General features: G+C 48.2%; 50 protein-coding genes and 1 rRNA gene (1 of these 51 running past the window's edge). 22 read left to right on the forward strand and 29 right to left on the reverse strand.

Going from position 1 to position 57671, the window contains the following annotated elements:
• Positions 1-166 precede the first annotated feature (166 nt).
• From rrf to BM202_RS30905, 4 genes are all read left to right on the forward strand, one after another.
• Positions 167-277 (forward strand): 5S ribosomal RNA (gene rrf, locus BM202_RS30890).
• A gap of 193 nt (positions 278-470) precedes the next feature.
• Positions 471-953 carry a (2Fe-2S)-binding protein gene (locus tag BM202_RS30895; RefSeq protein ID WP_093833522.1) on the forward strand — a complete coding sequence of 161 codons (483 nt, stop codon included), beginning with the start codon at positions 471-473 and terminating at the stop codon, positions 951-953.
• A 6-nt stretch (positions 954-959) separates the two neighbouring features.
• Positions 960-3119 (forward strand): xanthine dehydrogenase family protein molybdopterin-binding subunit, encoded by a 2160-nt coding sequence (locus tag BM202_RS30900; RefSeq protein ID WP_093833524.1) that lies wholly within the window; start codon positions 960-962, stop codon positions 3117-3119.
• Positions 3120-3152: 33 nt separating this feature from the next.
• Positions 3153-3449 carry an antibiotic biosynthesis monooxygenase family protein gene (locus BM202_RS30905; protein ID WP_093833526.1) on the forward strand — a complete coding sequence of 99 codons (297 nt, stop codon included), beginning with the start codon at positions 3153-3155 and terminating at the stop codon, positions 3447-3449.
• A gap of 84 nt (positions 3450-3533) precedes the next feature.
• On the opposite strand, the gene BM202_RS30910 is transcribed toward BM202_RS30905, so the two are convergent.
• The gene (locus BM202_RS30910; protein ID WP_245776859.1) at positions 3534-3908 is read right to left on the reverse strand and encodes a DUF3244 domain-containing protein; all 375 of its coding nucleotides are present in this window, start codon (positions 3906-3908) and stop codon (positions 3534-3536) included.
• 322 nt (positions 3909-4230) lie between these two features.
• Between BM202_RS30910 and BM202_RS30915 the strand changes: the two genes are divergently transcribed.
• Complete coding sequence (locus BM202_RS30915; RefSeq protein WP_093833528.1) at positions 4231-5352, forward strand: glycoside hydrolase family 43 protein; 1122 nt, start codon at positions 4231-4233, stop codon at positions 5350-5352.
• Between the two features lie 5 nt (positions 5353-5357).
• Positions 5358-6440, forward strand: a complete 1083-nt coding sequence (locus BM202_RS30920) for a Gfo/Idh/MocA family protein (RefSeq protein WP_093833530.1) — start codon at positions 5358-5360, stop codon at positions 6438-6440.
• Between the two features lie 55 nt (positions 6441-6495).
• Here the strand turns inward: BM202_RS30920 and BM202_RS30925 are convergent, their stop codons facing one another.
• The 4 genes from BM202_RS30925 to BM202_RS30940 form a co-directional block, all read right to left on the reverse strand.
• Positions 6496-8154 (reverse strand): D-alanine--D-alanine ligase family protein, encoded by a 1659-nt coding sequence (locus BM202_RS30925; protein WP_093833532.1) that lies wholly within the window; start codon positions 8152-8154, stop codon positions 6496-6498.
• A gap of 82 nt (positions 8155-8236) precedes the next feature.
• Positions 8237-8563, reverse strand: a complete 327-nt coding sequence (locus BM202_RS30930) for a DUF5615 family PIN-like protein (protein ID WP_093833534.1) — start codon at positions 8561-8563, stop codon at positions 8237-8239.
• Positions 8547-8786: a DUF433 domain-containing protein gene (locus tag BM202_RS30935; RefSeq protein WP_093833536.1), complete on the reverse strand. Its 240-nt coding sequence runs from the start codon at positions 8784-8786 to the stop codon at positions 8547-8549. Before BM202_RS30935 ends, BM202_RS30930 begins: the two co-directional genes overlap by 17 nt.
• 12 nt (positions 8787-8798) lie before the next feature.
• On the reverse strand, positions 8799-9065 hold the full coding sequence (locus tag BM202_RS30940; RefSeq protein ID WP_093833538.1) for a NifU family protein: 267 nt from the start codon (positions 9063-9065) through the stop codon (positions 8799-8801).
• 405 nt (positions 9066-9470) lie between these two features.
• Here BM202_RS30940 and BM202_RS30945 point away from each other — a divergent pair, with 405 nt between their 5' ends.
• Positions 9471-9725 carry a hypothetical protein gene (locus BM202_RS30945; RefSeq protein ID WP_093833540.1) on the forward strand — a complete coding sequence of 85 codons (255 nt, stop codon included), beginning with the start codon at positions 9471-9473 and terminating at the stop codon, positions 9723-9725.
• Between the two features lie 74 nt (positions 9726-9799).
• Positions 9800-10366: an antibiotic biosynthesis monooxygenase gene (locus BM202_RS30950; RefSeq protein WP_093833542.1), complete on the forward strand. Its 567-nt coding sequence runs from the start codon at positions 9800-9802 to the stop codon at positions 10364-10366.
• A gap of 10 nt (positions 10367-10376) precedes the next feature.
• On the opposite strand, the gene BM202_RS30955 is transcribed toward BM202_RS30950, so the two are convergent.
• Both BM202_RS30955 and BM202_RS30960 read right to left on the reverse strand, forming a co-directional pair.
• Entirely contained in the window at positions 10377-11264 is an 888-nt protein-coding gene (locus tag BM202_RS30955; RefSeq protein WP_093833545.1) for a Nif3-like dinuclear metal center hexameric protein, read from the reverse strand.
• Positions 11265-11360: 96 nt separating this feature from the next.
• Positions 11361-11582, reverse strand: a complete 222-nt coding sequence (locus tag BM202_RS30960) for a hypothetical protein (RefSeq protein ID WP_093833547.1) — start codon at positions 11580-11582, stop codon at positions 11361-11363.
• 183 nt (positions 11583-11765) lie between these two features.
• Between BM202_RS30960 and BM202_RS30965 the strand changes: the two genes are divergently transcribed.
• Together BM202_RS30965 and BM202_RS30970 are read left to right on the forward strand one after the other, a co-directional pair.
• Complete coding sequence (locus tag BM202_RS30965) at positions 11766-14219, forward strand: glycoside hydrolase family 2 TIM barrel-domain containing protein (protein WP_093833549.1); 2454 nt, start codon at positions 11766-11768, stop codon at positions 14217-14219.
• A gap of 345 nt (positions 14220-14564) precedes the next feature.
• The gene (locus BM202_RS30970) at positions 14565-17306 is read left to right on the forward strand and encodes a PQQ-dependent sugar dehydrogenase (protein WP_093833551.1); all 2742 of its coding nucleotides are present in this window, start codon (positions 14565-14567) and stop codon (positions 17304-17306) included.
• Between the two features lie 184 nt (positions 17307-17490).
• Here the strand turns inward: BM202_RS30970 and BM202_RS30975 are convergent, their stop codons facing one another.
• The 6 genes from BM202_RS30975 to BM202_RS31000 all read right to left on the reverse strand — a co-directional run bounded on the left by BM202_RS30975 (position 17491) and on the right by BM202_RS31000 (position 22098).
• Positions 17491-18594, reverse strand: a complete 1104-nt coding sequence (locus BM202_RS30975) for an Mrp/NBP35 family ATP-binding protein (RefSeq protein WP_093833553.1) — start codon at positions 18592-18594, stop codon at positions 17491-17493.
• Between the two features lie 63 nt (positions 18595-18657).
• Positions 18658-19671: a GSCFA domain-containing protein gene (locus tag BM202_RS30980; RefSeq protein ID WP_093833555.1), complete on the reverse strand. Its 1014-nt coding sequence runs from the start codon at positions 19669-19671 to the stop codon at positions 18658-18660.
• Between the two features lie 207 nt (positions 19672-19878).
• Complete coding sequence (gene rplI, locus BM202_RS30985; RefSeq protein ID WP_093833557.1) at positions 19879-20322, reverse strand: 50S ribosomal protein L9; 444 nt, start codon at positions 20320-20322, stop codon at positions 19879-19881.
• A gap of 75 nt (positions 20323-20397) precedes the next feature.
• A complete protein-coding gene (rpsR, locus tag BM202_RS30990) occupies positions 20398-20649 on the reverse strand; it encodes a 30S ribosomal protein S18 (protein ID WP_018620831.1) in 252 nt (83 codons plus the stop codon).
• 2 nt (positions 20650-20651) lie between these two features.
• Positions 20652-21020 (reverse strand): 30S ribosomal protein S6, encoded by a 369-nt coding sequence (gene rpsF / locus BM202_RS30995; protein WP_093833559.1) that lies wholly within the window; start codon positions 21018-21020, stop codon positions 20652-20654.
• Between the two features lie 136 nt (positions 21021-21156).
• Positions 21157-22098, reverse strand: coding sequence for a hypothetical protein (locus BM202_RS31000; RefSeq protein ID WP_093833561.1), 942 nt, complete (start codon positions 22096-22098; stop codon positions 21157-21159).
• A 190-nt stretch (positions 22099-22288) separates the two neighbouring features.
• Between BM202_RS31000 and BM202_RS31005 the strand changes: the two genes are divergently transcribed.
• The 5 genes from BM202_RS31005 to BM202_RS31025 all read left to right on the forward strand — a co-directional run bounded on the left by BM202_RS31005 (position 22289) and on the right by BM202_RS31025 (position 25878).
• Entirely contained in the window at positions 22289-22948 is a 660-nt protein-coding gene (locus BM202_RS31005) for a YggS family pyridoxal phosphate-dependent enzyme (protein WP_093833563.1), read from the forward strand.
• Positions 22949-23058: 110 nt separating this feature from the next.
• Positions 23059-23436 carry a DUF423 domain-containing protein gene (locus BM202_RS31010; protein ID WP_093833565.1) on the forward strand — a complete coding sequence of 126 codons (378 nt, stop codon included), beginning with the start codon at positions 23059-23061 and terminating at the stop codon, positions 23434-23436.
• Between the two features lie 96 nt (positions 23437-23532).
• Positions 23533-25128, forward strand: coding sequence for a peptide chain release factor 3 (locus BM202_RS31015; protein ID WP_093833567.1), 1596 nt, complete (start codon positions 23533-23535; stop codon positions 25126-25128).
• Between the two features lie 101 nt (positions 25129-25229).
• Complete coding sequence (locus tag BM202_RS31020; RefSeq protein WP_093833569.1) at positions 25230-25583, forward strand: hypothetical protein; 354 nt, start codon at positions 25230-25232, stop codon at positions 25581-25583.
• A gap of 91 nt (positions 25584-25674) precedes the next feature.
• The gene (locus BM202_RS31025; RefSeq protein ID WP_093833571.1) at positions 25675-25878 is read left to right on the forward strand and encodes a hypothetical protein; all 204 of its coding nucleotides are present in this window, start codon (positions 25675-25677) and stop codon (positions 25876-25878) included.
• Positions 25879-26061: 183 nt separating this feature from the next.
• Here BM202_RS31025 and BM202_RS31030 read toward each other — a convergent pair whose 3' ends face one another.
• The 3 genes from BM202_RS31030 to BM202_RS31040 form a co-directional block, all read right to left on the reverse strand.
• Positions 26062-27489 (reverse strand): sensor histidine kinase, encoded by a 1428-nt coding sequence (locus BM202_RS31030; RefSeq protein WP_093833646.1) that lies wholly within the window; start codon positions 27487-27489, stop codon positions 26062-26064.
• A gap of 90 nt (positions 27490-27579) precedes the next feature.
• A complete protein-coding gene (locus BM202_RS31035; RefSeq protein ID WP_177236753.1) occupies positions 27580-28257 on the reverse strand; it encodes a response regulator in 678 nt (225 codons plus the stop codon).
• Positions 28258-28729: 472 nt separating this feature from the next.
• Entirely contained in the window at positions 28730-31828 is a 3099-nt protein-coding gene (locus BM202_RS31040) for an efflux RND transporter permease subunit (protein ID WP_093833575.1), read from the reverse strand.
• Between the two features lie 220 nt (positions 31829-32048).
• Here BM202_RS31040 and BM202_RS31045 point away from each other — a divergent pair, with 220 nt between their 5' ends.
• The 3 genes from BM202_RS31045 (at position 32049) to BM202_RS31055 (ending at position 36626) form a co-directional block, all read left to right on the forward strand.
• The gene (locus BM202_RS31045; RefSeq protein WP_093833577.1) at positions 32049-33908 is read left to right on the forward strand and encodes a glycoside hydrolase family 2 protein; all 1860 of its coding nucleotides are present in this window, start codon (positions 32049-32051) and stop codon (positions 33906-33908) included.
• A gap of 195 nt (positions 33909-34103) precedes the next feature.
• Complete coding sequence (locus BM202_RS31050; RefSeq protein WP_093833579.1) at positions 34104-34310, forward strand: heavy-metal-associated domain-containing protein; 207 nt, start codon at positions 34104-34106, stop codon at positions 34308-34310.
• A 9-nt stretch (positions 34311-34319) separates the two neighbouring features.
• Complete coding sequence (locus BM202_RS31055) at positions 34320-36626, forward strand: heavy metal translocating P-type ATPase (protein ID WP_093833581.1); 2307 nt, start codon at positions 34320-34322, stop codon at positions 36624-36626.
• A gap of 111 nt (positions 36627-36737) precedes the next feature.
• Here the strand turns inward: BM202_RS31055 and BM202_RS31060 are convergent, their stop codons facing one another.
• The 9 genes from BM202_RS31060 to mnmA form a co-directional block, all read right to left on the reverse strand.
• A complete protein-coding gene (locus tag BM202_RS31060; protein WP_093833648.1) occupies positions 36738-37295 on the reverse strand; it encodes a 50S ribosomal protein L25/general stress protein Ctc in 558 nt (185 codons plus the stop codon).
• 69 nt (positions 37296-37364) lie between these two features.
• Complete coding sequence (locus BM202_RS31065; RefSeq protein ID WP_093833583.1) at positions 37365-38309, reverse strand: ribose-phosphate pyrophosphokinase; 945 nt, start codon at positions 38307-38309, stop codon at positions 37365-37367.
• A gap of 84 nt (positions 38310-38393) precedes the next feature.
• Positions 38394-38969 (reverse strand): phosphatase PAP2 family protein, encoded by a 576-nt coding sequence (locus BM202_RS31070; protein ID WP_093833585.1) that lies wholly within the window; start codon positions 38967-38969, stop codon positions 38394-38396.
• Positions 38953-39288 (reverse strand): PDDEXK family nuclease, encoded by a 336-nt coding sequence (locus BM202_RS38470; RefSeq protein WP_245776860.1) that lies wholly within the window; start codon positions 39286-39288, stop codon positions 38953-38955. Before BM202_RS38470 ends, BM202_RS31070 begins: the two co-directional genes overlap by 17 nt.
• On the reverse strand, positions 39285-39620 hold the full coding sequence (locus BM202_RS38475) for a hypothetical protein (protein ID WP_245776861.1): 336 nt from the start codon (positions 39618-39620) through the stop codon (positions 39285-39287). The genes BM202_RS38470 and BM202_RS38475 overlap by 4 nt, the downstream gene beginning before the upstream one ends.
• 42 nt (positions 39621-39662) lie before the next feature.
• Positions 39663-40577 carry a sugar phosphate isomerase/epimerase family protein gene (locus BM202_RS31080; protein WP_093833587.1) on the reverse strand — a complete coding sequence of 305 codons (915 nt, stop codon included), beginning with the start codon at positions 40575-40577 and terminating at the stop codon, positions 39663-39665.
• A 44-nt stretch (positions 40578-40621) separates the two neighbouring features.
• Positions 40622-41389, reverse strand: coding sequence for a deoxyribose-phosphate aldolase (deoC, locus tag BM202_RS31085; RefSeq protein WP_093833589.1), 768 nt, complete (start codon positions 41387-41389; stop codon positions 40622-40624).
• A 159-nt stretch (positions 41390-41548) separates the two neighbouring features.
• Positions 41549-41788: a response regulator transcription factor gene (locus tag BM202_RS31090; RefSeq protein ID WP_093833591.1), complete on the reverse strand. Its 240-nt coding sequence runs from the start codon at positions 41786-41788 to the stop codon at positions 41549-41551.
• A 179-nt stretch (positions 41789-41967) separates the two neighbouring features.
• The gene (gene mnmA, locus BM202_RS31095) at positions 41968-43131 is read right to left on the reverse strand and encodes a tRNA 2-thiouridine(34) synthase MnmA (protein ID WP_093833593.1); all 1164 of its coding nucleotides are present in this window, start codon (positions 43129-43131) and stop codon (positions 41968-41970) included.
• Between the two features lie 333 nt (positions 43132-43464).
• On the opposite strand from mnmA, the gene BM202_RS31100 reads away from it, so the two are divergent.
• Both BM202_RS31100 and BM202_RS31105 read left to right on the forward strand, forming a co-directional pair.
• Entirely contained in the window at positions 43465-44643 is a 1179-nt protein-coding gene (locus BM202_RS31100; protein ID WP_093833595.1) for a dipeptidase, read from the forward strand.
• A gap of 556 nt (positions 44644-45199) precedes the next feature.
• A complete protein-coding gene (locus BM202_RS31105) occupies positions 45200-45649 on the forward strand; it encodes a hypothetical protein (RefSeq protein WP_093833597.1) in 450 nt (149 codons plus the stop codon).
• Positions 45650-45660: 11 nt separating this feature from the next.
• Here BM202_RS31105 and BM202_RS31110 read toward each other — a convergent pair whose 3' ends face one another.
• The 3 genes from BM202_RS31110 to BM202_RS31120 all read right to left on the reverse strand — a co-directional run bounded on the left by BM202_RS31110 (position 45661) and on the right by BM202_RS31120 (position 51345).
• Entirely contained in the window at positions 45661-48273 is a 2613-nt protein-coding gene (locus tag BM202_RS31110; RefSeq protein ID WP_218160631.1) for an ABC transporter permease, read from the reverse strand.
• A gap of 91 nt (positions 48274-48364) precedes the next feature.
• Positions 48365-51010, reverse strand: coding sequence for an ABC transporter permease (locus BM202_RS31115; protein WP_218160632.1), 2646 nt, complete (start codon positions 51008-51010; stop codon positions 48365-48367).
• Positions 51007-51345, reverse strand: coding sequence for a PadR family transcriptional regulator (locus BM202_RS31120; RefSeq protein ID WP_093833599.1), 339 nt, complete (start codon positions 51343-51345; stop codon positions 51007-51009). The genes BM202_RS31115 and BM202_RS31120 overlap by 4 nt, the downstream gene beginning before the upstream one ends.
• A 446-nt stretch (positions 51346-51791) precedes the next feature.
• On the opposite strand from BM202_RS31120, the gene BM202_RS31125 reads away from it, so the two are divergent.
• Both BM202_RS31125 and BM202_RS31140 read left to right on the forward strand, forming a co-directional pair.
• A complete protein-coding gene (locus BM202_RS31125; protein WP_093833654.1) occupies positions 51792-55847 on the forward strand; it encodes a hybrid sensor histidine kinase/response regulator transcription factor in 4056 nt (1351 codons plus the stop codon).
• Positions 55848-56750: 903 nt separating this feature from the next.
• A complete protein-coding gene (locus BM202_RS31140) occupies positions 56751-56933 on the forward strand; it encodes a response regulator (RefSeq protein WP_245776862.1) in 183 nt (60 codons plus the stop codon).
• A gap of 155 nt (positions 56934-57088) precedes the next feature.
• On the opposite strand, the gene BM202_RS31145 is transcribed toward BM202_RS31140, so the two are convergent.
• Positions 57089-57671, reverse strand: the 3' portion of a protein-coding gene (locus BM202_RS31145; protein ID WP_093833603.1) for a glycoside hydrolase family 18 protein. 566 nt of this gene lie beyond the right edge of the window; the window shows 583 of its 1149 coding nt (coding positions 567-1149); its start codon lies off the right edge, out of view; it ends in the stop codon at positions 57089-57091.

Raw genomic sequence — 57671 nt, forward strand, 5'->3', positions numbered from 1 at the left:
CGGACGTGTGTTGAGTAGATAGTTTTACAGGATCGATACCTGGACGAAGATAGTAAGCACAAGGGCCGGTAAGGCTCAGGGTCTCTCTCTGTAGGAAAAAAGACAAAAGGCTTTTTGGTCCGCCCCCGGGTAGCTGGGTTGGCAGGATCAAGCAAGAGTCCATTAGGTTGGTGCTGGTAAGGCGGGTGGTCACCTCTTCCATTTCGCACAGAGCCGTTAAGCCCCGTACTGCCGATGGTACTGCTGTCACAAGCGGGAGAGTAGGAAGGTGCCACCTAGGGAAATAAGTCAAAACGCCGTGTTCTAGCTAGAACACGGCGTTTTGCGTTTAAAGCCTTGTCAAACCCTGACCGAAAGCAATTCACTGTAAAGTTGATGGCTTTCTGTGTTTTGATGGTTTTTGTGAAGTTAGAGAAGAGTAATTCTTCCTTTTTCTTACCTTAGTATTTCGAGTAAACTCTTCACAATTAATGGCTATCTTCAAACTGCAAATTAACGGTCGCCTTCTTCAGGCTGATGTAGATGCTGATACTCCCCTTTTATGGGTATTACGCGATAATTTTGGATTAGTAGGCACTAAATATGGTTGTGGCATCGCTCAATGTGGAGCTTGTACGGTTCACTTGAATGGCGAAGCTATGCGCTCATGTGTACTACCTGTATCAGCTATTGGCAAATCGAAAGTGACTACAATCGAAGGCCTGTCAGTCGATGGCACGCACCCTGTTCAACAGGCATGGGATAAAGTAGATGTACCACAATGTGGCTATTGTCAGTCCGGTCAGATAATGACAGCTGCTGCCTTGCTGAAGAAAAACCCTAAGCCAACTCAAGCTGAAATTGACAATACAATGACTGGTAACCTGTGCCGTTGCGGGACGTATCATCGCATCCGGGAAGCTGTAAAGTTAGCCTCTGAAGCCCCCACAACAAATAAAACTTCAAAAAGATAGATAGCTATGCAAACGTTAGCGAATTCAAGTCGAAGAAACTTTCTGAAAATAGCTGCAGCAACCGGGGGAGGACTCATGTTAGGCTTTAACTGGCTTGAATCTGAGGCTGCACCATCAGCAATAATCAATGCCGCTGGTACAAATGCACCGGGTCTTAATTTCAATAGTTATCTATCTATTAATCCACAGGGCATTATCACTATTTTGTCGCCGAATCCAGAAGTTGGACAAGGCATCAAAACGGCTTTTCCAATCATTGTTGCTGAAGAACTCGATGCTGACTGGACGAAAGTTGTTGTTGAACAGGCTCCGCTTGATACTAAAAAATTTGAACGACAGGTAGCTGGTGGTAGTGGCTCTATTCCACATTCCTGGCAACGTCTGCGTAAAGCTGGTGCTACAGCCAGATATATGCTGGTTGAAGCGGCTGCAAAACGTTGGAACGTGCCATCATCGGAGTGCTCGACCGATAAGGGCGTTGTCTTGCATGCTGCGAGTAATCGTAAGCTTGGCTATGGTGAACTGGCTACTGAAGCCGCTCAGATACCTGTTCCAGCTGATGCTAAACTTAAGGAGATAAAAGACTTTAAACTTATTGGAACTACGGTCAAGAACGTTGATAATCCTAAAATTATAACAGGAAAACCATTGTTCGGACTGGACTTTTATCGGGAAGGGATGCTGTTCTCAATGATTCAACGTCCCGCTTTTGGGTATAAATTGAAGTCGCTGGATGCAACGGCTGCTAAAGCTATGCCAGGTATTGTTGACGTAGTAACATTTACCAACAATGTGGCTGTTGTTGGGAAGTCAACATGGCAGGTAAAAAAGGCGAAGGATGCTTTGAAAATCGAATGGGAAAAGGCAGATACGCTCGAAAGTACATCTGACCACAATCGATTATTTAAAGAGATGTTAGATAGTGGAGAGGCAATGGTACGTCGAAAAGATGGTGATGTAGAAACTGCCTTTAAAAATGCAGCTAAGGTTGTCAAGTCTGAATATCAATGCCCCTTCCTGCCGCATAATCCACTTGAACCCATGAATTTCTTTGCCCATGTCAGGGCGGATGGCGTTGAATTAGTTGGTCCAACGCAAACTCCTGAACTTGCACGCAACGAAACGGCTAAATTGCTTGGCATCTCGCCTGATAAAGTGTCAGTACAGCTCACGCGTATGGGCGGAGGATTCGGCCGGAGACTCAAGGCAGACTACGTGATCGAAGCAGTTCAGGTATCGAAATTGGTTAATGCACCAGTAAAAGTAATCTGGTCACGTGAAGATGATATGACGGGAGGAAGTTATCGTCCCGCTGTTCGGTATCGCTTCGAGGCTGCTCTTGATGCGCAGGGTAATATGATTGGGTACAAATTGCGGGGGGCCAGTATAAATGCAGGTAACTCGACTCGGGAAGATAATTTTCCTGCTGGTGCCGTAGATAACCTACTAATTGACAGTGTAGATCATAAATCGCCAATCACAACTGGTCCCTGGCGTGCTCCAATCACTAATTTTCTTGCCTTCGCTGAACAGTCATTTATAGACGAAGTAGCACAGGCTGCTGGCAAAGATCCCGTACAGTTTCGATTGGAGTTGTTAGAAAAAGCTAAACAAAAGCCAGCTGGTGCCATAAAGTACGACATAGACCGTATGAAAGGCATTATCACGTTAGCTGCTGAAAAAGCGGGTTGGGGGAAGAAGAAAGGAGCAGATGGTAAGTTGATTGCACAAGGATTCAGTGTCTATTTCTCGCATCGATCTTACGTAGCGCAGATTGGTGAAGTGGTCGTGCAGAAAGGCAAACCAGTTCTCCAGAAAGTATACTCTGCAGCCGACTGTGGGGTTGTCGTGAACCAAAGTGGAGCCCAGCAACAAGTGAGAGGGTGCGTTGTTGACGGAATTGGCCATGCCATGTATGGTAATATTACGTTCAAAGATGGCGTTGCGGAACAGAAAAATTTCAATGAATATCGACTCATTCGGCTAAATGAAATTCCGGAAATAGAGGTGCATTTTGTCCAGAATGAAATCGAACCCACTGGCTTGGGCGAACCTTCCCTTCCACCAGCGGGTGCCGCTGTTGCCAATGCTATTTTTAAGGCTACAGGTAAACGACTACGTAGCCAGCCTTTCGTGGAGCAGGAAGAATTTAAAAGCGTGTCTTAATAACCTCCTTTTTCTCACTAAGCACTCATAAGCATGTATGCACGAGTTATTCAGTTTCCTTTAAAGGCTGAAAGTATTACGGATGCTGTGGAATATTTTCACGATTCGGTAGGGCCAGCTCTCAAAAAACTTGATGGTTTTAAAAACAGTCGAATGCTAACTAACCCGTCGACAAACCGAGGATTAATGGTAACGATCTGGGAGTCGGAGGAGAATAGGCAAGCGGCTGAATCCAGTGGTTTTCTTCAGGATGTTCTTAAACATATGAGTGGTTACTTTGCTGGCCCACCAACTGTCGATTATTATGAAGTAAGCGTACAAGTAGTTTGAAAAACGTATGGTCCTCAAACATTAACAATAGAGCCACCAACCATTCGGCTGGTGGCTTATTTACTGATGGGTGTTCTTACGGTACTACTGTACCGCAACAATACGGCTTTGCATCTGAATAGGAGCGGTCGACAAATTCAGGTATTTGTTAATGCTGCCTTTGTTCGACTTTATTTCTAACTCATACTGTCCGTCAGCTAAGTCATCGACGTTTAATTTTACTGCAAATTTGGACTCTTTTTTGCCAAGGTCTTGCTGAAAAAGTACCTGATTTTCTGCATTGCGGAGAACAATCGTGACCGGGGCTTCAGTAGATTTCTGGACGGCAATCCGAATTTTATTGCTTACTGTAACGAATGCACTGGCATCAAATGATAGCACCTTAGGCGTAGTAGGATTGATGAATGTTGACGCACTCAATAAAAGGGAGGCAGCGACTTTGCTCATTAGTGGTAACATGGTAGTATCGTGTTTAGTGGTTTTAACGTTCAGTTGTTTACTGTTCATACTACATAATTCAAAGGTTGTGCCAACTGCTTAAGCTGTTGATTAGTAATATGTTGAATGTTTTCTTATGGATTAGCAATGTCCAGTTATGGACAATCTTTGTTCACTTGCGGACAAAATAAAACAGCGATTTTATGCTAGTGCTGATCGTTCATGACACTATCTTTTGACGAATGACACCGATAGTAGGGGAGCCGCTTTGAGCGTTCAGTAAATTAGCGGTGTTACTTTCTTTCCTGTCTGTATTAAAATAAAATACATTAAACCAAAAAATATGATTAAGCATAGCAAACTCAGAAACGTCCTGTTTTTCTTAGCCGTTTCTGGCGTGTTTTTGCAGGCATGCCAAAGTAATAAAGCAAAACAGGAACAATCTGAAACGGGCGCTAGTGATTCGACAAGTAGCCAAGAGTCGCTCTCAAAACCGCTGGTTAGCCACATTTATACCGCAGACCCGTCAGCTCATGTTTTTAATGGTAAAATCTACATTTACCCATCCCACGATATTGATGCCGGTATAAAAGAAGATGACGAGGGTGCTCACTTTGCCATGCGGGATTATCATATCCTATCCATGGATAGCATCAATGGTAAGGTTACCGATCATGGCGTGGGACTGGATATTAAGGATATCCCCTGGGCTGGCCGGCAATTATGGGCACCCGATGCAGCTTATAAAAATGGTACGTATTATCTCTACTTCCCCGTTAAAGATAAAAAGGATGTATTCCGAATGGGCGTAGCCACGAGCAAATCGCCGAGTGGTCCATTCAAGGCAGAACCTACCCCAATTGAAGGTAGTTATAGTATTGACCCGGCTGTGTTTACGGATACAGATGGAAAAACCTATATGTATTTTGGTGGAATCTGGGGAGGACAGTTACAGCGCTGGAGTTCGGGTAAATACGATGCCAATGGGTCTAAAACGGATTTAGGTAAAGACAAAGAGCCCGCCTTATCGGCCAAGGTGGCTCGTTTGAGCAATGATATGCTGCACTTCGATGAGGTAGCTAAAGATGTGAAAATCATTGATAAAGAGGGCAAGCCATTATTGACCAGCGATCATGATCGACGTTTTTTTGAAGGTAGCTGGATGCACAAGTTTAATGGTAAATACTATTTCTCCTACTCGACTGGTGATACGCACTTTCTAGCCTACGCCATTGGTGATTCGCCGTACGGCCCCTTCACGTACCAGGGCAATATGATGACCCCCGTAAAAGGCTGGACAACTCACCATTCAATCGTTGAATTCAAAGGTAAATGGTACATTTTTTACCATGATACAGAGCTATCCGGCAAAACTCATTTGCGTAATGTTAAGGTGACGGAGTTAACCCATAATGCCGATGGTACAATCGCACTAATTAATCCATATCCAACTAAAAAGCTTTAAAAGAAATGTCATTAGTCGCTCAACCCCTGCGGGTTCTTGTTGTTGGCTGCGGTAATATGGGTGCCTCGCACGCTATTGCATACAAAACTCTCGATGGGTTCGAAATCTGCGGAATTGTATCAACCGGCAATAGCAAGGTCGTTTTAAATGAACGGCTTGGCGGTGGATACGCCTTATTTTCAGACTACGAAACCGCCTTGAAAGAAACACAGCCCGATGCTGTTTGCATTTCTACGTATCCCGATACGCACGAAAGCTTTGCCATCATGGCGCTTGAACAAGGTTGTCACGTATTCATCGAAAAACCAATTGCTGACACGGTCGAAGGTGCCAAGCGTGTCATGGCTGCCGCAGAAAAAGCAGGAAAAAAATTAGTAGTGGGCTATATTTTGCGGCATCATCCTTCCTGGGAAAAGTTCGTTGAGATAGCACATGAACTAGGTAAGCCCCTGGTAATGAGGATGAATCTCAATCAGCAAAGTCACGGTACGATGTGGACAGTTCACCGAAATCTGATGAAAAGTCTTAGCCCAATCGTAGATTGTGGTGTGCATTACATTGACGTAATGTGCCAGATGACGCGCTCGAAACCTTTGCAGGTTAATGCAATCGGGGCTCGATTGACGAACGATATACCGGCTGGTAATTACAACTATGGACAGTTGCAGATTCGATTTGAAGATGGTTCAGTGGGTTGGTATGAAGCTGGCTGGGGACCAATGATGAGCGAAACGGCCTTTTTTGTGAAAGACGTCATTGGTCCAGAGGGTTGTGTATCAATTGTCGCTAAAAATGCTGGGGCTTCTGGAAAGTCAGATAACGTAGATTCGCATACGAAAACCGAATCACTACGTGTACACAAAGCCGCTTTGGACGAAAATGACCAGTTTGTTACCTCCGACACCTGGATTGATATGCAGGACGAACCGGATCATCAGGAACTCTGTAACCGTGAACAACGCTATTTCTTGCATGCCATCCAAGACAATGTTGACTTAACCGACCACATGCAGGATGCTGTGAATAGCCTGCAAATTGCCTTCGCCTGCGATGAGTCTGTCCGAACAGGGCAACCCGTGCTACTATAAGTAGAACTCTGTCACTAAAAAAGGGCCACACAGTGAAGTGTGGCCCTTTTTTAGTTTATACGTATCGTTCTGTAATGTGTCGGGCATGTTCAGCCGTTTCGACCAATAATGGATGGCGAGGTTGACTCAAGGCTGTTTCCAATTCGGCGATTGTGTCTTTAAAGAGCAGATTAACCGGAATTTCGTAGGCTTCCTGTTTACTTTTTATGTACATCAACGATGGCCGAACCGTTCCTGAAGCAGCCAGCTCGTTATACTTCTGTTTGGCAGCTGCAAATCCTTCGTCACTGTCGCCAAACGAGACAACGCGCTCTGGTAAAGGACTCATTTTTCGATTTGCAAGCTGGGCATCGAGATCGGCAAGCAGGTGTTTGAGGTGAAACGTGTCCTTGCCAGTACGGATGCGTTCACGTAGCGATTGGCGGATCAGATACGTTAGTGAATTCGCCAGATTCAACCCGATTTCGGCCATTTGCTTAAAGATCAATGACGAAGGTGACATGCCCGGAATCGTGTTTGGATCATGAAGCAATACGTCGCCAGCAGGCGTCAGGAAACCATCAATCCGCGAATAAACATTGATTCCCAGGCGGGTAAATACGTGCGCAACGGCTAGCTGAATCTTACGGTTGTTCTCTAAGCTTGTCTCAACGGGAATGCGTTTCTTGGTCGTATTAAGCTTATATTTTGACTCAAAATCGAAACTCGTTACGTTATAAATCTCGGTTGGGGGCAACGCAATAGCAATCTGATCGTCGTCCTGAATCACTCCGCACGAAAATTCCTGTCCACGGATAAATTCTTCAAAAAGTACTTCATCTTCGGCATTTAGCGAGGCAAGCGTAATGGCACCAACCGATTGATCCCTGGTCAAGGCATCCAGCTTGTCAATAAACTCCTTAGGATGTTTTATTACGTCGCCGGTTTGCTCAATAACCACTGGAAAACTTATTCCAGCATCCAGACTGACCATGTTTTGCGCTAGTTCGCGTTTATCGTCAGCTGAAAGATCCGCCCATTCACTCAATTTACTCCAGCCGTCGGGTTGTATACTCATCGTAAAGAAACACTGCTGCACCGACCGGCAGAATTGAGTAAGATCAGCTTCGCGCACGATGGCTACGCCAATTGACGATCCCTGATGCGGAGCTTTCACAACAATTGGTAAACCCAGATGCTCAATCAGCGATTGGAAAAATTGTGCTTTATCCGCCTGTTCGTAGGCATCTCGGTTGATCGTCGCTGTTTTCTTTTGTTGCCCGTTGGCTAACGCAATGAGTTCGTTTTGCAGGATTTTATTAATTCCTACTGCCGACCCGACCAATCCAGGGCCGGTATACGGCATCTTATGCCATTCCAATAAACCCTGAATCGCCCCATCTTCACAATCAGGGCCATGCATGGCCAGGAAGGCTAAATCGAAATGATCGCGGAACTGTTCTGGTCTTAGTTCGGGCAATAGTGGATCGAGTACATCAGCACTAAGTGACTCGTCATACACAGAAAATCCAGAGTCGTCCTGTGGCAGGGCTTCGCGCAACGAAGCTGATTGAAGAAAGTCTGACGTAGCGAGTCGGAATCGTCCGCGTCCATCGACAAATATCAGAATGGGCTCGAATAAGCCTTTATCTAAATTAGCTAAAGCCGTGCGACCACCCGCAAATGACACCTCGCGCTCCCGCGCTGGACCACCGAAGAAAATGCCTATTTTCACTGAATTGAGAAATAATTACGAGTGCAAAGAAACAAAAAAACGCCTGATTCGGCGTTCTAATGGCAAAAACTGTGAATTGGCGTTAATCTGGCAAAATTACAGTAACACCTTGCGAAAGTTCAGAGTCTAAAACAGCTTTAATCTTGCTAACAAGTGGTAGTAAGTATTCGTAGTCACTACGCTTTACCTTCAGCACCAGAACCGGAATTGGGTATTTATTAAAATTATGCTGATGATCAAAACCTTTGTCTAATGTAACCAGCAGTTCAAATTCATAGTCAATCATTAACTTCATCAACTCACCGTTTCGCTTTCCAGACCATCCCATATCGCGTACAGTTGTGACCTCATGATCGGGAAAGCGAAATTTCAGTTTGTTATGAAGATTCTCATCAAGCAAAATTTTCATTCAACTCAAGGAGTTTACCTGCTGAAACGCTTTGACTCATCAAATGAATAAAGGCAACTGCTTGATTTTTTGATACTGAAGGATAACCCGCCAAAAACTCATCAATAGTTGCATTATTTTCGAGGTGGTCTAGTAAATGTTGAATGGGCACCCGTGTTCCACGAAAAACGGGCGTGCCCTCCATCAACTCCGGATCAACATTGATTAATTCATTAGCTGTCATAGCCAGAATTGTTTAAAATGCGGGGGTAAGATTCACCGCTTCCACTTTCAATATTTCGGGAACAGCTTTGAGGATGGCTTCTTCCAGCCCGCCCTTGAACGTCATGGCCGACATGGGGCATGAGCCACAGGAACCGATCAGCTCAAGCCGCACAGTTTTGTCATCCGTCACTTCCAGCACTTTAACGTTTCCGCCATCGGCTGCCAGGTATGGGCGCATACTGTCAAGTGCCCGCTCTATTTTAGAAATTAACTGGTCGTTATTAACTACCGTTTCCATTAGATGATTCATTTACGGCAAATGCGTTGATTTACCCGTAATTTATTGAAGATTAATGACTTGCGGAAATGATGTTCAAACATTGCTGAAACAAACATCTGACTATCTGCATTATTAACGCAATTTATACAAAAAACAATCCCCTAAATGCTATTGAGCTTGCGGGTCTGCTACTTTCGTCTCTCAATTAAATTGGTGGGGTTTGCATTTACGGCCATCCTCTAATGGAATATGTCTCAACGGCCACAACGCATAAAAGTCTATGCTGTAAGGCGCGGTAATTTTCTAGTACCGAATGGGTTTCGTTTTTGTTAGCTTGGCTGTACGTTGTCTAAGACAAGCCTTTATTAAATTCCTATGCAAAATTCAACTTCAAAGCGGCAATGGGGCAGCCTACAAGTACCTATGACTGATTTCCAAGATAGCATTGACCGAGTTCGTCGGGCTGAGCGTCCTGGTCAAGCCGCTCCCCTACTGTCGCGTTTGGCTTTGATTCACCAAGTGGCTAAAGCCTATGTGGCTGAAAATCTGGCTAAATTAGCCGCTAGTCCACTCGACATTGAGATTGAAGAAATCACCGATCCACCCATGTACGATCTGGACGTAGCAGAGGGCGCAGTGACGATTCAGTTCAGTTATGACGTAGCTGAACAGGCATAAACTTATGGGATTCTTGCGCCGTTGCGATATTTTTAAGCGTTAAATCAACCCCTGTCCAAAACTGAACACCTGCTATGTCAGCCAGTATTCCCATCGATCTCGACAGTGCTGTGACAACAATCATTATCCAGCGCCCCTTTAAACATCAGATTCCTGCCTATGAGAACTGGTTAAAGGAGATGGTTCCTCTGGCTCAGGAAGCTGACGGGCATCGGGGCGTGAATGTAATCAGGCCACATGGGCAGAACGAAGAGTATACTATTGTGCTTCATTTCGCATCTGAAGCTTCGCTACGCCATTGGCTGGATTCCGATACGCGTAAACAGATGATCGAGAAAGTGCGTCCGTTGCTCAACACGGACGAAAAGATAGACATCAAGACGGGTCTTGAATTCTGGTTTACGCCACCGGAAACCAAGAAGAATGCTCCTGCTTACAAACAATTTCTGATAACGTTGTCTGCTATATTTCCGCTATCCGTTCTGATCTCCTGGTTCCTTGCCCCCATTTTCTCTGCCTTACCTTTCTTATCTCTCCCATTAGTAAAGCCATTTCTGACTAGCCTGCTGATCGTCGGACTAATGACGTTTGTTATTATGCCACGGTATGTTCGGCTTGTTGCCAACTGGCTCTACCACTAGAATTTAGGGTTTATCTGACCGGTTGATCGGGACGCCAGTAGGGCTCAGGCGCTGCGAGGAAGTCAACAGGGACTTCGGAAATGAATCCTTTCAGCCATTCCGCACAATATTTCATGCCAGCCTGCTCAGAGACCAGATGACCCATAATGATTAAGGCCTTTTTCTGGCCGGACGTAATAGCATCCTGTACGTACTCCACAAGTTCCCATTCATGGGTCTCGCCAACCACCAGCACATCCGCCTGAGCCAGATACGGAATACCCGGCATCAGGCTAACATTTCCCCAACTGGCCATTACACGCTTTATGGGCAAATTAGGATCGCCAATCACACGCATGGTTCGTATCCCTAATTTAGTGGCCATCCCCTGGGCGAAACGCGCCAGTGATGTTTCCGGGAAAGTAAACAGCCGGGGGTTCTGGGAGTCGTTGTTCTTTACCCATCCCAGTTCCCGAATCATCCCCGTCGCAATACCATCGGGATGGCGCCCGTGCCAGTGATCATGGAAATGGAAGACCGCCAAACCATGTTCCTGGATAAAATCACGCTTGAGCTGATATAGTGAATCCTGGCCGATGGGCTCGATGCGATCCTGATGGGAATAAAAAGTTGGCTCATGAGTGATGACCATATTGAGACCTTTAGCGGCTGCCCGCTGAAGCACATCCAACGTAGCCATCATCGTCGAAGCGATTCCTTTGACGGGCATATCCTGCGTACCGGCAATCAGGTTGTCGACGGTCTGTTCTCGCCAGGGAATAGCTACGTTGGTTTTTATCCGATCAATGACTTGACCGACCGTAAGAGTTTGTCGGCTGGCGGGTCGGATGAAGCTGACAGCCGATAGACCGAGGGAGGCCATCAGAAAGGTGCGACGGGATGCTTTGTCGGGATTCATAGGTAAAGAAGCTAGCTATCCAGAAAGAATTCGTGTCGCCAGGTTTACCCATTTGATACCAACGAGTTGCTGTTTATCAAGCCAATGCCTGACCCACTAGAATTGATCACTTTGGCCAGTGTCCAATGGGGGGAGGGGCTTGACTTTTTTAGCCAGTTTGATTTGAATGGCTTTCCAGGCCTGAGCCTTAAGTTGCCGATGCAACTCGGGGTAAATGGGTACAAAGCCCTGCAGCGAGTGAGTGGCATCATCGGTCTTCATCTGCCAATACGCTCTGTCTGTGGTATCAGGGATGGTCGTGTAAATGGGTTGGCTCATGCCTACATAACATTGTAACTTCAGTAGTGTTTACTAAACCCGTTTGACACAGCGCGCGTACTTACAGGATTAGTTGGAAATGGACAAAACAGCCTAAACTACGCCTATGCTTTTAAGCTTTAACTTGGTTTTTGCAACTTGCAGCGTGAATGACCGGGAGGCAACGTGCATCAATTAGCGCCTATGAAAGAATTATTTTTAGCATGCTGCCTGCTCGTTACTACGTATGCAGTTGGGCAACAGAAATTAACCCGAACCCGGCTTTTTGATTCGGACTGGCTATTTTTGAAAGACAGCACCGTTCGGGCTGAGCAGCCTGCCTACAACGATGCCAACTGGCGAAAGCTGGATCTGCCCCACGATTGGAGTATCGAAGATTTGCCGAACCAGGCTCCCGATCAGGTTGCCGGACCATTTTCGCGAGCGAGTGTAGGTGGCACGTCTACGGGATTCACCGTCGGGGGGACGGGCTGGTATCGCAAGTCGTTTACATTCAGTTCATTGGAGAAGGGGAAGACGGTTCTGATTCATTTCGATGGCGCTTATACAGAAACCGATGTGTGGTTGAATGGTCACCATTTGGGCTATCATCCGTACGGCTATACGCCTTTTAGCTATGAGCTTACACCCTATTTGTCGTCACCGGGACAAACGAATGTACTGGCTGTTCGCGTGAAAAATCTGGGCCAGAATAGTCGATGGTATACCGGGTCGGGCATCTATCGGCACGTCTGGTTGACTGTCGTTAAACCTGTGCATATCGCTCCATTGGGCGTATCAATCACTACGCCCCAGATTACCGGAAAATCGGCTCAAGTGCAGCTTACGACGACGATTGACAATGCGAGTGGGAAGAAAATGCCTGTTTCCGTGCATACTACGTTGATTGCGCCAGATGGTAAATTAATAAGTATTACGTACCGGCAAACCATAACCGCATCGGCCAACGGCAAAACGGAACGCAAACAGTTGGTGACAGTAACGAATCCGCAACTGTGGGCGCCCGAAACACCCCACTTGTATACAGCGAACGTAGTGATTATGTCGGGTAGAAAACGGCTGGATAGCGTAACCACTACGTTCGGCATCCGGTCGATTGAGTTCAGTGCTACCCGGGGTTTTGTGCTCAACGGGAAACGCGTACTATTGAAAGGCGGCTGCATTCATCACGACAACGGCCCCCTGGGTGCCGCAGCCATCGACCGGGCCGAAGAGCGAAAAGTAGAGCTATTGAAAGCCAACGGATTCAATGCCATTCGTACCAGTCATAATCCGCCTTCCACGGCTTTGCTGGATGCCTGCGATCGGTTAGGTATGCTGGTTATCGACGAAGCATTCGATATGTGGCAGCGGCCCAAAAAACCGCAGGATTACCACCGTTTTTTCGATGAATGGTGGCAACGCGATTTGACCGCTATAATCCAGCGCGACCGGAATCATCCGTCCGTTATTTTTTGGAGCATTGGTAATGAAATCAACGAGCGGGCCGATCTATCAGGACTGGAAATCACGAAGAAACTGGTTGCCGAAACTCATCGGCTCGATCCAACGCGCCCGGTTACCGAAGCCTTATGCACATTTTGGGAACATCCCGGCAACGTCTGGGAAGATTCGGACAAGGCTTTCGCATTGCTGGACGTGGGCGGCTATAATTACGAGTGGAAGCACAACGAATCAGATCATCGACGTCATCCAGAACGGATTATACTAGGTACAGAAACGTTTGCCAGGGAAGCGTTTGAAAACTGGCAGCAAGTCGAAAAACACCCCTACGTCATCGGTGATTTTGTCTGGACCGCTATGGATTACATGGGCGAAACAGCCATCGGCCACACGATTATTCAGCCGAAAGCTGATAAAGACAGTACAAGAGCGGTGTTGCCGTGGCCCTGGTTCAATGCCTGGTGTGGTGATCTGGACCTGATTGGGTTTAAAAAGCCACAATCTTATTACCGCGATGTTGTCTGGCGAAACCGTCCCCTTGCCCTGGCCGTTCATAGTCCCATTCCCGACGGCATGAAAGAAACCGTTACCAACTGGGGCTGGCCCGACGAGCAACAAAGCTGGAACTGGTCCGGCCTGGATGGGCCGGGAGCCGAAGGAAAACCGCTTCAGGTACGTATCTTCTCGCGTAGTCCGTTGGTCCGTCTTGAGTTAAATGGCAAACTTGTTGGTGAGCAACGTTTGTCTGATACGACTATCACAGCCACATTTGTAGTTCCGTACCAGCCCGGCATTCTAAAAGCAACAAGTTTTGAAAACGGCAAACTGACGGGCACGGTTGAGCTACGTACTGCTGGCAAGCCACACCATCTCAGGTTAACCGCCGACCGGTCAATCATCCGTGCTGATCGTAACGACCTGTCTTACGTGGCCGTTGAGGTTTTAGATGACCAGGATAATGTGATTCCTACGGCCGATTTTCCTGTTACGCTTCAACTGTCGGGTGTGGGCGAGTTAGCGGGCGTTGGCAACGCGAATCCTACCGACATGAGTAGCTTTCAACAACCCCAAAAAACGACATTCCGGGGACGGTGTTTAGCCATTGTTCGTCCCAAAGGAGCGGCAGGAAGCATTACGTTAACAGCCAGTTCTTCCGATTTACAACCGGGAAAATTGATCCTTACAGTCCATTAATTAATCCACAAATCGGGCAAACTTAATTTTTGCCTCTGTACGCTGCCGCCGTCGTACTGGCTAAATCACCCAACATTAATTTTCTGGTTTGTTTATCCTAAAATTCACATACTAACGTAACGCTTCCTAAAAGAACAAACCGGGTTGATCCGGGTTAACTACGTTGATACTGTGTTAATTTATAGGAAATTGACTCTGTGAAGTGGTAACTTGCTATGACGCACATTCAACGTAGTGGGGAAGTCCGTCAGTACCGTGCCGACACGAACTCCGAACGATCCGTTCAACTTATAGCCTCAACTTCTTTCTGTCCTAGTAATTCCCCTAAACCAGCCAATCTCAATTATGAATTACTTCTCTCTAGTTTATTCGCCCGGTAAAGTAACCCTTCTGCTCATATGGCTCTGTCTACTCCACTACCAACTGGCTGTTGCACAAACGTTCCCGAGCAATTTTGCTGGTGTACAGATCGCTACTGGCCTTGATCCGGTCGGTATGGATGTGGCACCGGATGGCCGCGTTTTCCTGGCCGAGAAAAATGGGAAAGTACGGATCGTTAAGAATAATACGTTGCTAGCCACACCTTTTGTCACCATTCCCAACGTCGATAACTTTAACGAGCGAGGGTTATTGAAGGTATTGTTAGATCCTAATTTCAACACTAACGGTTTTCTGTACGTCTACTACACTTATAAAGCAGCAGGGAGTTCGGTGAGTAACAACCGGGTAAGCCGTTTTACAGCCAGTGGCGATGTCGCCGTCGCCGGGAGCGAGCGGGTGTTAATCGATATCGATCCGTTAGGCTCGGTGGGCTACCACAACGGCGGGGGCTTGGCCGTCAAAGACGGTAAGCTGTTTATTTCGGTGGGCGAGAACACCGTGGCTTCGAACGCGCAATCCCTGACGACGTTGAAAGGGAAAATCCTGCGCATCAATTTGGATGGTAGTATTCCAACCGATAATCCTTTCTACACAACCGCTACGGGTGTCAACCGCGCCATATGGGCGCTGGGATTGCGTAACCCATTCCGGTTAGCTGCGCAGCCCGGTACTGGCAAACTGTTTGTTAACGACGTAGGCAACAGCAGTTGGGAAGAGATCAACGAAGGCGGGGCCGGAAAAAATTACGGGTGGCCGGGGATTGAAGGCGTTCGAACTAATCAAAGCCCACCGACTAATTATCAGGACCCTTTTTATGCCTACGACCACGGGCAGGGATGCTCCATCACAGCCGGTGCATTTTATAATCCGACTACGGCTAAATTCCCGGCGGCTTATGTTGGCAAGTATTTCTTTGGCGATTACTGTAATGGCTGGATTAAGACGATCGATCCAGCCACAAAAGCAGTCACCAATTTTGCTTCGGGCATCAATCGGCCGCTGGATGTGGCCGTCGCCAACGATGGAACGCTTTATTTTATCGCCCGAGGTGGTATCGCTGGCGGTTCTGATGAGGCTAATACATCGAGTACCAATGGCGTTTTATGGCGTGTAGATTATACCGGAAATGGCGTACCGGTCATCGCTGTGCAGCCAACCAGTAAAACAGTATCGGTTGGGCAATCCGTTACGTTTACTACAGTTGCCTCCGGCAATCCGACGCCCACGTATCAATGGCAGCGAAACGGCGTTTCTATTTCGGGGGCAACTTCAGTGAGCTATACAGTGGCTAGTCCTGTACTAGCGGATAATGGGGCTACGTTCAGGGTAGTTGTTAGTAATGCGGCTGGCAGCGCCACTAGTAACGAAGTGACCCTGACAGTCATCACGAACCAGTTACCTGTCGCTACGATTAGCACGCCTGCAACAGGTACGAAGTATGCGGCTGGAGATGTCATTTCGTTTTCCGGTACGGGTACCGATGGAGAAGACGGCAATTTGCCCGCCAGCGCCTTTACCTGGAAAATTGATCTGTATCATTTTGATTCTCCGGCTCACGCACACCCCGCCATGGAGCCCGTCAGTGGCATTAGGTCGGGTAGTTTCACCATTCCCACCGAGATGGAAACGTCGGCCAACGTACTGTTTCGACTATTTCTAACGGTCAAGGATTCCAGGGGGGCTACCACCACGGTGTCCAGAGATGTGGTTCCCATCACCTCGACCATTACGTTAACGACCAATCCTGCCGGGTTAGCACTCAAACTGGATGGGAGTGCCGTGACAGGGCCTTATTCATTCAGTGGCGTCAGCCGTATTGTCAGGAGCTTGGAAGCTGTAACACCCCAAACCGTAGGGGGTGTTACCTATACTTTTTCTTCCTGGTCAAACGGTGGAACTCGCCTTCAGAACCTGTCTACGCCGGGTGTCAACACTACGCTAACCGCAAATTTTGTTCCGTCAACGGGCGGCAGCACCGGCATTGTGGCGGGTGGCGTTTATGAACTTGAACCCCAAAGTGCCCTGGGTAAACGACTGGACGTTCGGGCGCTGAGTACAGCCGACCAGGCGATTGTCGAGTTATATCAAAGCAATGGCGGACCCAATCAGCGGTGGAAGTTTATCGCCAGGGGCAACGGGCTCTATGAACTCGAACCGCAGCATGCCCCAGGCAAGCGCCTGGATGTAGCGGGCCGAAGTGCTGGCGATAACATAAAAGTACAAACCTATACCAGTAATGGAGGGAGCAATCAGGTGTGGAAATTGATTGATCTGGGCGGGAATATTTATGGGTTAGAACCTCAGTGCGCGCCTGGCAACCGGTTGGATATCGGTTTGGTGGATGGTGTCAGCAGGGCTGTGAGTAAAATTGCTACGGGGAGTACGAGTCAGCGCTGGAAACTGATAGCCATCTCGGCTAGCCGCCTGGGAGCCGATCCCGGTATCGAGTCGGATGCCTTATTCGCAGCAACACCTAATCCATTCACGACCGAGACGACGATCACCTTTAACCGACCCGTCAACAGCCAGCAGGTGATTGTTCAGATTCATAGCGTACAGGGTCAGTTAATACGTCTGATCGATGTATCAACTAACACGGAAGGGCGCATCCAGGTAAATCGAAAGGGCATGGCTGCTGGCGTCTACGTCTATAGCTTACTGGTTGATGGCGTTGTGGTTGTTAGCAAGCGGTTAGTCGTCAATTAAAAAGGGCAGAAGAGGTTTTCAACTGGTTTTTCACCGCTAGAGCAAACAAGTGTCCCATCGCCGGAATGATAAATAATGTAGTTGGGACAGAGAGTAAATTAACTCTAAAACAGATGCTGGTTAACGTAGCGAAAAGTTATTTTTTGCTACGTTAACCAGCATCTGTTTTGTACCTCTAGGTTGTTTAGGCAACCACAACGCGTTCCGTGCGGTCAACTGTGGCGTTACGAATGGCCACTTGCTGGGCAAGCGCCTGTGCTGCTCCTTCAAAAGCCTCACTGGCCACTGGTTCGCCGATACTGATGGCCGGACGGCCCTCGTCACCCGCTTCGCGAATACTCTGCACAAGCGGAATCTGGGCCAACAGCGGTACGTCGAACTGATCGGCTAACCGTTGACCACCGCCTTTGCCAAAAATATAATATTTGTGGTCAGGGAGTTCGGCAGGGGTGAAGTATGACATATTTTCAATAACGCCCAATACCGGTACGTTGATCTGTGGTTGACGGAACATCGCCAACCCTTTTGTAGCATCGGCCAGCGCAACTTTCTGAGGAGTTGTAACAATGATCGCGCCCGTAACCGGTACGGTTTGCACCAGCGTCAGGTGTATATCGCCCGTACCCGGTGGCAAATCGATCAGCAAGTAATCTAATTCGCCCCAGTCGGCATCGGAAAAGAATTGTTGCAGCGCCCGGCCGGCCATGGTACCACGCCAGATGATAGCCTGGCCTGGCGCCACCAATAAACCCATTGACAGCATTTTGATGCCAAACTGCTGAATGGGTTCCATTCGGGTCTGTCCATCCACCTGAAAGATTCGCGGCTGGATATTTTCAGCTCCGAACATGGTTGGCATGGATGGGCCATAAATATCAGCATCAATAATGCCAACCTTTGCCCCTGATTTGTGGAGGGCGATGGCCAGATTGGCTGTTACGGTAGATTTACCAACACCCCCCTTGCCCGACGAAACAGCAATAATATTTTTTACGCCCGGTAAGGTCGGAGCATTTGCACGAGTCGACGTTACGTCCGATGTCATGTCAATCGTAACCTGAATATCAGCGCCAATAGCCGTATGAATAGCGTCTTCGCATCGCTTGCGAATCACTTCTTTGAGTGGACAGGCGGGCGTTGTCAGGACAACTGTAAACCGAACCGAACCGATGCCCAACGTCACATCCTTCACCATGTTAAGCGAAACGATATCACGTTTTAAATCAGGTTCTTCAACGGTGCTTAATGCCCGTAAAACAGCTTCTTTATTCAATCGGTAATCAGACATCGGGTAATTTGTATTGGCTAATCTGGAATGAAAATGCACCTTAAACGTACAAGTCTCCGGGAATCACACGTTTTGCAACTCTGAAGGACGCTGTACACATTTTTCTAAACGGCTTCTAACGTCAGCCAGTTCCGTTGATACGTCGATACAAGTTGACAGTGCATCCAATTGCGTCAACAATCTGGCTAGAAACTGCTGATGAGCTGGGCTATTATCGCCATAAAGTGGACGATGAGCCAGCGATTTGCTGATTTGAGCCCAATCAGTAATAAACTTACGAAGGTCGGGATCAAAAGCACTCTCCGTGAATTTTTCAAAAATATACACCTGTGCCTGCGCATTTGGGTGTATCATATCGACTTCATAAAAGCGATAATCACGCAGATCGTCCATCATCAGTTCATAAGCTGGAAAGTACGTAATCCAGTTATTCCAGATGGTCAACTCATGGGCAATGACCCGCAGTATGGATTTGCTGACACTATTAAGCGGAAGTGTATCGCGTGTGTGACGAACAGGGCTAACCGTGAGTACTACGTTCAATTTCGGATTGGCTTTACGCAGTGTCTTTAATAAGCGTGTCAGCTCATCGCGGAGGTGATCGATGTTATACAGATATTTCTCAAACAGCGCGCTATGCATTTTATGGCAATTGGCCACTACCTTGCCCGTTTCAATGTGACGGTAAACAACTGCCGAACCGAGCGTAAGGAGCAGAAAATCCGCCTTCCGAATGGCTTCAGCAGTTTGCGACAGGCAGTTCTCCAATTTGTGCCGGAGTTCATCGCGGCTATTCGCCCAGAGTGACGAATGAAAGTCGTAATGAAACCAGACTCCCTCCCGCTCGACGTAGCGTTGCTCATCCGGAGTGGTTCCATACAACGCCATCGTCAGTAAGGTTGCGATGGAGATGGGATTGAAGATCGTCCCGAATGGATTGTTCAGTACGCTTAGTTTGTTGTCAGTCAATCGACGCCCCATTACGTCGGCAAAGCACGAGCCAACCGTCACAATCTGGCTGTTCAGCCCAATGCGATGGGGGAGTGGTTCAGGCGAAAATTCGGTATGAAACTGCATACTTTATTAACAAAAAAACGGACCTAAAAAGTCCGTTTTTGGTAAAAGATTTTATAAGATAACTGGCTGATTATTAGTCGAATTTAGGGTGATATTATCCTCAATAAACTTGCTCAAAAGTAGATTCATCTTTCTTCTATAAACGCAAAAAACCGACTGGCTTCGTCATACAACGTGCCAGTCGGTTTGACTTGAAATCAGTATGGCTTATTCGGCCGAAACGACTTCGAATTTTACTTTATGCTTCACGTCCTTGTGCAGATCAAGTGAAGCTTCATACGTACCAAGAACTTTTACGTCTTCAACCGTAATTTTCTTCCGGTCAATATCAAAACCTTTCGTGCGTAGTGCATCGGCTACCTGCGTGTTTGTAACACGACCGAAGATTTTGCCACTGTCACCAGCTTTTGCCGGGATAGTCAGCACTGTATCGCCAATGGCTTCCGCAATTGCTTGCGCGTCGCTTTTTAGTTTTTCGGCTTTGTGAGCCGCCTGGCGAATGTTTTCGGCAACGATCTTTTTGTTTGAATCGGTTGCCATCATCGCAAATCCCTGTGGAATCAGGTAGTTGCGGCCGTAACCTGGCTTCACAACAACGGTGTCGTTCTTATAGCCCAGGCCGGCGATATCGGTTTTTAAAATGATATTCATTTTTGGAAAGTCGTCAGTAGATAGTCAAACGTCGTTAGCTCTGTTAACTGACGACGTTCGACTAGTGACTAAAATTTATTTCAGTGAATCGCCTACGTAGGGCAGAATGGCCAGATGACGGGCACGCTTAACAGCCTGAGCCACTTTGCGCTGGTTTTTCAAGGTGGTGCCGGTTAAGCGACGGGGTAGAATTTTACCCTGTTCGTTCAACAATTTTAGCAGGAAGTTGCCGTCTTTGTAGTCGATATATTTGATACCGGCTTTCTTGAAACGGTCGTATTTTTTGCGGTTCTCGGTTTTCGAGACAGATTCGTTTTGCAGACTCATGATTACTTGCCTTCGTTTTCGGTTTGTTTTTTCTTACCCACCAAGCCATTACGCTTGCGATCGTTGTAAGCAACGGCGTGCTTATCAAGCGAAACCGTCAGGTGACGGATGATGCGCTCATCACGAAGATACTCGGTGTTGAGTTTCTCGATGATAGTGCCAGGGGCCTTAAACTCGAAGAGTTGGTAGTAACCCGTGTTCTTGTGCTGAATCGGATAGGCTAGTTTGCGCAAGCCCATGTGATCTTCGTGAACAAGCTCCGCACCGTTGTCGGTAAGCACTTTACGGAACTTGTCAACGGCGTCCTTCATCTGAATATCAGATAAAACGGGAGTTAAAATGAACACCGTTTCGTAGTTATTTGGAAACATTTTATTGTAATTGGTTTGAAATTAGGCCGCAAAGGTAGCAAAATCAGTCGATAGTCGCAAGTCATTAGTCGACAGTATCGACAAAATAATAAGGGATGGCCTAGGCCATCCCTTATAAATCACGGGTGATTCTATACTAGTTTACCGTGAACTCGCCTTCACCAATGCGGAAACCTTCGCAGTAAACCTCAATATTGTACTTCCCTTCGTTGAAACGCTGCCCGCCCCGGCCATAAAAGAAATCAAGCCGCTGGCGAGTATTGTCAAATGTGAAACGTTGTTTGGCAGTATAAATCATACCCTGATTGTTGTACGTAAACTCTCCAGAGCCTGTTGCCATATCTGATATTACAGCACCGCTCGGATCAAGAACGCGTATGTATAATTCTTTTTCGTCCTTTTTCGCTAACCCATTGGGGGCCAGCAGAACGGATACGTGGATCTTGTCAAGCTTCTTGCTTTTATACGTGCCACCATCACTTTCTTTGCCCTTAGCGTTAACGCTGTTAATGGTGACCGCTTCGGCCCTGAGTGCGGCCGCTATGGTAACTTTTTCGGCTAATTCCTGATTTTTAGCCGAGACCGACATTACTGAATCGCTCAGACTCTGGCGTTCTGTCTTTAACGTACTATTTTCATTCGTTAATGAGTCGTTTCGCACGGTCAGGATGCCATTTTCCTCTTTAAGGCGAGCAATTTCTTCGTCTTTCTGAGCCAGCAGGTTCTGATAGTCTTTGATTTTTCTGTTGTACTTTTTACTGTCAAATGCACTGACATTTCTAAGCTCTTTCTTATCGATCTCCAACTGCGCTTTTATTTTCATCAATGAATCGACACTGCCGCCCAGTTTCTGAATTTCGGCAATTTTAGCATCTAACTGGGTCGAAATAGAGTCAAGCTGGGTTTTGGCAATCAATACCTCCTCTGTTTTGGCTGCAATGGTAGCATCTTTTGTTTTGTTATCCTGCCGTTCCTGGTAGTAAAAATAGAGGAGCAGTACGTTCAGGGCGGCCAGGATTAATAGGGCTGCCAGTAAGTAACTACGGCTGTTGTTGCGGGGTTGGGGTCTAGGTTCCATTGGGGTCATATCCTACGTGGATGAGTTTCAGTTTAATCGTTACCAAAACCAAAGCAGCCAACGAATTATTGTGCTGTTCTGGGGTTTCTGATGAATTTTGGCCAAAAACTACATGTTTCTGCTTAGTTCTCAAACCTATCTTTGCAGAATCTTAATAAATGGGCGGAACACGTTCACAATTTACTTTACTATGATTGCTGATACAATTCGCCAGATTGAGCGTGAATTACAAGGTAAGGCTAAACTGATTGCCGTTACCAAAACGAAACCTGTCGAACTACTACGTGAAGCATACGATGCTGGTGCCCGACGGTTTGGTGAAAATAAAGTACAGGAAATGGTTGACAAACAGCCACAGCTTCCTGCCGATGTTCAATGGCATTTGATTGGTCATTTACAGAGCAATAAGGTCAAATACATTGCTCCATTCGTGGCCTTGATCCATTCGGTAGACAGCCTGAAACTCCTGCAGGAGATCAACAAACAGGCTGCCAAACAGAATCGTATTATTGACTGCCTATTGCAAATCTATATTGCCGATGAGGAAACAAAATTTGGTTTAGCGCCGGAAGAAGCTGAAGTGTTACTTCAGGCGTCAGAATTAAATACGTTACAAAATGTTCGTCTGGTAGGTCTAATGGGCTTGGCGACAAATACGGACGATGAAGCACAAATTCGGCAGGAGTTTCGCGGATTGAAGCAACTATATGATCGACTGGCTCAAATTCAGCATCCTATTGTTCATTTCCATGAGTTGTCAATGGGCATGAGTGGCGATTATCGTATCGCTGTTGAAGAGGGCAGTACATTGGTTCGGGTCGGGAGTGCTATTTTCGGAGCCAGAGCTTAACTGGTTTCTGTCTTGCTGGAACGCCGGCCCGGTGATGAAGGAAGCATCTTCTATAGCTATAAATTAATCTGATCCGAAGATGCTTCCTTCGTCAGCATGACAACAGAGAAATGAAATTCTTTATTCAATCAGGTGCTATTTTAGGATTGCTGGGCGTTGGGCTCGGTGCGTTTGGAGCTCACGCCTTACGGACGATGCTCGATGCATCGGGACGGGCTGCTACGTTCGAAACCGCTGTTAAATATCAGTTTTATCATGCGTTAGCGCTTGTGCTGGTTGGCTTGCTGATGCACGTATTCGCCAGTAATCCGACGATAGTGAAACTGCTTGGTTGGTCGGGATATTCATTTCTGGGTGGCACATTGATTTTTTCGGGCTCGCTCTATATACTGTGTTTCACCGGTATTACATGGCTGGGGGCCATTACCCCCCTGGGTGGCCTGGCCATGATTGCAGGCTGGGCATTGCTCTTCTGGGCGTTCGTTTAAAATGATGAATGATAAATGATGAGGTCAGAAAGCTGCTATCTCATCATTCATAATTCATCATTCAATTCGTATCTTTGTCGTCTGATTCTGAGAATAATGCAAACGAATATACAGGCAGAAACCGCCCGTCGGCGGACATTCGCCATTATTAGTCACCCGGATGCCGGGAAAACTACATTAACTGAAAAACTATTACTGTTTGGGGGCGCTATCCAAACGGCTGGTGCTGTTAAATCCAATAAGATCAAGAAGTCAGCTACTTCAGATTTTATGGAAATTGAAAAGCAGCGGGGTATCTCGGTCGCTACGTCGGTAATGACGTTTGAGTACGATCATTTGAAAGTTAATATCCTCGATACGCCTGGTCACAAGGACTTTGCGGAGGATACGTACCGTACCCTAACGGCTGTGGACAGTGTTATTCTGGTGATTGACTGCGTAAAGGGTGTTGAAGAGCAAACCGAGCGGTTGATGGAAGTTTGCCGGATGCGCGATACGCCCGTTATTATTTTTATCAATAAACTTGACCGCGAAGGCCGTGATCCATTCGATCTTCTCGACGAACTGGAGGAGAAATTGAACATCCGTGTCCGGCCGATGACCTGGCCCGTCAATATGGGTTCTGAGTTTAAGGGGGTATATAACCTGATCGAGAAAAAGTTATATTTCTTTAAAGTCAATAAAACCAAAGTTGAGGACGACGTACTGTCTATTGAGCTGGCGGATAGTTTGCTTGATGAGAAAGTAGGCGCGCGCGATGCGGCCCAACTTCGGGAGGACGTTGAACTGATCGAGGGCATTTATGATCCGTTCGACCGGCAGACGTATTTAGATGGTAAACTGGCTCCCGTATTTTTCGGATCGGCGGTCAATAATTTCGGCGTCAAAGAATTGCTCGATGGATTTTGCCAGATTTCGCCTGAACCCATCGCTCGCCCGACGGATAAGCGTGAAGTCTTCCCCGGCGAGAAAAACTTTACTGGTTTTGTTTTCAAGATCCACGCCAATCTGGACCCGCGCCACCGCGATCGTATTGCGTTCCTGCGTATTTGTTCGGGGGTGTTTGAACGTAACAAGTTCTATCACCACACACGCCTGGATAAAAACGTACGGTTTGCCAGCCCGTTCAGTTTTATGGCCGACAGCAAGAGCGTGCTCGAAGAAGGATTTCCTGGCGACGTAGTTGGCCTTTACGACACTGGTACGTTCAAAATTGGCGATACGCTTACGGAAGGAGAGGAGTTGCAATTTCAGGGAATTCCGAGCTTTTCGCCCGAAATTTTCAAGGAACTTGTCAACTTGGACCCCATGAAAGCGAAGCAACTCGACAAGGGCATTCAACAGTTGACGGATGAGGGTGTTGCTCAGTTGTTTACGCTTGAATTGGGTAATCGCAAGATTGTAGGTACGGTTGGCGAACTGCAATTTGAAGTTATTCAATACCGGCTGGAAAACGAATATGGCGCTAAATGTCGCTGGGTGCCGTTGAATTACACAAAAGCCTGCTGGATAACAGCCGAAAATCCGGTTAAGCTGGCTGAATTTATTCGACTGAAAGGCAACCAGATTGCCTACGACAAAGATCAGAATCCAGTCTTTTTGGCTGAATCGGATTGGATGCTACGTATGAATCAGCAGAATAACCCCGACGTTACGTTCCATCTAACGTCAGAGTTTAAGGTGGCTGCGTAAGGCTCAAAACTCCCTTTTTTTGAATTCTTACGCTTTCATAAAAACTACTTGGAGGCAGGCGGGTTGTTATGGGTATTACTCACGTTAAACGACTACTACCCATGACTAACTCACTTGCCACCCTCGCGCTTGTTTGCTTGCTGGCCGGATCGGCCGTTGCCCAACAGAAGCCAGCCAAATCCACTACGTCGAAAAAATCCTCGGGCAGCAAAGCCGGGACAATTTCTCCTACTGATGCCGTCCGGTCAAGCCCGTCGGCAGCCGATACTCACGATGGAACGAACGGAGTTTCGACGGGTACTGGCGGAGGAGGAACTGGTTTGACAAACGATCAAAGCCAGGCTGCCGCCAATCCAACAAACAACGGTCCCACCAAAGTCGATGCCAATAGTAGCGTAAAAACTGGCGCATCATCTGTGAAAGGCAAGAAGAGATACCCCAAGTCAGACAGTTAGTAAGCTGAACGATTTAATACGAGTTTAATAACTATTTGGTAGGAACCTAGTTCTATAAAATGAATAATAAGCTCATAAACCAGATAGACTAATGAAAAACTTACTGATTGCTGCCGTTGCCGTGCTACTCATGAACAGTGCTGCCTTTGCCCAGGACGATACGAAACAGGCTCATAAGGACATGAAAAAGGAAGCCAAGGCAATGAAGAAAGAGGCTAAGAAAGAAGGCAATGACATGAAAGCCGATTCTGCCAAAGCAATGAAAAAGATGCACAAAAGCATGAAAAACAGCTAGGAAGCTGTTTTTTGTATATAAAGCTGCCCAAACGATATTAGTTTACTCGTTTGGGCAGCTTTATATATGGAGTTCTTGAAAGAATCGCCTTTCTGTTCATCCTTCACCATCATCACATCACTGCAACCTAATTAAGAATGCAATGAAGTCCACTGCTTAATGCTACCAGGTGGGAATGTATGATTAGAAACCCGCATCTGTTTTAAGGTCTGATTTTTTCGTATTGTACTCAGCGTTCAAATCATCTGAGGAGCGATAAGGGATAGGTAGCGTTATTCGGAACGTAGTGCCTTTGCCAACAACAGACTCAACGGTAATCTGCCCTTTGTGCAATTCAATGATCCGCTGGGTCAGGGTGAGGCCAATGCCATGACCCTTTATAGTCATGGTTGTCTCCGAGCGATAGAAAGGCTCGAAAATATGCGGCAGATCGGTCGCTGGAATTCCGTAGCCGTGGTCACTGAACGTAAGTTGCACTTGGCCACGCTCAAATGAAATAAGCACCAATACGCGCCCATCGGCTGAGTACTTACATCCGTTTTCCATAAGATTCTGAAAAGCGGTCTGGAGCAGCGACTCTTCTCCCACAATGACTAGTTCCTCTTCGTGATGCGGTAGATTGTCAAAATCAATGTCAATCTGGTATTCAGGTTTTTTCTGGATAAGTTGACTTTGGGCCTGCCATAATAGCTCGTCGATTCGAACCGGCTGATAATGAACGGTTGCTACGTCGGAACTGGCACGAGCCAATTCAAGCAGACCGTTCACGAGCCGAATCATGCTTTTGACTTCGTCGAGTAGTCCATCCAGCGATACTTCGTATTCGTCGTTTGATCGAGCCAGTAAGCGGGTTACTTCAATTTGACCCATCATTACAGTGAGTGGTGTACGTAATTCGTGCGATGCATGGGAAACAAAACTCTTCTGCAATACAAATGCTTCTTCGAGTCGGGTAAGTAGCGCGTTAAAAGTACGGGCCAGATCGGCGAGTTCATCCCGTTGTCGACCTACCCGCAGTCGCTCATGAATATTTGTCGCTGAGATAGAATTTACCTGGGCAATGAGTTCAGCCACAGGTCTAAGGGCATCCGTAGCAAAAAGATAACCCGCAATACCAACGATAATCAGGCTCAGCAGCCAACTGGAAAATAAGATCTCGCGCAAACGAACCAGTTTACTGAATCCGTATCGGTCATTGCCCGACGCGATAATAAATAATGACTCACCCCGTGAATTAAGGTGCAGAACCCCAACCGCTTCTATGTCGCCGGATCGAATGTATTGTGGCTGACGAAGGGTAATTTTACGTAAGAAATCAGGAGGTATCCGGAAAGGAGACGGCTTTTTTTCGCGATTCTGATTGTAAATCACTACACCCCGATTGTTGTAGATAGTGACCTGCTCATCGACAATTACGGGTAAGTCTGCCTGAGGTACTACACCTACATCTTCGCGGAGCCGGACCGTAGTGAAGGCTTTGTCTTCCAGACGTTGCTCAAACTCCTGCTGCCTGAATTGCTCATAGAGGTAATATACCGTAACGGTAAAGAGCAGCATGATTGAGGCAACCAGAAGCACAAACAGCAGCGTCAGGCGGGTGCGAATATTCATACGTAGGCGTTTATCGGTAGTCGTCAGTGGCTGGCGTGAAAACAGTTCTTTCGCGTCAGCCACTGACGACTACCGACTGACAATCACTGGTTATTCTTCCTTCAGCATATAGCCCATTCCAATGACAGTATGAATGAGTTTCTGAGGAAAATCTTTGTCAATTTTCTTTCGCAGAAAATTGACATATACATCAATAACGTTGGTGCCTGTGTCGAAATGAATATCCCAGACTTTTTCGGCAATATCTACCCGCGACACGACACGACCTCTATTGCGCATAAAGTATTCCAGCAGGCCAAACTCTTTGGCTGTTAACTCAATTCGTTTGTCACCCCTGCGCGCTATCTTTTCGTTAAGGTCTAGTTCGAGATCAGCTACTTTCAATACGTTCGCCTGCATACCGGCTTCACTACTCCTTTTAGTGAGCGCGCGCAGCCGGGCCATTAACTCCCTGAACTCAAATGGCTTGACTAGATAATCATCTGCTCCGGCTTCAAATCCCGTGAGTTTATCATCCACGGAGCCCATGGCTGTCAGCATCAGTACAGGTGTTCGGTTTTTCTCCTGCCGAATGGATTGAACAACATCAAAGCCGTTCATTTTAGGCAGATTTATGTCCATAATAATCACGTCATAAAGATTATTAAGGGCCATAGTACGGCCAACTTGTCCGTCGAAAGCTACATCCACTTCACAGGATTGTTCCTCCAAACCTTTCCTAACAAACGAGGCCAATTTTGGCTCATCTTCTACCACCAGAATCTTCATATCGGCAACATACATAGCTCTTGTCTAATTTAAAAACTATAGAATGAATTATTAGTTTACAGAGGCTGCTATGTACTCCGGCGGGTCTTATAAAACCGGGCAAATTGAATACATATTCCTTCGGTTCGATGAAGGTCGGGCAGGCATATTAAAAAGACTTGAAAACAGCATTAAAAGTAAGTTAAACCAAGAATTGGCCGCTTCAAAGCAATAAAAACAAAAAAGCCGCTCCGAAAATCGGGGCGGCTTTCCGCTTCTATCCACACCATTTCAAGACCGGCAACCGGGCGGTCACCTAATCTTGATGTTCAACCTTCCCTTTGTAAAGGATCGTTATGCTAAACTAGCAATTTCTTCTCAAGAACAAACGAAAAAACGTAGCTCTTGTTTGATAATGCAAATGTTGCAAATCTTTTTAATATAACGGTATTAAAAAGCTAAAATTATCTAACGTATCAAAAAAGCCTGTTTATTAGATCTCACTGAACTTTTGTTTGTAAAAAACATAGAAAATGAGTGGGAAAACGAACAGGGTAAGTAACGTAGCCGTGATCAGTCCACCAATCACTACGATGGCTAGTGGCTTAGCTGTTTCAGAGCCAATTCCGTGCGAGACAGCTGCCGGAATCAGGCCTATACCCGCCATCATGGCTGTCATCACCACCGGCCTGATCCTGGAGATAACGCCCTCTCGGATGGATTCATTGAGTGGTATGCCACTCCGCAGATTTTTCTTGAAAACCGAGATCAAAATTACACCGTTTTGAATACAGATGCCAAACAGAGCAATGAAGCCGATACCTGCCGAAATACTGAAATTGACATGCGTGATGAGCAGCGCGGCAATGCCTCCGATAATGGCAAACGGTACGTTGAACAGCACCAGCCCGGCATCTTTTACATTCCCAAACAACACAAAAAGAATGAAAAATATGGCCAGTAAACTTATTGGAACTACCTGCACCAGGCGGGCGGTGGCTCGTTGCTGATTCTCGAAATCGCCCGCCCATTTCACCGTATAACCCGACGGTAGTTTAACGTTTGCCTGCACTTTCTGCTGGGCTTCGGCAACGGCGCTACCCATGTCGCGTCCCCGGACCGAAAACTTAACGGCCCCATATCGTTGACTGGCTTCCCGGAAGATTAGAACGGGTCCCGTTTGGGTATATACGCGGGCGATTTCTTTAATTGGAATCATGGTGCCCGCTTCGGTAGGAACCATCAACTGGCTGATCTGCTGCTCGCTGGAGCGAAACGGTCGATCGTAGCGAATGCGCAGGTCAAATTTACGCTCACCTTCATAGATTTGGGTGGCAGCTTTACCGCCAATGGCCATCTCGATCACGGCTTCCGCATCGTTTTTGTTGATGCCGTAGAGCGCTAACTTTCGATCGTCGAGTTCAATACGCATCTCGGGCTGGCCGGTCGTGCGAATCACGCCCAAATCCTCAATACCCTGAACAGTGGCCAGTTGTTTTTGAATCTCGCCCGCTTTACCCTCCAGAATAGTCTGATCAGGCCCATAAATTTTAACGGCAATAGAGCCTTTCACGCCCGACACAGCCTCCTCTACGTTGTCCATTATGGGTTGCGAGAAGCCGAAGTTTACGCCTGGAAAGATTTGGAGTTTCTCCTGCATTTTCTCCACTAATTCTTCTTTTGTCGAGTGGCTTTTCCATTCATCCTGCGGATAGATGTCAACCAGGAACTCAATGTTGTAAAAGCCAGTAGGGTCAGTTCCGTCGTTTGGTCGGCCGGTTTGTGAAATAACACCTTTCACTTCCGGAAATTCCTCAAAAATATGGCGCATCTGCACGGTTTGCTTCACCGATTCGGGTAGCGAGATACTCATGGGCATAGTGGCCCTTACGTAAATGGAACCCTCGTTTAATTCAGGCAGGAACTCGGTGCCCAGCAAGGTAAAGCCCGACAAGCCAACGGCCACCAGCACAGCCGTAAAGACCAGACTCATCTTTTTGTGTGCGTAAGTGAAATTAAACGTATTTGTCGCATACTTGGTCACTACGTTCACAAACGGGTTATGCTTTTCCCGAACGTTCTTTTTAAGCAGAATGCTGGCTAATACCGGCACGAGGGTCAGGGTGAAAATCAGCGCACCGAGCAGCGCGAAGCCGAGGGTCCAGGCTAGTGGCGAAAACATCTTTCCTTCCACTTTCTGGAATGAGAAAATCGGTACCAGACACGTAATGATGATGAGTTTGGAGAAGAAAATCGCCTTACCCATTTCGGTACCTGTCTTACGCAGAATTCCTAACTTGGCTAACTTGTTGAACTTCGTCATACCCTGCTGATGAGCCATTTCGTCGAGGGTTACGAAAATGCCCTCCACCATCACAACCGCACCGTCAACGATAATACCAAAGTCAATGGCACCCATCGACAGCAGATTGGCCGACATGCCTTTGAGCCTTAGGCAAATAAACGCGAACAACAAGGCCAGCGGAATAACGATAGACACCGTAACGGTGGTGCGCCAGTCAGCCATGAACAGAAAGACAATCACGGTTACAAATACGATCCCTTCGATAAGGTTATGCGTAACCGTATGCGTGGAAAAATTAATGAGCGTTTCGCGATTGTAGAACGTATTGATCTCTACATCACTCGGTAAAATGCTTGTATTCAGCTCATTGATTTTGGCCTTCACCCGTTCGATTACCTCGCTGGGATTCTCGCCTTTCCGCATGATCACAATACACTCCACCACATCGTCCTCCTTGTTGCGACCTGCCTGACCAAGCCGGGGCAGTGCCGATTCGGACACCTGCGCGACATTGTGCACCGTGATGGGCGTTCCCTTGATGTTTTTGATGATTATGTTCTGAATGTCCTGCTGATTACGTAGTAACCCAATACCCCGCACCACGTAGGATTCGGAATTTTTTTCAATCACATCACCCCCCACGTTCACATTGGAACTGGCTACTGCCTGATACAACTGTAAAGGGGTAATATTATAGTCGATGAGCCGACGGGGATCAACCGAAATCTCGTAGGTTTTGACCTCGCCCCCGAAACTAACGACATCGGCCACCCCCGATACGCTCTTGAGCTGGCGGTCAATAACCCAGTCTTGTAACGTTTTTAACTCGCGGGCCGTGCGGGTTGGCGATTGAAGCGTATACCGAAAAATCTCGCCCGTAGGACCATACGGTGGCTGAACGTCAGGCCGGATGCCCTCGGGTAATTCGACGCCGTTGAGCAGATTGTTGACCTGCTGGCGGGCAAATATGTCGTCGACACCATCATCAAACAAAACCTTCACGACCGACAGGCCAAAAATGGATGTTGAACGAATGTCTGTACGCTTCTGAACCGGATTGAGGCCAATCTCGATGGGTATGGTCACGAACTTTTCAATCTCCTCTGCCGATCGACCGGGCCATTGCGTAATGAGCGTAATCTGCGTATTGGTGACGTCAGGAAACGCTTCGATGGGTGTGTTCTGATAACTGATAACACCCGCTACGACCGATAAAGCTGTAAGGAAAAAGATGAAAAATTTGTTCTTGAGGGAGAACGATAAGATACTCTTAATGAATTTATTCATACCGACGACGGCGCACGTATTTTTAAGTAGACAAAAGTGTTGCTCACAACTTAAATCGGGCTTAATCTGTGGTTAAAAGAGAGTTAAATCGCTCAAACTGCTTTTGTACGTAATATGCACGTAGCGGCAATGACTAAAGTGCCCTATTTAACAGTTACTACGTGTATTGGGTATACTAGATGTACCACTGATTTTTTAGCTATTACCTGTCTCAAGCGTTATGTCTGAAATACAATCAAATTTTGGCTTTTCAAGCAGCAAAGAGGAAACGGCTGCCCTCGAAGAACTCATTAATCCCTTACCCAGAGCCGTTTTACGCCCAAATCAGCACTGGCTGCTCGACGGCGAATGGCAATTTTCCCTTGATGCCACCGATTCGGGTCTACACGAGCGATGGTATCTGGGGCACCAATACGAAGGAACTGCCCAGTGGCCCGGTTCTATCGAAGCGCACATGGCTAAAGCCAGGGGAGAAATCAATCCGGTAATCTGGCAGGATAAAGTAATTGCCTGGTATGAGCGGGAATTTGACCTTCCGGAACGTAGTGAACCCCTTAGCCGATCGATTATCCAGCTCACATTTGGTGCCTGTGGTTACGAAACCCGCGTATGGCTAAATGGTCACCCACTCAGTACGATTGAGGGTGAAGACGTACATTTCGGTGAATACACGTCTTTTTCCTACGAACTGACCGATGAGTACCTTCGCCCGGTTAATCGGCTGACGGTACGCATCGCCGATACCATGGACGCCGAAACGCCACGCGGAAAACAGGAGTCTCACGTCTACAAACGGGGTGGCATTTGGTACCAAACCTACACGGGTGCGGTGCGCTCGGTCTGGCTCGAAACGGTGGAACGGAATCGGTTACGATCACGGGTGGGTGTTGCCAGTACGATTGAAGATCACCTGCTGCGGTTTACCTTAACCACGCGCATTCACGATCCTGGCAACTACGTGCTGCGGCTTCAGGTGTTTGATCGAAAAGCAACGGAGTCGACGCCACCGCTAGCCACCTCCGATTTTCCGCTACGTCTGGAAGCTGGGCAGAAGCAACAGCGTGTCTCGCTTGAAGCGCCGGGTACAGAGCTGTGGTCGCCCGAAACGCCGGTTCGGTATCGGCTCGTTGCTCAACTTATTGATGCCGAAGGGCACATCGCGCAGATTGAAACCCAGTTCGGACTGCGTAAGATTGAAGCGAGGGGCCGATTCGTTTACCTCAATAATAAGCCCGTTTATCTGGATGGCATCTTATATCAGCCAGGCACGGCAACTTACGAAGAGATGAAGAGCCATATGCAGGCCATGAAAGAATTGGGCTGCAATTTGGTCCGTGTTCATATTGCCGGTATTGATCCCCGTATCTATAATCTGGCGGATAAATTAGGGCTGCTGCTTTGGGTCGAAGTGCCCAGTCCGCATAGCTCTACCCCCAAAAGTCGCCGGAATCACCAGGCCGAATTACTACGTATGCTGGCGCTGATTGGCACACATCCATCCGTCATTATCTGGAGTCTTTACAACGAAGACTGGGGAGCGCAGGATATCGCGACGAATCCCGAAACCCGTGAGTACGTCATGAATATGTATCACTTTATGCAGCTGGCTTATCCACAGTTTCTGGTCGTGGATAATGATGGCTGGCAACATGTTTCCTATGAAGGTCGACTCAAGTCGGATTTGTTGACGGCCCATTTATATACGCCGGATCTGGCGCATTGGCAATCGCTACTTGATCGGTTGGTGGCGGGTGATCTGGAGGCTGTAGCCGCGTTTCCGCTCGTGGTGGGCGATCCATTTTTCTATCGCCGACAGGTTCCGCTGATCGTTAGTGAGTGGGGCGGTTTTGGCTTTGCCAACTATGGTGGTCCCCAGGAATCCGAAGATCGCGCCGAACGTATCCGGCTTTTTAAACAGGAAATGCGGAAACGGTCGATTGCGGGGGACGTTTATACGCAGGCGACTAATATCGAAGACGAACGCAACGGCCTGATAGATCCACAAACAGGAGCATTAACGGTGCCTGCCGGCTTGTTGGCATCGGGCGGGTATCCCGAAGAATCCAGATCGCCACTATAAGAAATCAGGACTTTCGTCTGGAGCCGTGCCACAGTTCCTGATTTTCGCTTATTAAACCACGGTCCGGCGGCACGGCTCTGAGCGAAAGTCCTAAAAAGTTGTCGCACAATTCTGTTACGTTCATCGGTAATTCTGTAAGCGTAGACAGGGGCTAGCTGACGACATTTGTAGTGAATTAATAAATAGTCATAATCAATGGAAACGCTAAAATTCAAAACCAATATAAAATGTGGTGCCTGTATCGCCACCGTAACGCCATTTCTGAACGAAGCTATTGGCGAAGGCCACTGGCAGGTTGATATTCAGGACCCCGGTAAAATACTGACCGTAGATTCCAGCAGTGCCGCCGTTGTCAGACAGGCCATCGAAAAAGCCGGTTATAAAGCGGAACCACTAAACTAAGGAGACGACATGACTACGAGCACAATTGATCCTGTTCCGGTAGATCGCCCCAGCAAAACTGCGAAGGGTGGGGCTACATCGGAGATTCGGAAAACATATCCCGTACTGGAGATGTCCTGTGCGGCTTGTGCCGTCAGTGTCGAATCCACGTTGAAACACACACCGGGCGTTATTGACGCGGGCGTGAATTATGCCAATCAATCGGCCTGGGTGCAGTTTGACCCAAAAGTAGTAACGCCGATTGACCTTCAACACGCTGTCCGCTCGGCCGGGTACGACATTGTTGTTGACGTCGAAGACCCACAAGCGGTGCAGGAGGAAGCCCAGTTGCAACGTAGTGAATCGATCAGGCAACGGACCATATGGGCCTCGATCCTGTCATTACCGGTTGTTATTATTGGTATGTTCCTGATGGATCTTCCCTATGCGAACTGGATCATGATGGGGCTATCGGCTCCGGTTGTGTTTGGGCTGGGTCGGTCGTTCTATATCAATGCCTGGAAACAGGCGGTCCACAGACAAGCCAACATGGACACGCTGGTGGCATTGAGCACCGGCATTGCGTTTCTGTTCAGCGCCTTCAACACGCTTTATCCTGCCTTTTGGCACCAGCGAGGGCTGCACCCGCACGTCTATTTTGAAGCGGCTTCGGTGGTTATCACCTTCATTTTACTCGGTAAACTGCTGGAAGAACGGGCTAAGTCGAACACATCGTCGGCTATCAAGAAGCTGATGGGTCTGCAACCCAAAACGGTTCATCTCGTTGAGGGAACTGCGGAGCGTGAGATTCCTATCGCGTCGGTGCAGGTCGGAAATTTGTTGCTGGTACGTCCCGGTGAGAAAATTCCGGTTGACGGACGGCTGGAATCCGGGCAGTCGTTCGTAGACGAGAGTATGATCAGCGGAGAGCCGGTTCCGGTTGAAAAACTGGCTGGCACAACCGTTTTCGCCGGGACGATTAATCAGAAAGGAAGCTTTCGGTTTCGGGCCGAAAAGGTAGGTGCTGATACGTTGCTGGCCCAAATCATTCGTACTGTGCAGGAAGCACAGGGTAGTAAAGCCCCGGTGCAACAACTGGTCGACCGGATTGCGGGTGTCTTCGTACCCGTAGTGCTGGGAATTGCCTTGTTAACATTCGTTGTCTGGCTACTATTCGGGGCGTATCTGATGCCGGGTTCCGATCCGTTTACGACAGCTCTGATGACGTCGGTAACGGTGCTGGTCATTGCCTGCCCCTGTGCCCTTGGATTAGCAACGCCAACGGCCATTATGGTTGGTGTGGGAAAAGGAGCGGAGAATAATATCCTGATTAAAGATGCTGAAGGGCTTGAGATCGCTCACAAAGTGAATGCAGTTGTGCTGGATAAAACTGGAACAATCACCCAGGGGAAACCCGCTGTGACAGACTTGAGCTGGACTATACCTGGTGATGAGAAAGCTCAATTGCAATCGATACTCTATACAATGGAAGCCCAGTCGGAACATCCACTGGCTGAAGCTGTAACGAGGTATATTGCTGGTAGCCAATCACTTCGTCTGGGTGCATTTAACAGTATAACAGGCAGAGGGATTACTGCCAATTATGAGACTGGAACGTATTACGCTGGAAACCGAAACTTACTCATTGACCATCAAATTCCACTGCCGGCCGAGCTGGATGAATTAGGGGCTCAATGGCAAAGCGAAGCGAAAACAGTTGTATTTTTTGCCCGTCGGAAATTAGATCAAACGGGTGACGTTCTGGCTATAATTGCCATTGCCGACCCGATCAAAGCTGGTTCAAAACAGGCGATTGAGACACTGCAAAAGCGTGGCATCGACGTTTACATGCTCACAGGCGACAATGCCCAAACGGCTGCAGCCGTAGCCAGCCAGGTTGGGTTGAATACCTATCAGGCCGAAGCGATGCCGGCTGATAAAGCTGATTTCGTGAAAGAATTGCAGGCCAACGGGAAGATTGTAGCCATGGTTGGCGACGGTATTAACGACTCACAGGCACTGGCGCAGGCTGACCTGAGTATCGCTATGGGGAAAGGCTCCGACATTGCTATGGACGTAGCCCGAATGACGCTCATTACGTCCGATCTCAACAGCGTACCCAAAGCGCTTCAATTGTCAAGGCAAACAGTTCGGGTTATACGCCAGAATTTGTTCTGGGCGTTTATCTACAACTTAATTGGTATTCCTCTGGCTGCTGGCGTACTGTATCCTGCCTTTGGTTTCTTACTTAATCCAATGATCGCCGGAGCCGCTATGGCACTTAGTTCGGTGTCGGTAGTCAGTAATAGCCTGCGGCTACGGCGCATACAGTTGTGAGGCTTCGTATCTGATGTCCATACGGCGTAGCCATAAAAATACCCCGCCAAGAGTTTAGCGGGGTATTTTTATGGTCTATTAGCTTACTAAATGGCGTTCAGAACACCTTTATTATTTACCACGTAGTGCACGTGGTATTTCGATGCTGGCTACTGGGTTCGAAGCGGCTTCGAGTAGCTCGATGTTTTTGACCTGAATCTGACCAACGCGAACCGATTTGCCCAGGTCAAGATTTGATACGTCAATATCAATAAAATCAGGGATGTTTTCAACGGTGCCTTTCACCCGCAGCTTCCGAACGCGCGTTACCAGCTTGCCGCCTTTTTGTACGCCAGGAGCCGTTCCGAGCAAACGAACCGGAACCGCAATTTTGATAGGCTTTTTATCCGTAATCAGCAGAAAGTCAGCGTGCAACAGGACGTCACTTACTGGGTGGAATTGAGCTTCCTGAAGAACAGCCCGGTATTCAGCACCCTCAATATTCAGGGCCACTTCAAAAATATTGGGTGTATATAGTAAGTCGCGGAACAGGATCGCGGGCGCATAGAAATGCACTTGTTCCTGACCACCGTACAATACGCACGGAACATTACCCTCGGCCCGAATCGCTTGGGATTCCGTGCGGCCGAGATTCGCTCGTTGATACCCTACAATCTCGATTTTTTTCATGTTATGTTTTGCCAACTGTCCATAGTCAGCCGAAAAAGATGAATGATACCCGGACATGGACGCCCGGTACTACAATTGTTTTATAAACAGAGAACTAATAGATTCATGATCACGAATGCGGCCAATGGCTTTGGCAAATAACTCTGCCACCGACAACACTCTAATTTTATCGTTGGGTTGCTTTAGCGGTAGTGTATCGGCCACAACCAGCTCATCCAACACCGAATTGGCAATGTTTTCATGCGCCTTTCCCGACATGATTGGGTGTGTGCATACAGCCCGAACGGATAAAGCACCTTTGTCCAGAATAATCTGGGCGGCTTTGGCCATCGTACCACCCGTGTCGATCAAATCGTCCACCAGTACTACGTTAGCCCCTTCAACGTCGCCAATAACCTGCATCGACGCAATCTCATTGGCCCGTTTGCGGTGTTTGTCGCAGAGTACAATGTCGGCGTTGAAATGCTTCGCGAACGTTCGGGCCCGGTTGGCACCACCCACGTCCGGCGAGGCAACTACCAGATTTTCCAGGTTCAGACTTTTAATGTACGGTACGAAAACCGATGTTCCTTCCAGATGATCTACCGGGAAGTCGAAAAATCCCTGAATTTGTCCCGCATGAAGGTCAATCGTCATCAGTCTGTCTACACCAGATGCGGCCAGCATGTTGGCGACCAGCTTCGCGGCAATCGACACGCGCGGCTTGTCTTTTCGATCCTGACGGGCGTATCCAAAATATGGAATGACGACTGTAACGTAGTGCGCTGACGCTCGGCGAGCGGCATCCACCATCAGTAATAGTTCCAGCAGATTATCACCCGGAGGGGGCGTCGATTGAATCAAAAATACATCGCAACCCCGAACCGATTCCTCAAAACTCGGCGACATCTCCCCATCACTAAACCGTCGGCAGGTGTATCCGCCTAAGTCTTTTCCGTAGTAATGGGCAATTTTTTCGGCCAGGTATGTAGATTGACTGCCAGAAAAAATCTTAACCGGGTTAAACGATGCCATGAGTGCCGCACAAATTTTCCGCAAAGGTACGGAAAAAATGAGCAGTTTGCTGCCTATTCGTCAATGTTTCGCACACGAGCGCGCTTAATGTTCACTCGAAACAGACGAACGTAGCCTGATTTTTTGATAAACAGCTACGCAAAGAATACTTGATATGACCCCAACACCCGTTCCGGCCAGTACGTCGAGTGGGTAATGGGCAGCTACGTAAATCCGGCTGTACGATACAACAGCCGCCCACAAAAATCCCCATTTTAGCCAGGGGTGCCGCTTGCCAAGTAATAGCCATAGGGTGGTTGCCAGCGCAAACGTAGTAGCTGCGTGCGATGATACAAATCCATATTGACCGCCACATTCCATAACTGGATGCATTACTTTTTGAATAGCCGCTGTATGACAGGGCCGTAGCCGGTGGGTGAGGGGTTTAAAGACAGATGAAGAAAGTTGGTCACCAACAGCTACAGCCGCAATGATGGTGAGTATAAGGCCGGCAGCTTGTCGGCGATACGTATAAATTAACCATACAACCAGCAGCGCGTAAAATGGTATCCAGGTGTTACGTTCCGTGATCCCAATCATGATTGGATCGAGCCAGGGCGTGTAGCGACCGTTGAGCCACAGGAAAAGATTGGTGTCGAGTTCGTTAAGCGTTTGTAGCACGGGTATCCATAACCACTTTGTGGTATATATCCTTCATTGAAATGGTAAACTCGCCGATGCTGACCGCCATGTCGAGCGTATCATAGTCTTCATTGAGCCAGTGGCGGCTATCCTGTTGTTTGGTATAAATCGAAACAAAATGTACGCCTTGTTCAATGTAAATTATATACTGTACAGATTCGAGTTGTTTGTAGCAGCGTAGCTTAACGTGCATATCTTCCCGATACGTTGAGTCGGAATGGACTTCAACCAGCAGATATGGGTTTGTAATGCCTGACTCCTGACCCTTACGGGGTAAGAGTTGACTCTCTTCGCTCATGACCAGCACATCGGGCTTGAGGCTAATTCGCAGGCTGGTACGTATACCAATTTATTGCTGCCCATTATGCGGGTGTTCGGTAGGTCGTAGAATACTGCTCGTAGTGTACTTATAACATTCGCTACAATTGTCTCGTGTCTGTCGCTTGCCATGCCAATCTGTGCTCGTATCTGCCCGTTTAGATACTCGATGTCGTACTCTACCGGAAATGGTTCTTCGCCCAATTCATCCAGTACGTTCCAGTATTCATCCAGCGAAGCGGTAATAAAGACCACTTCTTCATTTTTCAGCCGTTCGGTAATCTGTTCTGCAAGAGGGGCAGTCACGACCATAGTTGTGTTTTTTGATGAATATACGAAAAAAGATTGAATAGGTTACAACACCAGAAACTGGCTCAAGTAATTCCGGGCGGTCAGAATGGCCGTTTGGACATCGTCGGGACTACCTTCATACGCTTTGTCTTCGACTTCAATGCAAACAGGACCCCGGTAACGAACATCGGTCAGAGCGGCAAAAAACTCCCGCCAGCGAACATCGCCCAAGCCCGGAAGTTTGGGGGAATGGTATTCCAATGGATTCGCCATGATTCCCACACGGTTCAACTTATCGCGATAGAGCTTAACGTCTTTCAGGTGAATGTGATGCAGTCGGTCGCGATAGTCGTAGATGGGCTTTACTTCGTCCATTATCTGCCAGATGAGGTGGCTGGGATCGTAATTTAGACCCAACGCCCGCGACGGAATAATGTCGAACATCCGGTCCCAGATGGCGGGCGTAGTAGCCAGATTTTTACCGCCCGGCCACTCGTCGTTTGTAAACCACATGGGACAGTTTTCGATGCCAATCTTTACGTTACACTCCTCGGCCACTTTCACAATAGCGGGCCAGTGTTCGGCGTATTGTTTCAGGTTGTCGGCGATACTCAGAGATGGGTTCCGACCGATGAACGTATTGACAACAGGGACGCCCAGTTTCGCGGCTGCCCGAATGAGTTTCTTGATATGTTCGCGGTAAAATTCGGCCTGTTCCGGGTTCGGATCAAGAGGATTCGGATAATAACCCAGCCCCGAAATCGACACATGGTAGAGTCGCGTCAGCGTGTGAATCTGTTCAACATTCAGGTTGTCAACGTCCAGGTGGGTTACGCCTGCATACCGACGGGCATCGGCGTTTCCGCTTGGCCAGCACATCAGTTCAACACACTTGAATTTGTGTTCAGACGCAAAATTTAAGACCCCATTCAGGTCATAATCAGCCAGGATAGCCGATACAAAGCCGAGATTGAGCATTTTTTATACTAATGAATAATTATAAATGGAGAATAATAATCTCGTCAATATCCTTTGGATTCGCTCTGATTTGCCTTTAGCAAGGGTGACGTAGTGTAGCCAAATCGTTTGTAAGCCTCGGTGATAATGGAAGCTGTGGATGATGTACCAACCCGAGTAACGCCCATGTCTTTTACCCGTAGCAGTTCAATGAGGGTGCGAATGCCGCCCGACGCCTTGATCTTAACCATTGGCCCTACGTGTTTACGCATTAACTGTAAGTCATGTTCGGTAGCCCCAACGTAATCATATTTACCATCCGCCCCTTTCACAAAGCCAAAACCCGTTGAGGTCTTAACAAACTCGACACCGACATCTGTGCAAATTTCACAGAGCCGGATTTTGAGTGAATCGGTAGGCAGGAAATCAGTCTCGAAAATTACTTTCAGGGTGGCTCTATGCGCCCGGCACGTTTCGTGAACAGCCTGGATTTCGGCCTTCATGTATGCCCAGTCTTCGCTCAGTACCTTGCCAATATTGACAACCATATCAATCTCGACAGCTCCATCGCGGCAAGCCTGAATAGTTTCGGCTACTTTAAGGCTTATTGAGTTTGAACCATGTGGGAAACCAATGACCGTACCAACTAATACGTCAGATTCAGATAAGCGTTCGGACGCCATCGAAACGGCATAGGGTTTGATGCAAACCGATGCTACGTTGTAGGCCAGAGCCAGTTCGCAACCTGCACGAAGTTCGGCATCCGTTAGCGTTGGATGCAACAGCGCATGGTCAATTAGTTTGGCAATCTCGCGAATAGGGGTCGGGATCATACACGCATGGAAAAACAGTCGGCAAGATAAGGAATTGTGCCGGAATGCTGATTTCCAAACCGATTGCGCGATTACATACGCTGTGTCATAAACTCAGAATCCTGATTACATACCTCGTAGCTGGAGGATACAATCAGGATTCTGAGTTTATGACACCGTTTACAACACAACTAATCCTACTTTGACAGCCCACAAGGCCAGCCCAACCCGACTTTTGACATGCACTCGCCCAAAAAGCGATTCCCGGTAGCCGTCTACAGTGCGGGGACTAACATTCATTTGATCTGCAATCTGGACGTAGGTTAATTCGGAACAGGCTAACTGAATAAACCGAAACTCCCGTTGATTAAGTTTGATGGGGTCCGGGTTGCGGACAGACGAAAGAGAGAGGCTGTTCATGGTATGGGTGAATTAGAGCTAACTGTCTGTAAGTAAGCAAATAACCACACGCCTGCCAAAAGAACTGAGTAAACGGTAAATAACCCCGGAACAGGCAACGATACGTTGTCCGTTTCGGGGTTATCAGTATACAAGCGTACCCTTGTAACGACTTGACAAGCTCTTGGTTAGGCGCCTAATTAAACGGTAGTTGTTGATCGATTCCGATCGGCAAAATGGTCGATTTGCGAGCCATCGGCCTGCCGAAAGCTTTTCATAATCCAGCCACCACCGATCACGTCATCGCCTTCGTAGAACACGGCTGCCTGACCGGGAGCAATCGCTGAAACACCTTCCTGAAAAAGCACTTCGATTTTATCGCCATGTTGCGAAATTGTTGCCGGGGTGCCTGGGTCTTTGTAGCGCACTTTCGTGACAGTTTCCATTAGTCCGGTAATGTGATCGTATTTTTGCAGGTTCAACTTGCTGACAATCATGCCGTCCCGAAAAAGATCCTTGTCTATACCTAAAACGACTTCGTTCGTGTCTTTCCGAATTTCAGTCACGAACATGGGTTGGCCAAAAGCCATACCCAGGCCCTTTCGTTGGCCAATGGTATAAAAAGGATAGCCTTGATGGTTGCCCATAATTTTACCGGTGCCTTCCATCACGAAATTCCCGCCGGCAACTTCGGCTTCCAGACCCGGCATGCGTCGTTTTAGAAAACCACGATAGTCGTTGTCAGGTACAAAACAGATTTCGTAAGATTCTGATTTGGTGACCAATTCCATAAAACCGCGCTCTTTAGCCATTTCCCGAATTTCTGATTTCCGCAAGTGACCAAGTGGTAATTTCGTCCGGCTCAAACTCGCCTGCGAAACGCCCCACAGTACATAGGATTGATCTTTTAACGTATCAATGCCTTTGGAAAGGACAAACCTACCGGTATCTTCCTCCCGAATATGGGCGTAGTGGCCGGTTGCAATCGACTCACAGTCAAGTCGGTCGGCCCGGCGAAGCAGCGCATCCCATTTGATGTGGGTATTGCACATAACGCAGGGATTCGGTGTCCGGCCTTCGAGGTACTCCCCCGTGAAATGGTCGATAACCGCATCACCGAACTCCTCCCGGATATCTAAAATATAGTGTGGGAAACCAAGGCTAACGGCGATGTTACGGGCATCGTTGATGCTGTCCAGGCTGCAACAGCCGGTTTCTTTTTTTGTGCCTCCCGAAGATGCATAGTCCCAGGTTTTCATGGTCATGCCAATGACCTCGTAGCCTTCTTCATGCAACATAACCGCTGCCAGTGAGGAGTCAATGCCGCCACTCATAGCGACCAGAATGCGTCCGTGCTTGCTCATTTTGCGATCTGCGAGGGTTCAAGGCCCTCCGATTTTAGTAAGTTGGATGGTGTCACTTTGGATTGAAAGCGACACACAAAGGTACGAACGCAAAATGACGTAATCTTAGTTTCGGGCCGACAGCGTTGCTGTCAAGATAGGCGTCAATTGAATCAGGTTCGTCAAAAATAATTATCTTCTTCTGTTCATCGGTTGAGACAAGCTATCTGTCGACGTTTTCTGGCTAATAATCTATTTGGTTTTTTGGCTAGATAAACCGACTGTTCCTTTGGGCTTTCACGGAGTGAGCGTGAGAGCCCAAAGGCTGCTGTTTTAATCCGTTACTTGTCACTAATGATGAAATCTCAAATAAAATGGTCACGACGAGAGCTTCTTGCCACCCTGACCGGGGCGGGGACTGCGATGGTGCTAAATCCAGTGTTGGCCTGGGCGCTTGACGATGTCGATCCAGACCGGCTAGACCCGCGGGTAGCTGCGATCGTAGCCAAAACGATGGGTATTGATACGCACAACCACATCGATGTCCCTTTCACTGCCGCCGAAGTACCTGGCCCACAACTCGACCTGGCCGACGAAATGAAGAAGGCAGGCTTAGCGGCCATCTGCATGACATTTGCTGTCGACCGACCAGCGCTACGTAATCCTGGAGACGCCTATGAGCGGTACAGGAATGGATTGGCGTCAATGGACAAGATATTGGAAAGCAACAACATGACGCGTTCTTTGAACCTGGCAGACCTACAGGAAGCACACAGGAAGCGTCAACCGGCCGTCATCCAATCGGTTGAGGGTGGTCACTTTCTGGAAGGGCATATTGAGCGGTTGGAAGAGGCCTATAATCGGGGCTTGCGCCACTTCGGCCTGCTTCATGACAACGATGCATCCGTGCCCTTGGGCGACGTTTACACAAACCCCGCCAGGCTGGGCGGCCTAACTACGTTTGGGGCGGAGGTGATCCAGGCATGTAATCGATTAGGGATTCTTATTGACCTTGCCCATGCCAGCGATGAAACAGCGAATGCTGCAATCAACGTGTCGACAAAACCCGTGATCATTTCGCACACCGGCCTCAATACCCAACTGGGCCAGAACCCGATCATGTCAAAAATGATGCGTCCCAGACTCATCAGTAAGGAACAAGCTAAAATCGTTGCCGACGCCGGTGGCGTGATTAGCGTATGGACACATTTGGCCGACACACCATTGGCGTATGCTCAGAATATCCGGGCGCTTGTCGACGTCATGGGAATCGACCATGTCTGCATCGGCACCGATACTAAGTTAACGCCATCTTATAGGCCTTCAGGCCCCCTGGCTGGTGCAAGTGGTGATCCCAGTAGCGAACGGATCGGTGAACGCACAAATCGGGCTTGGCAGGATCAGGAGGTCGGATTCTATTATGCTGTTGTCGATGCGATGTTAAAAGTTGGCTTCACTGAAGACGAAATCGGCAAGGTGAGCGGAGGCAACTTCTGCCGCGTGTTCGATGCCGCCACGTCAGGTAACCGTTGAGGGCCGAATGGTGGTCGGTAAACTCAAAAACCAAACCCATAGATCATGCAGGTCTACGGGTTTAAAATTTTACTTTAAGTGTCTGTCTTTACCATCGATGAGAGTATCGCCAATCTCGAACGGCACGCTACCGTCAATGATGTAAAACGTTTCATCTTCGCGAGTGTGAAGGTGCCTGGGTGGCTCACTGCCTTTGGGTAAAGTAATGTCAATAATGGCAAGGCTGCCATCGGTTTGCTCGGGTGAAACAAGTACCTGAAAAAAGTCCCCTGATAGGTACGTAGTCCATTAAGTTGGGTGAATGTGAGTTGCTCGGCTAGCATCTGTTTATTGGTTAATGAGAGTCGTTTTAATGGAAAAGAGACGGTGTATATTTGTGTTCGTTGTTTACGCAGGCAAAGATGAGCGCCATACCGGGCAGGTAAAAGGCTGATTTATTTGAACTGGGGTTTTATCTTATCTGAATTGTGGCGATGTCCGTATAAGCCGATTATGTACGCTACTTAATACCGTAGCTTTATCTATCTTTGGAATACTACACACGTAACAACAGGCAATGTATCCATCGAAACCCGCGTTCGACTATTCATTTGTTCATGAAGATGACATGAGCGTTTATGGTCCCAAAGACCATCAGCGGATCATCAGTAAGCTCAACACCCGGTTGGGCATGCTTTACTATGTCGAAGGAACAATGCAACTGGAGCCTTTTCCCGAAACCATGATCGATGAGACCAGAGCCAGTCCGGTCCCCGATCTACTACTTTACGACAACGAAACTGGCGAAAGCCCAATTATTGTAGAGGTCTGTCATCAGGAAGGCCTGAAGCTTGATTTGAAAAAAGTAGCTCGCCTGGTTGATGAGGAAAATTACGGTGTTCTGGAAGGGTTTGTGTACAACTATAAATCGCGTGAATGGCATCAGTATCGTAAAGGAACTGGCTGGGTTATGGACACGCCGTCTTACTCCAGTGTGCTGAACTTGGATTTGAATGAGTTTTTATAGAAGTCGTTGAATTATTCACTACGTAGTGACTTCACTGGATTCATCAGGGCAGCTTTAATGCTTTGGAAACTGACCGTCAATAGGGCGATGGCAAGCGACAATAAACCCGCCATGGCAAACATCCACCATTGAACCTCGATGCGATAGGCAAAGCCCTGCAACCATTGGCTCATGGTATACCAGGCAATGGGAACGGCAATAACAATGGCGATCATGACCAACTTGACAAAATCCTTCGCTAATAGCTGAATGATGCCCGATACGCTGGCTCCCAGTACTTTACGGACGCCAATCTCACGGGTACGTACCTGTGCCGTGTACGACGCGAGGCCGAACAAACCCAGACAGGAAATCAGGATGGCAATGGACGCGAAAAGGGTAAACAGGATTCCCGTCTGCTGTTCCGATTTGTAGAGGTTATTGAATAAATCGTCCAGGAAGAAATATTCGAACGGGTAGTCGGCATTGTACTGTTTCCAGGAGCGTTGCGCTACCGCGACCGCCCGATCGACATCGTTGCCGGTTGTCTTGATATAAATCCCATTCATATCGTTGGGCGCATAATAGAAGACCGAGGGCTCTATTTTTTGTCGCATGGACGCAAAATGAAAGTCCTTGACAACGCCAACAATGGTTCCGTTATGCTTCCAGAGCCGGAACCGTTTGCCAATTGGGTTTTTAATGCGGGCGGCTTTTACGGCGGTTTCGTTCAGGATAAAGTGCAGTGAATCAGATACCGACCCCGTAAAATTGGTGCCCTGCTGTAACTTCATTTTAAAGAACGGAATGAAGTCTTTATCGATCGCAAGGGGGCGCATCATCATGGTTTCGCCCTGTTCCTTGCCATCCCAATCGTTATCGCCGGTTTGCCTGCCAATCTGGACAATGTTGGAATTCGCTCGTGTAACGCCTGTTACGCCCGGCTGGGCTAGTAATTCAGCCTTTACGGCGTCGTAATGTTTGCCCATATCACGCATGAAGAAAGCGAACACATGGGCTTTGTCGTAACCCAGTTCCTTAGAGCGAATGTATTGGAGTTGGTTGCTTATAATGAACGTACCAGCCATCAGAATGACCGAAACGGCGAACTGTATTACCACCAGAACCTTACGGAACGAAGCTTCGCTAATGCAGGCCGATACTTTGCCTTTCAGCGCTTTAAGTGGTTCAAACGATGAGAGCAACACCGCCGGGTAAATGCTTGACAGGAGCAGCGTTCCAGTGATGGTCAGCCCGATAACCAGCCAGATTTGGTAGTTGGAAAAGTCAAGGACGAGCTTCTTTCCCGACAACGTATTGTAGGTCGGCAGGAGCACATACATCAGGCCAATCGCCAGGATTGCCGCCAGTGAAAAGAGCAGTGCGGTTTCGACCAGGAATTGCAGAAATAACTGTGCCCGTGCCGCCCCAACGATTTTACGCATACTCACCTCTTTGGAACGTAGCAGCGAACGGGCCGTCGAGAGATTTACGTAGTTGATACAGGCAATAACCAGAATCAGCAGGGCAATGATAGAAAACATGCTGACCGTTTCGATGCCGCCATCGGTGCCATCGGCTTTGTGGAGGTGCATGTCGGGTAGCGCCTGCAACAGATAGGTCAGGTCGGTATCATCCGGTTTATTCCGGAGGTGAATGTTACGCAGTTTTGTGGCCAGTTTGCCTATGGATGCGCCCGGTTGAAGAAGTAAATATGTATCGTAACTGAATTCCGCAAAATCGTTATCCATGTTCACTCCGGCCTTCCCGGTCCCATACATGTTTTTGAACAGGAGCGATATGGGCAGAAACATATCGCCCTGAATGCTTGAGTTTTTCGGGAAGTCGTGGATAACTCCGCTGACCGTAAAACTGGCCTTGTCATTCGCTGCCAGCACTTTTCCAATCGGGTTTTCATCCCCGAAATAGCGTTTGGCGGTCGTTTCGGTGAGAATAATGGAGTTATTATCCAGAAACGGCTTTGCCGGATTTCCTTTGATTAGATTAAAATCGAATACTGAAAACAAGGTTGGGTCCGTGTAGTACGAATGCTCTTCATTGAAGACTTTATTCTTGTACTTAAATAGCGTGTACCCGCCATTATTGGCTGTGCGAACGGCATCTTTCACCTCAGGAACCTCTCGTTTGGCGAAGGTGGCAATGGGGGCTACGGTGGTCGTCCAGATTTGCTGACTGCTTCCGGTGCCCACTCGGTTTTCGAGCCGGTAAATGGCCGATGATTGCCGATGGAAACGGTCAAAGCTAAGTTCATCCTGTACCCACAACAGAATAAGAATACCAATGGCCAGACCGGCAGTCAGACCCGTAATGTTGATCAGTGAATAGAACCGGTTCTTCAACAGGTTGCGCCAGGCGGTTCTGAAATAGTTACGTAACATAGCAGTACTGAGTAAAGGGGTTGAGGTAAATTCCTGTTGCTCGCGCTTGATGGCAAAGGGCCATCCAGCCCGGGGCTTGATAAATCCGAGTACGTCCCATACGTAGCGCCACCGCGCCCGCCGTTCCCCAATCTGCCGGACCTGATAGGCAAACTCTTCGTGCAAATCCCCCTGCACTTCCTCGTATCGGTGAGGAGCGCAGAAAAATTTGAGCAGTTGGTCAGCGAAGCGGGGTGGATGTTTCATGGTATTTAATGTAAAGACCCATATTTGTCTCTCTTGAGCGTCAGCAAAAACCATCCGGGTAAGGAGACGCAAATAGGCATCTCTACAAAACCTATTCGGAACGTAGTGATTTGACCGGGTTCATCAGGGCGGCTTTCACGCTTTGAAAACCGACGGTTAGTAACGCAATGCTGATGGACAGTCCGCCGACCAGGGCAAACACCCACCATTCGACGTCAATTTTGTAGACGAAATCCTGCAACCAGATTTTGGATGCCCACCAAGCAACGGGAGAGGCTATGAGAATCGCGATCAGGACGAGTTTGACAAAGTCTTTGGAAAGAAGCGTTACGATACTGCTCACTGACGCACCCAGCACTTTTCGCATACCGATTTCCTTGATACGTTGCTCCGTCGTGAACGTTGTTAGTCCGAACAGGCCAAGGCAGGAAACCAGAATGGCTAGTATGGAGAAATACAGAACGATTTGGCCGGTACGCTGCTCGGTCCGGTATTGTGTGTTCAGATCCTGATCCACGAAACCATAACTGATTGGAAATGTGGCGTCATACGTTTTGTATACACTCCCAATGTCGCTTAAGGTACGCTGTACCGCATTCGGTTGGGTTTTGATCAACAGGTTGAAATAGTAGTCCTTTGGGCGGAATCGGAAAATAAATGGCTCGATAACTACGCGCAACGGTCGAAAATGAAAATCCCGGAGCACACCGACGACTTTGCCATCCATACCCCAGAATTTAATGGTCTTGCCCAGCGCCGATGCCGGTGTCCAGCCCATTCGTTTCGCGGCCGATTCGTTGATGAGGTAACTACCCAGTTTCGATGAGGTATCAGACGTGATTTGAGCCGAGAAATTGCGCCCTGCTGCCAGCGACATGCCCGTCGTCTTCATGAAATCGGCGTCGACATTCATGTTCGTGATCAAAAACTCATCTTTAGGCGTTTGCCCCTGCCACTCAATTGTGCCAGAGTTCATAACATCCACCAAATTGCTGGTCGTTGTCGATACGTTCGCAACGCCCGGCAGACGTTGGATGTCCTGCTTGATGGCTAAGGCTTTAGCGCGTAAATCGCCTTTGAGCCGAACATAGAGTAATTGCGATTTGTCGAAACCCAGTTTCTTGGTTTGGATAAAATTCAGTTGCTGGTAAATGACTACTGTGGCAATGGCCAGCACGATTGATAGCGCAAATTGGCCGACAACCAGCGATTGTCGGAAGGTTTGCCCAGTTTTTATCGTGAAAACGCCTTTCAGTACGCGGGCGGGTCGGAACGACGACAGGAAGAACGCGGGATACAAGCCAGTCAGCAGGCTGACGAATACCGTCAGGCCCAGGAGGAAAAACCAGAAACGTACATCCTGATAGGGTAACGTCAGGCTTTTGTCGGACAGGCTATTGAACAGGGGGAGCAGACTCTGCATTAACAGCAGCGCACCGGCAACAGCCAGGCTAGTCAGTAAAAAAGACTCGCCCAGAAACTGCACGACCAGACTCGACCGCTGCGCGCCAATTGTTTTCCGGACGCCTACTTCACGGGCACGTTGGCTGGCCCGCGCTGTAGCCAGGTTGATGAAGTTGACGACGGCAATTAACAGAACGATCAGTCCGACGGTCAGGAAAATCCGGACGTACAGCATATTGCTACGTTTGCCCCAATCGGTTTGGAAGTCGAAGGTTGATTTTAAATAGATGTCGCGAAGCGGTTGCAGCTCCAGCGTCGTTCCGCTTTCATTGGCGTAACGCTTTATCTGTAACTGAATTTTGTCGGTAAAGGAAACCAGATTTGTTTCCGGACGTAACCGGATATAGGTATGGTAACTGTTGCTGTTCCATTTCATACTCCACTCGTCGTACTGCTCCAGGTACTTGAAGGGTAACAATACATCGAACTGTAAATGAGAGTGTTCGGGCGGATTTTTAACCACGCCCGCCAGCGTTAGGGTATGGTCACTGTTGAGTTTAAATGGCTTGCCCAGTATGGCCGTGCTGGCCCAGTTTGTGCCAAAAAAACGTTCGGCCATCGACTCGCTGATGATGACTTCATCTGGACTCAGAAAGACGTTGTTGACGTTCCCCAGCACCAGTGGATATGTGAACAGACTAAAAAAGGCAGGGTCAACAAAAAACATATTATCGGCTTCGACAGCCTTACGTCCCTGTGTCAGTGCACCGCTCCAGCGACCAACGCGGGTAGTTTGCAGTACGTCTGGAAAATCTTTAGTCAACGTAGCGGCCAATGGACCGGGCGTTACCGCTACGTTGTAAATGCCACTGGCTTGTTTTTGATTTTCAACAATTCGGTAAATACTGTCATAGTGGGTGTTGAACCGATCGTAGGTAAACTCGTCAAGAATATACAACCCAATGGCCAGGCAGGCGGCCAACCCAATGGCCAGTCCCGCTACGTTTATTCCCGAATACACTTTGTTTTTCCAAAGGGTGCGTAGGGCAATTTTTAGGTAATTAGCCAGCATATCGGGATGGAGTAAAAAGGTAAAAAAAACGGAATCAGTAGTCTGTTTCGAGGGGAAGATATGTATGAAGCCCAGCACTTCCTGTACGTAAAGTTGTCGGGCACGCTGCACACCAACTCGGTCTACCTGGTAGGCAAATTCCTCGTGCAAATCCCCCAGAATTTCTTCCAGTTTGTGAGGTGTACAAAACCAACCCAGCAGCCGATCTGCCCATTGGGGGGGCGATTCGCCGGATTGATTTCGGTGCGGGTTCGTCTTCATAAACTCATAGCTGGATTGAGCGGGTTCGGCATCCGATGCCACAAACTTGCCCGTACCTCCTGAATTTCCTGCAATGTCCGCCGACCGTAGGCCGTTACGCTGAACAGTCGTTTGCGCCGACCACCGCGTTCGGCCGTAGGTTCACCCATTTCGGATTTCACCATGCCTTTGTCTTCCAGTCGTTGCAAGGCCGCATGAATCTGATTCAGACGTACCGAACGACCAGTCTGCTCAATGATCTCGTGCGTAAGAGCCACGCCATACGCCTGCCCGTCCAGCACAGCGACCGTGAGGAGAACAATCTCTTCAAACTCGCCTAAGTAGGTCCGTTTCATAGGGTTGTATTAGTTCTATGTTTGCTGATCAAATGCCTTGCCAGAACTTAAAATGTCTGTTCTTTTCTCGAAATGGGCGTTTTTTAGGAAATTGACAGATGCAGATTGTCCGAAACTGGACAGTCAGCGTACGGTTTGGGACAGGCTTATAGCATAGGGCATGGGGATCGGGGCATAGGGTAGGAGCGCGGTAGTCCGATAGCAAGTTTGCCTAAGCCCAATGCCCCCTACTCCTTACCCTGCGCCGTTCACTCAAAGAAAAGGGTCGTATAAATAGAAACCCGATATATTCACTGGTACGTAAAAAACGAATACAATTTCTACATTTGCCCGACGATTTCGTTCAACTTGTTTACGGTGAGTGGGGCACTGATCAACAAGGCGAAAATTGGTCGGTAACACGTTGCATAATTCCTGATTCGCAAAATCTTAAGCTACCTTCTACGGTGCGACCCTATCTGTTTTTGCTCCTGCTGATTCCCTGTGTGCCGGGATTCGCTCAGACCCATCGTTCTGATAAAATCAATGCGACTCAGGAGCAATCTGCACTCAATCAATTTGATCATCTGTCCGTTAAAGATGGCCTTTCCAATAATTCGGTTAACTGTATTCTTCAGGACCGGGAAGGGTTTATGTGGTTTGGTACCAACGATGGCCTGAACAAGTATGACGGGTATACATTCACTACGTTAAAGCCCACGCTGAATGACCCGGTTCACAGTTTTCAGAACAGCCAGATCTCAGGTTTATGTGAGGACCATAAAAATCGGCTTTGGGTAGTTACGCAGGGCGGCTTGCATGAGGTTGATAAACTGACCGGACGGGTTACTCCTCATCCCATTCGAGCCGGCAATGCAGATAAATGGAATTATCAGCACTCTATTTTTGAAGATAGGCAGCATGTGCTGTGGGTCAGTACGTTAGGGGGTGTCGCTCGGTATGAACCTGCGCTCCATCGGTTTACACTTTTTCCGGCGCCCGATCCCGAAGCATCGATTAAAACGGTCTTTGAAGACCCCCAGCACCGATTATGGGTGGGAACATACCGGGGCTTATACGTACTAGACCGATCAACTGGCCAGTATACACCAATTTCCGTTCCAGGCGTGAATGAGGCTAGTCAGCCTACGTTTATAGCGTTTCACCTGGATGCGCAACAAGTCCTTTGGATGGCTACGGCCAATGCCGGGTATGGCTTATTTCGACTGGATATGCGTCGTCGGCCCTGGCATCTGGAGCATTACAACCCGAATGGGCAAATCAATCCATTTACGTTTTTGAACTCCATACATAAGGATGCACAGGGTATGATCTGGATGGCCACAACCACTGGCTTACAGCGGGTTGACCCAATTCGAAATCAGGTTTTTACGTATCATCCCGATCCGAATGCGCCAAAGGGTATAAGCAGTAATACCGCCCAGACGGTTTATCATGACCGGGTGGGTACACTTTGGGTGGGAACCGACAACGGTATTGATCGCCAGGCCGTGAATACCAAGCCGTTTATGACCTTTCAGGTACGGCCCAATCGGGGAACGTCCAACCTGCCCGAAAACAAAGTTGTGGCCCTGCTTCCCGACCATAAGGGTCATTTCTGGATTAGTAATGGCTATAACGTATATCGTCCGGCCGATCACCGTTCGCAGCCAATACCCGTCGGAACCCTGGGCTCCAACGATCATTTTAAAAATTATACGCAGGCATTGGTGCCTGATCAGGCTAATGGGGTCTGGCTGGGAACCTGGTCTGGTTTATACCATTTCGATCGGGCAACGGGCCGTTATGACAGTTATCCTTCTGAAGTACCAGCCGAATACGCGAGTCGTGGGCCAACGGGCGAACTATGGATTGGTGGCTATATATCGCCAGCCTCCGGTATTGCGTCATTTAATCCGCGCACGCATACCTACAAATACTATAAATATGACGCTAATAACCCCAACGGCCTGCCTGACCAGTACGTTTGGGGCTTGCTCGTGAGCCGCACCGGCGATGTATGGATTCCGTTTCGAAAAAAAGGGATTGCCCGCCTGAATCCACGTAGCGGTCGATTCACACATTACACCGCCGGGCCAAAAAGTCGATTAAACTGCGATGACATCATGACGGTCCATGAAGATAAAGCCGGTACGATCTGGGTAGGCACCCAGCAGGGCGGGGTGAATCGTTTCGAGGCTAAAACGGGGCAATTCACGGCCATCACCACCCGGAATGGCCTGCCCAGTAACAACATTCTTGGGATCACGAGTGACAATGCCGGACATCTGTGGCTAAGCACCGATAAAGGACTTTGTCGGGTTGACCTGCGGACCAATGTTATTCGCAACTACCAGACAATCCACGGGTTGCCCAGTAATGATTTCCTGCGAAATGCGGTTCTTCGACAGGATAACCGGCTCTTTTTCGGCAGCCTGAACGGCGTTGTCTATTTTAATCCCGATAGTATTCGCGACGATACCCGGCCGTTTCCTGTGTACATCACCGAGTTGAAAGTGATGGACCAGCCTCGAACCATCACCGACAGCGTCATAACGCTGAACCACGACGAAAACTTTCTGTCGTTCGGATTTGCTGCGCTGGCCTACACGCAACCGGAGCGCAACCAGTATGCCTATCAACTCGTTGGCGTCGATAAAAACTGGGTGCAGAACGGCAATCGTCATTTGGCTAACTACACGAATCTATCGCCCGGTACCTACACCTTGCGGGTAAAAGCCGCCAACAGCGATGGCATCTGGACGACGAAGGGAGCGTCTATTCAACTGACCATTCGACCCCCGTGGTGGGCTACCTGGTGGGCGTATAGCCTTTATGCATTGCTGGTGGGTGGAGCCATCTGGGGTTATATCCGGGTGTATACGAACCGGATTCGGCAGCAGCAGGAGTTAGAACTCAATCGCCGACAGGCCGAGCAACTGAAGACGGTCGATGAACTGAAAACCCGTTTTTTCTCCAACATCACGCATGAATTTCGTACACCGCTATCGTTAATTATATCGCCGGTTGAGAAACTACTACAGAGCAGCCAGTTCGACGTACCAACCCGCCAGACACTATCGCTGGTGCAGCGTAACGCGAATCAGCTACTCCGGCTTATCAATCAGTTACTGGATCTGTCTAAGCTGGAGGCCAACCAGATGGCCGTTTCCCTGATGCGGGGTGACGTACCCGAATTTGTCTATCATGTTGTTGAGCCATTCAGGCAAAAGGCTGAGCAGAAAGGAGTTGCCCTGCTGTATACACACGAAGGGTTACTCCCGGAACAGCTTTTCGATGCTGATAAATGGGAGAAGATTTTAACTAACCTGCTGTCGAATGCGCTGAAGTTTACCGGCGAGGGTGGTCAGGTAACGGTTGCGCTAACGCCCGTTTCGGCTATGGGTGAAGTGTCTGCTGTGCAGATTCGCGTCGCTGACTCGGGTATTGGGATTTCGCCGGAAAAACTGCCGCACATTTTCGATCGCTTCTATCAGGTAGACAATTCGCGTACCCGTGCGTATGAAGGCACCGGTATTGGCCTGGCACTTGTCAACGAGTTAATTGAGTTGATCGGCGGTGCCATCCGTGTCGATAGCCAGCCCGGCATAGGTACTACGTTCGTGGTAACGTTACCCGTTCAGGCGGTATCGGCTGCTACGGATGTTCCCCCGGTTGTCTTGCCGGCTAACCTGCCACCTGCCACGCATGAGCAAACAACTTGGGTTCCTGTTGCTTCTGACCGTCAATCGGCCGATGAATTGCAAACGATTCTGGTAGTCGAAGATAACGACGAACTGCGTGAATTTCTGGCTAGTGAACTGGCGGGCAGCTATCGGATACTACGGGCAACCAACGGTGAAACGGGCTGGCAACTGGCCCAGGCTGAACTGCCTGATATTGTGATCTCGGATATAATGATGCCCCGAATGGATGGCTATGAATTGACACGGCTTATCAAGAATCATCCCGATACAGACCATATTTCGGTGATCCTGTTGACGGCAAAAGCAGCCCATCAGAGCCGTATTGACGGGCTCCAGGAAGGAGCAGACGATTATTTGTCCAAGCCATTTCACCTGGACGAACTGCACCTGCGACTGCGTAACCTACTGTCGCATCAGCACAAACTGCGCGATCATTATCGGCAGCAGTTTGCCCAGCCCGACATGCCCAGCCCAATTATCGTAGTGGAGGATGTTTTTCTGCAACGGGTCTATAAACTTCTGGAAGACAATCTTGGCGATCCCTCGCTCGACGTCGATTGGTTGGCCGATCAGGTAGCCATGAGTCGGAAAACGCTCTACCGAAAAATCCATAGTCTCGTTCAACTGGCTCCTAACGAATTGATCCGTCAGTACCGTTTACGCAAGGCCGCTGACCTGCTGCGGTCTGGCCACACGGCTTCTCAAACAGCCTATCTGGTGGGTTTCAAAACACCCTCGTATTTCACGATTGTGTTCAAAGAGTTTTATAACAAAACGCCCACTGAATTTTCGACAATGGGTTTTAACCAAGTCTAGCCATCCATCTACTAGCAAACGTATCGGCAACGATTTTTCGGTACGACTTATTTGGTACGCCCATTCCACACCCGGCGGGTTCGCTCCACGATCCGGGCTATCCGTTTTACATTAGTTCACAAAACGGAAGGATTACAATTCGTCTCCATTACCAATCGGCATTTTTGTTGTCTATAGAACGAACGTTCGAAATTTATACACGAAGATCACGAGTTGATACCAACGTAGTACCCGACTTTGTACCTCTTCGGTATACGTATCAGTCGTGTTTCGGACTAGGCTGCGATTCTGGTTTGGTACATCGAAAAGCTGTATCTGCAGTTCACCCGTGTCGCCTTTGAAAAATTGTCGAGCCAGTGCTACGTTCCAGAGACTGCAACTTTGGCAAAGTGTATAAAACTTTACGGGTAACTCCGGCGATGGAAGCAGGATTAGCTACCAGACCAATGAGTAGTCAACAGGTTGTTGAGTTGACAGATAAATGAACGAGAGCCTAATGTGGTTTATAACGAGTCTAAACCTGATTAGCTGGCGATTAAAAAAACTCGTTAAACTTTTAAGCAATATTAAAATCTATAGTGCTGATCTACCAATAAGTAGTAAATACCTACTTGTTGGTAGGTAATAGATTGTAATACACTTAAACCAAGGTTTAATGAAGACCATGAAGCAGCACTTATCGTTAATCTTTTTTTTGGGGAGTACGTTAGTTTGTTTTGCTGGTTACTGTTGGGCGTTAATTGATTGGACACAAGATTATAGAACAGGCGTATATAGGAATGATCACTGGGAAGCCTTTTATGAAACATTGGCACTGCTCATTTATACAACGTTAGCCATTCGATTCATGATTAAACACCTTACCCTTCCAAAAAACGATACGTAAGTTTTTTCGTCCTATAATTGAGCGTCCGGGAAGAAATTCAAATTGAGACACTACCTGAAGTGCGTGGCTTTGCGGTACGTTATGCAATGGTTGGCGAGGTGGGGTTGATTATGTTTCGGCAGGAGTGCCCTGCTCTTGTAGTGGCCGACGTCATGATGCCGAATGTAGACGGTTTTTCGTCAGCAGATTCGTCAGACTGATCCTGATATACCGATTTTAGTCCTGATGGCTCGTTCGCAAACCGCCGATTGAGTACGTGGTTTTGAATTGGGTGGGAATGATTACCTCAAAAATCATTTAGTCAAGCCATTATAAGGCTCAGTGGAGCGTGGCATACGCTACACATCAGGAAAAATCATTTGCTTAAATCCTGATCCAACGCGTTGAGCAGGGCGCTTTTCTGTTGGAGATCATAGACGTATTCCCAGAACATAACACCCGCCAGATGCTTCGCTTTGACGTAGTTGACTCGGTTTCTGAGTGATTCGGGATCGGCGTAGGAGATGAAGGTGCGGGAGGTTGGATTCCACAAATAGGGCGATTTTGCTACGTCATCCCAGTGGCGGGTGAACCCGTTTTTGTTGATGAATTTCGCGACCAGCTCGTCATAGCTGATAAACGAGTGTTTGCCGCTGGCCGGTTGATAAAGTCCGTTATTTCGCGCCTTCGCATCGGCCCAGCCGCGCCCGTAAAAGGGAAGGCCCAGCACGATTTTGCTGGCGGGAACACCCGCCCGAATGTGCCCTTCAACGGCCGTTGCACTGCCGTTACGTGCGTGGGGCGCCTTATCTGACTGATACAGGGGACTGTGATGACCGGTTTGCTTATCGTTTCCGTGATAGAGATCATAGGTCATAATATTGACGTAGTCGAGGTATTTCTGCGCGTTGCCAAGCTCCGTGTGGTTTACAAAAGCGGTGTCGCCCCCGGTGGCGGCC

This window comes from Spirosoma endophyticum (assembly GCF_900112365.1).
Lineage (GTDB): Bacteria > Bacteroidota > Bacteroidia > Cytophagales > Spirosomataceae > Spirosoma > Spirosoma endophyticum.

What these genes read in the sequence shown, in the direction of transcription:
- BM202_RS30940 (WP_093833538.1), bottom strand. Translation starts at nt 9,065, where the DNA reads ATGGAAACGGTAGTTAATAACGACCAGTTAATTTCTAAAATAGAGCGG.
- BM202_RS31025 (WP_093833571.1), top strand. Translation starts at nt 25,675, where the DNA reads ATGAAAAACTTACTGATTGCTGCCGTTGCCGTGCTACTCATGAACAGT.
- BM202_RS31105 (WP_093833597.1), top strand. Translation starts at nt 45,200, where the DNA reads ATGTATCCATCGAAACCCGCGTTCGACTATTCATTTGTTCATGAAGAT.
- BM202_RS30975 (WP_093833553.1), bottom strand. Translation starts at nt 18,594, where the DNA reads ATGTCTGATTACCGATTGAATAAAGAAGCTGTTTTACGGGCATTAAGC.
- BM202_RS30915 (WP_093833528.1), top strand. Translation starts at nt 4,231, where the DNA reads ATGATTAAGCATAGCAAACTCAGAAACGTCCTGTTTTTCTTAGCCGTT.
- BM202_RS30895 (WP_093833522.1), top strand. Translation starts at nt 471, where the DNA reads ATGGCTATCTTCAAACTGCAAATTAACGGTCGCCTTCTTCAGGCTGAT.
- mnmA (WP_093833593.1), bottom strand. Translation starts at nt 43,131, where the DNA reads ATGAGCAAGCACGGACGCATTCTGGTCGCTATGAGTGGCGGCATTGAC.
- BM202_RS31060 (WP_093833648.1), bottom strand. Translation starts at nt 37,295, where the DNA reads ATGAAAAAAATCGAGATTGTAGGGTATCAACGAGCGAATCTCGGCCGC.
- BM202_RS30920 (WP_093833530.1), top strand. Translation starts at nt 5,358, where the DNA reads ATGTCATTAGTCGCTCAACCCCTGCGGGTTCTTGTTGTTGGCTGCGGT.
- deoC (WP_093833589.1), bottom strand. Translation starts at nt 41,389, where the DNA reads ATGATCCCGACCCCTATTCGCGAGATTGCCAAACTAATTGACCATGCG.
- BM202_RS31040 (WP_093833575.1), bottom strand. Translation starts at nt 31,828, where the DNA reads ATGAATAAATTCATTAAGAGTATCTTATCGTTCTCCCTCAAGAACAAA.
- BM202_RS31100 (WP_093833595.1), top strand. Translation starts at nt 43,465, where the DNA reads ATGATGAAATCTCAAATAAAATGGTCACGACGAGAGCTTCTTGCCACC.
- BM202_RS30905 (WP_093833526.1), top strand. Translation starts at nt 3,153, where the DNA reads ATGTATGCACGAGTTATTCAGTTTCCTTTAAAGGCTGAAAGTATTACG.
- rplI (WP_093833557.1), bottom strand. Translation starts at nt 20,322, where the DNA reads ATGAATATCATTTTAAAAACCGATATCGCCGGCCTGGGCTATAAGAAC.
- BM202_RS30910 (WP_245776859.1), bottom strand. Translation starts at nt 3,908, where the DNA reads ATGTTACCACTAATGAGCAAAGTCGCTGCCTCCCTTTTATTGAGTGCG.
- BM202_RS31050 (WP_093833579.1), top strand. Translation starts at nt 34,104, where the DNA reads ATGGAAACGCTAAAATTCAAAACCAATATAAAATGTGGTGCCTGTATC.
- BM202_RS30965 (WP_093833549.1), top strand. Translation starts at nt 11,766, where the DNA reads ATGAAAGAATTATTTTTAGCATGCTGCCTGCTCGTTACTACGTATGCA.
- BM202_RS31030 (WP_093833646.1), bottom strand. Translation starts at nt 27,489, where the DNA reads ATGAATATTCGCACCCGCCTGACGCTGCTGTTTGTGCTTCTGGTTGCC.
- BM202_RS30930 (WP_093833534.1), bottom strand. Translation starts at nt 8,563, where the DNA reads ATGAAAATTTTGCTTGATGAGAATCTTCATAACAAACTGAAATTTCGC.
- BM202_RS31000 (WP_093833561.1), bottom strand. Translation starts at nt 22,098, where the DNA reads ATGGAACCTAGACCCCAACCCCGCAACAACAGCCGTAGTTACTTACTG.
- BM202_RS31010 (WP_093833565.1), top strand. Translation starts at nt 23,059, where the DNA reads ATGAAATTCTTTATTCAATCAGGTGCTATTTTAGGATTGCTGGGCGTT.
- BM202_RS30955 (WP_093833545.1), bottom strand. Translation starts at nt 11,264, where the DNA reads ATGAATCCCGACAAAGCATCCCGTCGCACCTTTCTGATGGCCTCCCTC.
- BM202_RS31055 (WP_093833581.1), top strand. Translation starts at nt 34,320, where the DNA reads ATGACTACGAGCACAATTGATCCTGTTCCGGTAGATCGCCCCAGCAAA.
- BM202_RS30970 (WP_093833551.1), top strand. Translation starts at nt 14,565, where the DNA reads ATGAATTACTTCTCTCTAGTTTATTCGCCCGGTAAAGTAACCCTTCTG.
- BM202_RS30945 (WP_093833540.1), top strand. Translation starts at nt 9,471, where the DNA reads ATGACTGATTTCCAAGATAGCATTGACCGAGTTCGTCGGGCTGAGCGT.
- BM202_RS30960 (WP_093833547.1), bottom strand. Translation starts at nt 11,582, where the DNA reads ATGAGCCAACCCATTTACACGACCATCCCTGATACCACAGACAGAGCG.
- rpsF (WP_093833559.1), bottom strand. Translation starts at nt 21,020, where the DNA reads ATGTTTCCAAATAACTACGAAACGGTGTTCATTTTAACTCCCGTTTTA.
- BM202_RS30935 (WP_093833536.1), bottom strand. Translation starts at nt 8,786, where the DNA reads ATGACAGCTAATGAATTAATCAATGTTGATCCGGAGTTGATGGAGGGC.
- BM202_RS31065 (WP_093833583.1), bottom strand. Translation starts at nt 38,309, where the DNA reads ATGGCATCGTTTAACCCGGTTAAGATTTTTTCTGGCAGTCAATCTACA.
- BM202_RS31045 (WP_093833577.1), top strand. Translation starts at nt 32,049, where the DNA reads ATGTCTGAAATACAATCAAATTTTGGCTTTTCAAGCAGCAAAGAGGAA.
- BM202_RS31090 (WP_093833591.1), bottom strand. Translation starts at nt 41,788, where the DNA reads ATGAACAGCCTCTCTCTTTCGTCTGTCCGCAACCCGGACCCCATCAAA.
- BM202_RS38475 (WP_245776861.1), bottom strand. Translation starts at nt 39,620, where the DNA reads ATGGTCGTGACTGCCCCTCTTGCAGAACAGATTACCGAACGGCTGAAA.
- BM202_RS31015 (WP_093833567.1), top strand. Translation starts at nt 23,533, where the DNA reads ATGCAAACGAATATACAGGCAGAAACCGCCCGTCGGCGGACATTCGCC.
- BM202_RS31115 (WP_218160632.1), bottom strand. Translation starts at nt 51,010, where the DNA reads ATGAAGACGAACCCGCACCGAAATCAATCCGGCGAATCGCCCCCCCAA.
- BM202_RS38470 (WP_245776860.1), bottom strand. Translation starts at nt 39,288, where the DNA reads ATGAGCGAAGAGAGTCAACTCTTACCCCGTAAGGGTCAGGAGTCAGGC.
- BM202_RS31110 (WP_218160631.1), bottom strand. Translation starts at nt 48,273, where the DNA reads ATGAAACATCCACCCCGCTTCGCTGACCAACTGCTCAAATTTTTCTGC.
- BM202_RS30980 (WP_093833555.1), bottom strand. Translation starts at nt 19,671, where the DNA reads ATGCAGTTTCATACCGAATTTTCGCCTGAACCACTCCCCCATCGCATT.
- BM202_RS31080 (WP_093833587.1), bottom strand. Translation starts at nt 40,577, where the DNA reads ATGCTCAATCTCGGCTTTGTATCGGCTATCCTGGCTGATTATGACCTG.
- BM202_RS31020 (WP_093833569.1), top strand. Translation starts at nt 25,230, where the DNA reads ATGACTAACTCACTTGCCACCCTCGCGCTTGTTTGCTTGCTGGCCGGA.
- BM202_RS31005 (WP_093833563.1), top strand. Translation starts at nt 22,289, where the DNA reads ATGATTGCTGATACAATTCGCCAGATTGAGCGTGAATTACAAGGTAAG.
- BM202_RS30950 (WP_093833542.1), top strand. Translation starts at nt 9,800, where the DNA reads ATGTCAGCCAGTATTCCCATCGATCTCGACAGTGCTGTGACAACAATC.
- BM202_RS30900 (WP_093833524.1), top strand. Translation starts at nt 960, where the DNA reads ATGCAAACGTTAGCGAATTCAAGTCGAAGAAACTTTCTGAAAATAGCT.
- BM202_RS31120 (WP_093833599.1), bottom strand. Translation starts at nt 51,345, where the DNA reads ATGAAACGGACCTACTTAGGCGAGTTTGAAGAGATTGTTCTCCTCACG.
- BM202_RS31035 (WP_177236753.1), bottom strand. Translation starts at nt 28,257, where the DNA reads ATGAAGATTCTGGTGGTAGAAGATGAGCCAAAATTGGCCTCGTTTGTT.
- rpsR (WP_018620831.1), bottom strand. Translation starts at nt 20,649, where the DNA reads ATGAGTCTGCAAAACGAATCTGTCTCGAAAACCGAGAACCGCAAAAAA.